We start from the raw sequence: 57,671 nt of genomic DNA, 5'->3' as shown, positions 1-57,671 counted from the left end.
GACAAGTTATTCCCGGCTTAATGGCCTAAAAAAAGCAATATGGAAAGAAGAACATTTCTCCGGTCGTCCGCCTTGGCCGCCGCATCGTTTTACATTACGAAAGACCTTTTCGCCCGGCCCAAAGGCCCTGTGTATGGCCATCAAAATATGCGCTACACGCTCGATACCAAATGGAGCATGGCTGACAGCAGCCGGTTTCCCGTAAAAGACTGCCACGAAATGGTGCAGGATAAAAAAGGCCGCATCATCCTCCTTACCAACGAAACGAAGAACAACGTACTCATCTATAACAAATCAGGTAAACTGCTGAGCAGCTGGGGTACTACCTTCCCCGGTGCGCACGGGCTTACGCTGGCAGAAGAGAACGGGGAAGAATTCCTGCTCATTACCGATACGGATAAACACCAGGTGTATAAAACCACGCTGGATGGTAAAATCCTGCTCACTATCGATGCTCCCCTCGAAAGCGGGAAGTACAAGAAGAAAGAAGAATTCGTGCCCACGGAAACCACCGTTGCCGACAACGGCGATATCTTCATCGCAGATGGTTACGGCGCACAATTCATTTCCCGCTTCGACAGGAACGGTAAGCTGCTGGGCATCTTCGGCGGCCGTGGTGAAGGCACACAGTTCCTCGATAACGCACACGGCATTACGGTAGACCGCCGCAAAGGCACGCCTACCCTGCTGGTTACAGACAGAACGCGCAACTGCTTCAAGCGTTACAACATGAACGGCGAGCTGCAGGAAGTAATAGAACTCCCCGGCGCCTGCGTATGCCGGCCGGTGATAAAGAAGGACAACCTGTATGCCGCGGTACTGCGTGCTCCGGACATGAACGTGGAAGGCAGCGGCTTTGTGACCATCCTCGATAAAAACAATAAAGTAGTATCCAACATAGGGGGCACTGAGCCTAAGTATGTAGACGGAAAGTTACAGCGCATGCAGCAGGCCGAAAAGATCTTCGTGCATCCGCATGACGTGTGTGTGGACAATGACGAGAATGTATACGTAGCGCAATGGGCATCCGGTAAAGTATATCCCTATAAACTCAGAAGAGTCTAATGAACTGGAAACAAGTAAAGTGGCAGGAAGCAGGCGGCAGCCTGCTGTTTGCCTGCAATATATTCGTACTCGTACTCCTGCTGGCAGGCAACCGGGTAGCAGTACCTTCCTGGCTGCAGGTAATGGGTCGCATGCACCCCCTGGTGCTGCACTTCCCTATTGTGCTGCTGATGATAGGAGCCGGTCTCCTCTTCATCCGCCTCCGCGAACCGGAAGCCGCACACTGGAAGAAGCAGTTCACGGCCACACTCTTACTGGCCGGAGCGCTTACCACCGGCATGGCAGTTATCATGGGCCTGCTCCTTTCCCTGGAAGAAGGGTATACGGCCGACGGTGCGCTGTTCCTGCATAAATGGGGCGGCGCCCTGCTGTTGTGGGTTGCCTCCGCCTGTTACTGGCTGCGCAATGCCAGGCACCAGTGGTACGCGAAAAGCAGTGGACTTGCCGCCGTGGCCCTCATCATTTTTACCGGTCATTACGGAGCCGCCGTTACCCACGGGGAAAACTTTGTGCTGGCACCCGTTACGCCTGAAAAGAAAGCCGTACCCGTACAGCTGGAGCAGGCGCTTGTTTACGAGCACCTGGTAAGGCCCATACTGGAAGAAAAATGTATGAGCTGCCATAACCCTGCGAAAGCAAAGGGCAGTCTTTCCCTGGAAGACACCACGCAATTGCTGGCAGGTGGTAAAACAGGCAAGCTCTTCATCCCCGGCGATCCTGCGGCCAGCCTGCTGATGCTGCGGCTGCACCTCCCCGAAGAGGATAAGAAGCACATGCCGCCATCCAATAAGCCGCAGCTTACGGAAGACGAAGTAGCCCTGCTGCATCACTGGATCAAATCCGGTGGCGATTTCAATACCATGGTAACGGCCCTGCCTCCGCAGGATACCCTCCGCATGCTGGCCTCCGCCCGCCTGCAGCCTGCTGCCGGTGATAATCTCCCCACCTTTGCCCCGGCAGATGAAAAGCTTGTTGCAAAACTCAACAATAACTACCGTGTTCTGTATCCCGTAGCACTCCATGCCGCTCCGCTGATAGCCAACTGGTACAACAAGGATCAGTTCAGCATCGCATCTGTAAAAGAGCTGCTGCCCGTGAAAGGACAGCTCATAGAAATGCACCTGCAAAAGATGCCGGTAACGGATGCAGACCTTGCCATACTGGCGGAGTTCAAAGAATTGCGCGTGCTCAACCTCAGCTTTACACAGGTTACCGGTAAAACACTCGCAGAACTGGCTAAGCTGCCCCAATTGCAAAGTCTCTCCGTTGCTGGTGCGCCTGTTACCCTTGCTCAACTGATGACGCTGAAGAATGCACCTAAACTGAGGAAGCTGTATGTCTGGAACACCGCACTTACACAGGAAGAAATGGTACAGGCAGAAAAAGCTTTCCCGCTGGTGACCATCGTTAAAGGATTCGACGGCAACAGCGGCGAGCAATTACAGCTCAACCAGCCCGTGCTCGTTAATACCGATGCCGTTTTCAGGGATCAGATGCAGCTGCAGCTGAAGCATCCTGTTAAAGGTGTGGAGATACGTTATACCACAGACGGCACCGCGCCGGACAGTATCAGCTCTCCCCTTTTCAAAGACAGCCTGCTGCTGGATAAAACCACCACCATCCGCGCCATAGCCTGTAAAAAGGGATGGAACAACAGCGCCCAGGTGCAATATGTGTTCAGCCAGTCGCGCTACAAGCCCGACAGTGTTACGCTGGTACAGCCACCCGATGGCCAGTACGTGGGAGAAGGCGCCAAAACCCTTACGGATGCGCGGAAGGGTACCGGTAATTACGGTGATGGCAAATGGCTCGGCTATGCCAACAAGCCCCTTGAAGCAGTAGCCTACTTCCCCAAACCAGTATCCCTGCACGAGGTAACCATCAGCGCTTACCGCCATATCGAAGCATACATCTTCCCCCCGGAGAAGATCGAGATATGGGGAGGCTCCAGCCCTCAGCAGCTGCGCCTGCTGAAAAAGATCGTGCCGGCACAGGGGCAGAAGGGCGATTCTGTAATGCCCGTCAATTATCTCCTCAACTTCCCGGCAACGGAAGTATCCTACCTGAAGGTGGTGCTGGCGCCCGTTTCCCGGCTGCCCCAGTGGCACCAGGGCAAAGGCGGCCGCGGCTGGGTATTTGTAGATGAACTGATGTTTAATTAAGACATACAAAGCAGGTAATGACAAGTTTCAGGGGAAGCCGGCAACCGGTTTTCTCCTGAAACTTGCTTACTTTTGACCGGTTTATCATTACCGGCATAGCAATGGGATACAAAAGCTTACAAGACTGCATCACCGATCTGGAAAAACATGGTCATTTAATCCGCATTAAACAGGAAGTGGACCCTTACCTCGAAATGGCCTCCATCCACCTGCGGGTGTATGAGCATGAGGGCCCCGCCATACTTTTCGAGAACGTGAAAGGCAGTAAGTTCCCCGCCGTATCCAACCTGTTTGGTACGCTCGACCGCTCGAAGTTCATGTTCCGTGATACACTGGACAAGATCAAGACGCTGGTGGATATTAAGGGCGACCCCGTTAAAGCCTTCAAGAATCCATTCAAATACCTGAACGTAGCGGCCACGGCATTATCTGCCCTGCCCATGAAATCCGGCCGCAACGCTCCCATCTCTTTCGGCCGTACCCAAATCAGCGAACTGCCACAGATCGTGAACTGGCCAATGGACGGCGGTCCGTTTGTGACCATGCCCCAGGTGTATACCGAAGACCCCGGACAGCCCGGAATCATGAACGCCAACCTCGGCATGTACCGCATTCAGCTGGGCGGGAATGATTATGTACAGGACAGGGAAATAGGCCTCCACTACCAGCTGCACCGCGGCATAGGCGTGCATCAGACCAAAGCCAACGCCAAAGGCCAGCCACTGAAAGTGAGCATATTCGTAGGGGGCCCTCCCTCCCATCCGCTCGCTGCCGTTATGCCCCTCCCCGAAGGACTTTCAGAAATGACCTTCGCTGGCGCACTGGGCAACCGCAGATTCCGGTATTACTATGACGATGAAGGATATTGCATTTCCGCAGATGCCGATTTTGTAATCACCGGCACAGTGATGCCGCATGAGAACAAGCCCGAAGGGCCCTTCGGCGATCACCTCGGATATTACAGTCTCGTTCACCCTTTCCCCCTCATGAAAGTGAGCAGGGTGTATCATAAAAAGAACCCCGTATGGTCGTTTACCGTAGTAGGCCGGCCGCCACAGGAAGATACCAGCTTCGGCGCGCTCATTCACGAGATCACGGGAAACGCCATTCCCAAAGAGATACCCGGTGTGCATGAGATCCATGCGGTAGATGCCGCCGGCGTACACCCCCTGCTGTTTGCCATCGGCAGTGAGCGGTACACACCGTACCTGAAGGAGCGTAAGCCACAGGAGATCCTTACCATCGCCAACCACATTCTGGGCAGCAACCAGCTCAGTCTGGCCAAATACCTGTTCATCTGCGCGAAAGAAGATAATCCTGCCCTGCATGTGCACGACATTGCTCCGTTTATGATGCACATGCTCGAGCGCATTGATCTCACCCGTGATCTGCATTTCTATACCAACACTACCATCGATACCCTCGATTATACCGGCAGCGATCTGAACGCCGGCAGCAAAGTAGCCATTGCAGCAGCGGGCAATAAGCGCCGCGAGCTCTGGCAGGAAATGCCGGCATCTTTCAGTCTGCCACGCCCATTTACCCATTACAAAATGCCCATGCCGGGCGTACTGGCGGTAGAAGCACCAGCTTTCACCAGCAACGCCGATACCGAAGCCCAGATAGCCATCCTCAACGATCACCTCCGCAACGAAAACCTCGACGGTCTTCCGCTTATTGTACTATGCGACGATGCAGGCTTTACTGCGGAGAACATCCCCAACTTCGTATGGGTAACGTTTACGAGAAGCAACCCTTCGCACGACATCCATGGCATTAACAGCTTCATCTCCCACAAGCACTGGGGCTGCAACGGCCCCATGATCATTGACGCCCGCATCAAACCCCACCACGCTCCGCCACTGATCAAAGACGCTGCAGTGGAGAAGAAGGTGGACGAGATGGGGAAGAAAGGCGGGGTGCTGGAAGGGATTATTTAACGAAGCGTTTTGATAATCGCGGATATGCGATGCTGCCCGAAGCCGGCCGCCTGCGCTTTACCGAACATTTGCTGCGCAAATCCGGCAAACCCTTTATCCAGCTTATTTTCAGCAGCCAGGCGTAACATCAGTGCGAAGGTACCTGCGCAGATATCTATGGAACTCTGCGGGTCTTCGAACCGCTGCTGCTGAATATCATCGCCCGTGTCTTTGATCATTTGTCCAAGTACCGGAGCAATGTTATGGATCATGGAACCAAGGTCAGCCACCTGCATCCCTTCCGACTCCATTATGCGCGCACCGTTCAAAAAGCCGATCATCATACCGAACATCGTGGAAAGTGCCGCAAGGTCCCAGGCGGATGCCGCACCTGGCGCTTCTCCCTGGTAAATAAGCGTACCGCCCAGGATGCGCAGGGCATCGCCTGCGGTATCGTATGCTGCGGCACTGCCCGACAGGAAGATCGGAGTTTGTTCCGTACCCATCTGAGATGGCGTGGCCAGTATGGCACCGTCGAGGTACGCAGCACCACGTGCGGTGTAATCCCCCGCCATAACCCGCGCATCCTGCGGCGTGCCCGTGCTCAGCTGCACCACCGTTTTCCCTTTCATGGTTACCCCCTGCATCACCTGATCTGTAACGGCATAATCGGTAAGACAAATGAGGATGATATCGTTAGCGTCCACTGCAGCCTGAATGTCTCCCGAATAAGTGGCGCCTGCTGCGATGAGTGGACGGGCCTTTTCTTCAGAGCGGTTCCAGACCGTTACCTGCTTCCCTTTTTCCAGTAATAAACGCGCCAGTACCGTGCCCATCGCTCCCAGGCCAATCATTAATATCCTTTCTTTCATGTGTTTGTAATTTGAGTGATTCATCTTGTTTCGTGGAACAAAGTAACGGCAGGCTGCATGCATGGACAATACGGGATAATATGTTCGGGTAGGGATAATTTTATCCCCTCCCGGGAATGGCTTAATTTTATCGGATAAATACGCCTTTGTTTATGTATGAGAAGAAAATACCAAAAGACTTTAGTTGTGGCATGGCTGTGCTGATGGAGATAATCGGCGGAAAGTGGAAGTCGTACCTGCTGTTTCTCATCGGGAAAGGCGTACGGAGACCCAGCGAGCTGCACCGTCAGGTGCCCGCCGCTACCAAGCGCGTACTGAACCTGCAACTGAAAGAGCTGGAGTTTCATGGCATAATCGGAAAAGATATCTATCCAGAGTTACCGCCGCGTGTGGAATATTTCCTGACCGACTTCGGACAGTCGCTCATGCCCGTCATCAATGCTATGGACAATTGGGGTAGCGGGTATGTTGGAGAATTCCGGCAACTGATGGAGCGAAAAAGTGAGTTATCCGGCATTCATAATTAAGTATAAAAAAGGCGCATCCCCTTTCGGGAATGCGCCTGGGAGTTACAGTCCGGCTGCTTCGCTGAAAACAACACCGGCTTTTTTCAATAGCTTATCGCTATGCATCAAAGATCAGCGAAGCGCATCAGGGTAATGTATACCCATTACAGAATTACCTGCCAATATTGCTAGTACTTTACCACCAGCTTACCGATGGTACGGCCGCTTTCCAGCTGTGCATGGGCTTTCTTAAAGTTCTCTGCAGTGAGGCCTTCGATGGTTTCGGTGAGCGTGGTGGTGAGGGTACCGTTATCCAGCAGTTCAGATACCTTGTTCAGTATGTGGTGCTGTACCTGCATGTCTTCGGTTTGGAAGGAGGAGCGGGTAAACATCATCTCCCAAAAGAAGCTCACGCTTTTGCCTTTTAGCTGACGGAGGTTCAACTCTTCTCCCGAGTCGCTGATGGAGCCGATCTTTCCCTGTGGTTTAACCAGTTCAACCATGGCGCTCCAATAATGTTGCAGGTTTACCAGGTCGAGGATAATATCTACATCCTTAATACCGGCATTCCTTACTTCCTCCACGAGGTTTTGGTGATTCACCACCACATCGGCCCCCATCTTCCTGCACCATTCCACTGATTCCGGGCGGGAGGCGGTAGCGATCACGTTGAGTCCTGCCACCTGCTTCGCCAGCTGAATGGCAATAGATCCTACGCCACCGGCGCCGCCGATGATGAGGATGGTTTTGCCTTTGTCTTTATCAGTAATGCCCATCCTGTCGAACAGCAATTCCCAGGCAGTGAGGGCAGTGAGAGGTATGGCTGCAGCCTGTTCTGCGCTTAGCTGGCGGGGTGCTTTACCCACGATCCGCTCATCTACCAGCTGGTATTCGGCATTGCTGCCCGGCAGCCGGATATCGCCCGCATAATACACGGTGTCTCCGGGCTGGAAGAGGGATGCTTCTCCACCTACTGCCTCTACAATGCCCACCGCATCCCAGCCGATGATTTTGGGGGATGCCAGCTCCTGGTCTTTAGCGCTGTTCTTACGCACTTTAGTATCTACCGGGTTCACCGATACCGCAGCTATTCTCACAAGGAGCTGCCTGCCGGAAGGCACCGGTTTCTCCGTTTCAAAGGCGAGGAAGCTGTCTGCTTCCGATATGGGTAACGATGTTTTAAATCCTATTGCTTTCATATATTCTTACGTATTTATAGCAAAATTATACCTATAAAACTCCAATAATCTGTACTATTCTACTAAGATATTGTATAATTTCGCTGTATGCGGACCGAATTCCTTTACGAACCATTCTCCTTTCGGTACGACACGGTGGACGAGATGCCCGTGCTGATGCCTAATAAACACTTCTTCGAGCTGGTGTATATCCTTTCCGGCAAGGGCCGCCATTGCATTAACCAGCATGAGTTCGAATATGGAGAGAACCATATGTTCCTCATCACCCCGCAGGACTGCAGCCGTATTGATATCACTGAAACCACCACTTTCTTCATTCTCCGCTTCAGCAATATCTATCTGAAAAAGAACGCCTTTTCTTTAGAGAATATCCAGCGGCTGGAGTTCATCTTGCAGCATGCCAATCATAAGCCGGGCTGTATATTGCGTAACCAGAGCGATAAGAAGCTGATCCGCCCTATGGTGGAAGCCATCATCCGTGAATCTGCCGGTAAAGACCTGTACGATCAGGAGATCATCCGCCAGTTGGTACAGAGCATTATTCTTATTGTGGCGCGCAACATCGCCAAATACCTGCCAGAAAAGCTGGATCACGGCTCCGAAGAAAAGATCATCGATATCATCCACTACATCCAGCAGCATATCTACGAGCCGGAAGCACTGCGTACAGCTTCTATAGCTGGCCATTTCGGGTTATCGGAAAACTACCTTGGCAAGTACTTCAAAAAGCATTGCAACGAAACGCTGCAGTCTTATACCGGCAATTACAAGCTCACGCTCATTGAGCACCGGCTAAAGCATAGCGATAAGCGTATTAATGAGATTGTGAGTGAGCTGGGATTTAACGACGAAAGCCATCTTAATAAATTCTTCCGGCAGAAGAAAGGCGTGAGCCCGCGGCAATACCGGCAGGCATCACAAAAAGCGTGAGTATTACACCCTTTCGTTCCGGCGCTTCACCATTTCCCAGATCCAGATGGGTGCAAAGGGAGAGGTACAGCCTTTAGACACGGGATAGTTGCGGTAGATGCCCAGCTCTTCCCCGATTTCCAGCGCGCGTTTTCTATGTTCCGGGAAGTGAATGCCGATCTGGGCAAGGGTGGTGTTCATGGTCCATTGCACTTCTTCCGGTGCAGTGGGCATTTCTTTATGAATACGGTTGAGCAGTTGCTTCAGGTCCACCCCTTCCGCATCCCGTGCTACCTTCCCTGCCATGAGGCTCCATCCGGCGCGGGCGGTCCATACATTATCACTGTCCATCCATGCTTCGCGCATCTCTTCCCGCTGAGGGTGGTCTTTTAGTATGTAAGAGTTAAACCATTCCGCTACCTGTACATAGTTGATGGAACGGAGCATTTCATCGAGATCTGCAGTAGTGAGGTTTTTAGGTTTGATGATCAGTAAAGCCAGGAGGCGCGCATCCACATTATTCGTTTTCCAGAGTTCCAGTGCGAGCGCATGATCAGATTTGATCTTGTTGGCAACCGTACGGATGTCGCCCAGTTTAACCCCAAACTGGTTATTATCCGCCCCGCGCTTTACGTTATGCGCGAAAATCTTTTCATCGCTCAGGGCCTGCAGTTGTGAGAGGGCTTCCTTGCTGGTCATGGTGTATGGATTTAGGTGGATATGGTGCTACAGTTACGGCACGTAAATAAACTTACGAAAAGTGTGCCGCAATGACAAGCCACTACTTGTTTGTTTGCTGCGGCCACAGAAAGCAATAAGTATTGGTAAGTCTAATCAACAGTAACACTATCTCTCCGTACCAGCACCATTTTAATCGTATCATCACCACGATGATAATTCCATTCCATCTCGTTCTTACTGAGATGATTCACTTGAATCTGCAGCGGCTTTGACTGTTTAAAGAATTTCAGGGTAATGGTATCGTTATTGGAACTGAAAGCGTATTCTCCTGTTTGCGACCGGTAAGCATCTACCACAAATGGGTTGGGAGAACAGGTGATGCTTTTGTAGTGCTCAATGTACACGTTTTGCCAGATAGCCGCATCTTTCAACCAGGCATCTTCATCTACCGGCTTGTTATTCTTAATCGTATACTTTACCTCCCATTTACCAGCCATGGGCTGTTCTTTCTTAAACTTCAGATTCATAATTAAGGCAAATGCGAAAGGCCCTCCGATAACCAGTACTCTTGCCATCCATTTCAGTGTCAGGTTACCAGCTGCAGGTTGCAACAGTTGTTTTGTTATGATCACACGGATGATATCCCAATGGAGGAACAACAGGTACAACAAACCGATCGTAAAGCATATGGCGTTCAGTGTAGCTCCAAGTGGTATGCCATACAATACATCTATCAGCACAATATTTATCATTACCGGCAGCAACATAATTACCCCCAATAATGTGGTTTTCCGGAACAGGAGCATTACAGAACCCGCCACCTGAATAAAACCGATCACCAGGTTCAATACATTGGAGTACCCGAAATAATTCCAGGTAAGCGAGAACCCTGAAAGACTCCCGACAGTGGCATCATTCCGATAAAATAATTCCTCGAACTGCAGATGGAAGAATTTAACAAAGCCATAACCGCTGATCACCAGCGCCAGCCAGTACCGGATGAAAGTAACGAACAAGGTCTGCAATTTATCCGAATTTATCTTCCCCCTGTTTTCACGGAACTGCCATAAAAACGGGAATCCGATCACAAAAACCATTGCGGCAACAAGTAATACAGGAAACAGAGAGTTGAAAATAACATTTATTACAGGATCATCCGAGATAATGAACAACCTCGAGAATAGCACATAAGTAAAACAGTTAACGGCAGCAATGGCAACAACAATAGAGACAAGGAGCTTTGCCAAATAGGGATTTCCGTCGGTTTTCTGTAACATCATAAGTGGGATTCTCTTTTAAAGATATAGATTTCGGGGAAACATTATTCACTATCCCCACTTCCTTCTTACCGAATTTTATCATAGTTTGGGGGCGTAAACGGCCTATAATTGTCAACCAATCTAACTTTTAGTGAAAAGGAACTCCTTTTGCGCATAGCTGAAGGTGATGAACTGGCATTCGCGCAGTTCTTCCGGCAATATTCCCCGCTTTTACAACACTGGATCCAACGCCTCATCAAAGATGAGCAGGGCTGCCTCGAAGCACTGCAGGATGTGTTCATCCAGATATGGGTGTACCGCGATAAGCTCCCGGAAGTACACCACCTCCATGCCTGGCTGAAAACGGTTACCACCCACCAATGCTTCAAACACCTGGCCCGCCGGAAGGCATATTACGCCCATTCCGCCCCCGAAGGCGACCACATGACAGGTTACCCCTCACAGGATGCCGGAGCCGCGGAAAACCTCCATTTTAAGGAAATACAGGCTATTATACAGCAAACCCTTAATACCCTCACGCCCCAGCAACGCCAGATCTACCAGCTCAGCCGGGAAGAAGGGCTTACCTCCGACCAGATTGCCCAACGGCTTAACCTCTCCCGCGGCCATATCAGGAACACTATCAGCACCATACTGGCCATTATCAGGCAGGCTTTACTGCAGGCCGGCAAGATCTATTGGCTGGCCTGGATACTATTTTAAAAAATATTTGCCTTTCCGGCATTACACCCTCTCTTTTTCAAGTCTCTTATATTCCTGACGCCATAAACTGCCTTTTACGATGATGCAAAAAGAAGACATCGCTTACTACATCAGGGGCTATATCAATAATACCCTCAGCAACGCTGAGCGGCACACCTTCCTGACCGAAGTGATCCGGGAAGAAAATAAGGAGACCTACCAGGAGGTAGCTGCTTCCCTGCTGGAAGACACCCCTGTGCTGGCACCCTTCGATGAAAAACTATGGCCGTTATTTAATAATGCAATCCAGGCAGATAAGCCTTCTCCGGTAGTAAAATCAATAACCAACCATCCCGTCCACCGTTTACATTCCCTGCGCAAATGGCGCTGGGCCGCAGCGGCAGTAATCCTGCTCGCCGCTTCCGGCGCACTGGTAATGCACCAGATTAAAACTCAAAGCACTAAAAACGGATCTGCAGCTATCGCCGCTGCGGATATTGCCCCCGGAAGGGAAGGCGCAGTGCTCACACTCGCAAACGGACAGCAGGTAGTCCTCGACAGTCTAAAAAATGGCTTAATTGCCAGCCAGAACGGGGCTAATGTGGTATTAACCAACGGACAGCTCAGCTACGGCCCGGCAGTTGCCAACCCGGATGAAGTATTGTACAACACCATGACCACGCCCAAAGGCCGCCAGTTCCAGCTTACGCTGCCCGATGGCACACAGGTATGGCTCAACTCTGCCAGCTCCATCCGCTTCCCTACAACGTTTACCGGTAAAGAGCGCCGCTTGGAGATAATCGGGGAAGCTTACTTTGAAGTAGCTAAAAATGCACAAATGCCTTTCCGGCTGGATGTGGGGGATAAAATGGAAATAGAAGTACTGGGTACCCACTTCAACGTACAGGCTTACGACAACGACAACACGCTGAAAACCACGCTACTCGAAGGCAGCGTACGCGTAAAGGCACAACCACGCGCTAATCATACCAGTCAAAGCACCACCGTCCTCACGCCCGGCCAGCAGGCTCAGATCAACCAAAATGCAGCAGACGCAAAAAGCGTATCCGTTATTAACGATGCCGATATCGACAAGGTAATGGCATGGAAAAACGGGCACTTCAATTTCGAAGGCGCCTCACTGGAAGAAGTAATGAAACAGCTGGAACGCTGGTACGACATTGAAGTAATATATGAAAGCGGCATACCTGATATAGCATTCGTGGGGAAAATGACGAAAGATATTCCATTGTCAGGCTTACTGATAATGCTGGAGAAATCCAAAGTACACACCAGGCTGGAAGGGAGAAAGCTGGTGGTTTTACCATAGATCAGACATGTAAAGAACACAAATCATACAGGACCATCTAAAAACAAAACCGGAAGTGCGGGAACACCTCCGGAAGATAGTTTCGTTGGTCTGAATGGAGCTTCTATTCTCTATTATCAAACAACCAAAACTTACCTAAAGGTATGACAAAATTCGCTTTTGGGACGGATCCCGTCCTGTCCGCGTGTACCGTGCGGCCAGTCTGGCGACGCCCTATCACCAAAATCCTGCTGGTTATGAAATTAACCGCCTTTTTATTAACTGCTGCTCTTATTCAGGTACACGCTTCCGGTGTGGCCCAAACGGTCTCCATCACCGGAAGAAACCTCTCTCTCAAGCAGGTGTTCAAGGCAATCGAAGTGCAAACCGGGTATGTACTTTTCAGCAACCGCGAACTGCTGGCCGATACCCGGCCCGTTACGCTGAAAGTGTCTGACATGGAACTGGCAGACCTGCTGGATGTGGTTTTGAAGAACCAGTCGCTCGACTATATCATCCAGGGTAAAACTATCACGCTTTCCGCAAAGGCCAACTGGCGCCCCATCGCTGTTCCCGGCAGGACCGATCTCCCGCAGGTTATCACCCTCGTCGCTCCGCCGGTGCTGGTACGGGTAACCGGTCCGGACGGTAAGCCGCTTGCAGGTGCATCCATCGCCATAAAAGGTTCCTCCATTGCAGGCGTTACCGGTGCAGACGGTACTTTCAACCTCGTACTGGAACCCGGCCAAACCATCGTGGTTTCCTTTGTAGGCTACGAGCAGCAGGAGCTCCCCATCACCCCTGCCCTCCTTGCCCGCAGTGCGGTGCTGGGGCCCGACAGGAAGCCAGGCGGCCTCATCGTTCGCCTCGTGCCTAAAATAGAATCCCTCAACGAAACCGTGATCCTCGGTATCTATAACCGCCCTAAAGAAAGTTTTACCGGTGCGGTAACCACTATATCAGGCGATCAGCTCCGCAGTGTAAACGGGCTGAATGTACTGCAGGCCATGAAAGTATTTGACGCTTCCGTACATATCCCCGACAACGTACAGTTCGGCAGCGATCCTAACAGGCTGCCTACCGTTACTCTGCGAGGCACCAACAACTTCCCCACACAGGGCGGTAATGCCAATGCGCCCGTTTCCGGTGCCGACTTCTCCTCCAACTACATGAGCAACCCCAACCAGCCCCTGTTTATACTGGATGGTTTTGAAGTGAGCATACAGCGGGTATACGACCTCGACATGAGCCGCATCGCCAGTTTCACCATCTTAAAAGACGCTGCCGCCACCTCCATCTACGGATCGCGCGCGGCCAACGGCGTGATTGTTGTGGAAACCGTGCAGCCCAAACCCGGCAAGCTCCGTTTCTCTTACAGCGGGCAGGCACAGGTAACCGCACCGGACCTCACCGTTTACGACCTTACCAATGCGGCAGAGAAGCTGGAAGTGGAAAGACTGGCCGGTGTTTACAGCCAGTTTGCAGACGGTGCACTGCCCGCATCCGATGCCTTTTACCGCCAGTTATATTCCAACAGGCTGGCCAGTGTACAACAGGGCGTAAATACCTACTGGTTATCACAGCCCGTACACACCGGCTTTGGACAGCGCCACTCTATATATCTCGAAGGCGGCGATAACTATATCCGCTACGGCATCGATTTCGGGTATAACCAGAATGCTGGTGTAATGAAGAACAGCGGCCGCAGAAACTATACCGGCGGCATGAATCTCAGCTACCGCCATAAAGGGCTCATGATCAAAAACGTACTGAATGTGGCGTTTAACCTTGCTAAGAATTCCAACTACGGTCCATTCAGCGAATACACCCAAATGAACCCATACTGGAAACCTTTTGATGAAAACGGTAACCCGGTACAGGTAGTGGAGCAATACACGATCAACGGCAGCAAATCCACAGCATACCTGAATCCTCTGTATAACAGCACGCTGCATATCATAGACCAGACGGCATACACCAGCATCGTGAACCAGACCAACCTGGAATGGCGCATCAATGATGCTTTCCGCCTTACCGGTAAAATGGCTATCAACAAACAAACCGATCAGGGTGATAAGTTCCTGCCGGCAAAACACAACTCCTTCTTCGAGGAAGACGACTTCACCGAAAGAGGCAGCTATACACAAACACACAGTAAATTCTTTTCGTACGACGGCTCCCTGCAACTGGACTATAACAAGCGGCTGGGCAACGGGTATCTCTATAATACCACCGGCCTCAACATTGCAGAAACCAACAGCGATTACGTGGGCATCTATGTAACCGGCTTCCCTAACGAAAGAATGGATGACATAGGGTTTGGAAACGGCTATCCTGATAATACCAAGCCCGATGGCGGAAATGCCGTTACCCGCAGGATATCTGCTTTCAGCAACTTTAACTATACATACGATAACCGTTTCCTGGCAGACGTAAGCTTCCGGGCAGACGGCTCCTCTCAGTTCGGGGTAAACAAACGCTTCGCACCATTCTGGAGCGCTGGTTTGGGATGGAACATACATAACGAGAAGTTCTTTGCCAGATCGAAAGTTATCAACAGACTACGGATACGCGCCTCCATGGGTTCCACCGGTGATAACCGCTTCCCTCCTTTCATGGGCATCACTTCCTATAAGTATTTCACGGATCAGAACTACCGTTCCAAAGTGGGCGCTCTATTAATGGGCTATGGAAACGAGAACCTCGCATGGCAGCAAACCATCAAAAAGAACCTGGGTACGGACATGACGCTGTTTAACAGCCGCCTGAACCTGACATTCAATATTTACCGCGAAAACACCAATGGCCTCATCCTCGATATCAATACCCCTCCTTCTGCCGGGGTTACCAGCTATAAAGAGAACGTAGGCAAGATGCAGAACAACGGATATGAGTTCAATGCCACTTACTTTATCATCAAAAACGATCAGAAACAAAACTACTGGAGCGTTTTCGTGAATGGCAACCATAACCGCAACTACATCAAAAGCATCTCCAATTCACTCAAAAAGCTGAACGAAACCAACGATAAGAACGATAAAGACCAGCAGGTAAAACCACAGTTCCGGTTTGAAGAAGGCCAGAGCACCAATGTGATCTGGGCTGTTCGCTCCAATGGCATCGATCCCAGCAACGGCCGGGAAGTATATATCAAAAAAGATGGCTCGCTGACTTATAACTGGGACCCGAAAGACAAAGTGATCGTGGGAGACATTACCCCCACCATGAACGGTAACTTCGGCACCAACCTCACCGTAAAAGGTATTACACTCGGACTGTACTTCGATTTCCAGTTCGGCGGGCAGATGTATAACCAAACCCTGCAAAGCCGTGTAGAAGGTGCTGATCTGCAATACCAGGTAGACCGCAGGCTGCTGCTAGGCCGTTGGACCAAGCCAGGCGATGTAAAGTACTTCCAGCGGCTGGTATATACCAGCTCAGGCATCCTGATCACACCAAGCTATGCTACTTCCCGCTTTGTGCAGAACAACGACTACCTGAACCTTGGCAGTATTTCCCTGAGCTACCAGATTCCCGATAAGGTGACTAAACCCTGGGGCTTTACCAATACCCGCCTCAGCTTTATTGCCAATGAAATCAAACGCTGGGGAACCATCAAAATGGAGCGCGGCCTGGATTATCCCTTCGCCCGCAACTTCACCCTTGGCCTCACCACTTCCCTTAACCAGTAAAACAGCCGATACATGAAATCCAGATATATCAACAGCATGCTCCTTTTTACCCTGGTAGCCGTAATGGCTTCCGGTTGTAAGAAATGGCTGGATGTAAGCCCTAAAACCCAGATCCGGCAGCGGGAGTTGTTTGAAAACGAACAGGGGTTCCAGGACGCACTAACCGGTGTGTACCTGAAGCTCGGCGGCAGCAGCCTCTACGGACAGCAAATGACCTATGGCTTTATGGACGTGCTGGCACAGACATATACCATCACCTTTGCCGGCACTGATAATTCCAGCGCCACCTTTAAACAGGCCGGTGTGTATAACTATACCGATACAAGGGTAAAAACACGGATGGCCGCCATCTGGGGCGAAACCTATTCCGCTATCGCCAACCTTGATAACATCCTCACACAAATGGAAGATAAGAGGAAGATCTTTACCCTCGATAATTTCGACAGGGTAAAGGGCCAGGCACTGGCATTGCGTGCCTTCCTTCACTTCGACCTGCTCCGCCTCTTCGGAACCGCTCCTGTTGTGGATGGTGCTAAACCTTCCATCCCTTATGTGACCAAATTCGGTGTAGGCGTATATCCGCTGCTGCCGGTGAACGAAGTGATCGGAAACTGCCTGAAAGACCTCGCGGAAGCAGAAGTGCTCCTCGGCGGCAATAAGGAAGTAAACATCGCCTACAGCGCAGACCCTACCAGCAACTACATGAACTACTGGGCAGTAAAAGGGTTGCAGGCACGCATACACCTCTATGCAGGCGATAAACCGAAAGCACTGGAAGCAGCAAAGGTAGTTATCAGCAACCAGGCTCTTTTCCCCTTCGTGGAAGCAGGAAGGGCATCGGCCACCATTAGCCGCGACCGCCTTTATGCCACCGAACATTTGTTTGCGCTGAATGTATACAAGCTGAAAGATTTCGCGGAAGCTTATACCAAAACCAATATCGGCCTCCCCCTGTTATCTACGACCAGCACTAAAACACGCGCCCTGTACGAAACCACCACAGGCGGCAGTTCCGATATACGGTTCAACTACCTGTTCGTGCAATCCGGCAGCGGCTATTACACCACTAAATATTACCAGGATGCCATCCAGGACTTCCTGCTGAACACGGTGCCTCTCATCCGTCTCACGGAAATGTACTACATCGCAGCAGAATGTACGGAAGACACGCAAGCAGGCGTAAGTTACCTCAACGTAGTGCGGCACAACAGGGGCCTTGCCGACCTGGCAACCGGGCTTACCCCCGATAAACTGAAAGCAGAGATCCTCAAAGAATACAAAAAAGAATTCTACGGGGAAGGACAGCTGTTCTATTACTTCAAACGTATCAACAACCCCAAGATAGACGGCAGCAGTGCAGACGCTACCAAAGTATACGTATTCCCCCTGCCGGAAGATGAAGTGGAATTCGGGAAGCGGTTTGAACAATAGATACAGGCATATGCCTGTGCCAGTATTACCATCAAAATTATACACATGAAAAAAGCTATTCAATATACCACCCTCCTTTTCACATGCGCATTCGCTCTGGGTGCCTGCGAAAAATCGGAACTCGTGGATTATAACCAGCCGGACATGATCTACGTTTTTAAGGATTTTGATTCGGATGTAAAAGACAGTGCCTCCTATTCCTTCGCTATTAAAGATGAGTCCCTTCAATACGATACCGTGTTCGTACCGGTACGTATCATGGGAACTGCAAAAGACTTTGACCGCGAAGTGAAATGGGCGCCGGTAGACAGTTTAACCACTGCCGTGGCAGGAACCGATTATGAAATACTGCCTGCCAAAGTACCCGCAGGTGCCTTTTCGGCAAACATTCCCGTGAAAGTATTGCGCAATACTGCCATGAAAACCAATGAAGTGAGGCTGATGGTGGAGATCCGGCAGTCGAAAGACTTTGCCCCAGGCATCTCCGATGCAAACGGCAGCAGCTGGTACATGCCCGGTGCCAGCCGCAGGTACCTCGTGAAAATCAACGACTTCCTCACCAAGCCCAATAACTGGGACAGCTTCCTGAAGTTCTTCTTCGATACGTTCAGCCAGGTGAAATATGCTTTCATCATCAAGGTTACAGGCAGGTCTGAGTTTCCTTCCGGATCAACAGGCTTACCCTACGCGCAGTTCGTATACTACGAAACCGTTTGCCGGAACGCCCTGGCTGAATACGAAGCAGCCAATGGCCCGCTGATAGATGAATTTGGTAACCGGGTAACTTTCTAACCTATCGCTCACTGCATTAAAAAGAAGATGATGTTTACATCCATAAAATATTTATGCGGCATTACGCTGGCCATTGCCATGGCAGGCTGCTACAAAGACGAAGGCAACTACGATTATAACGAGATCAATAAAATAGCCATCACCAGCGATTCCACAGACGTTGTGGTATCGCAGCAGGACACGCTCCGTATTAACGTGAACCTGTCCCAGACAATGCCTGATGCCTCCGGCCTCACCTACCAATGGGTATTGTACCCTACCGGTACAGCGCAAACCCGCCGTACCCTCAGCGAAACTAAAAACCTGAGTGCCTTTATCACGGAAGCACCGGGCAGCTATGTGCTGGATTACTTTGTGACGGATAAGAAAACCGGAGTGAGTTTTCAGAAGCGTTTCTGGATAAATGTGGTAAGTGCATTCGGCGAAGGCTGGATGGTACTGGAAGAAGTGAACGGCGCCACTGATATCGGGCTCGTTACCAAAGGGAATAAGATCTATAGAAACATCTATTCTGCCACTAACAAAGGAGCCAAACTACCCGCAGGCGCTAACATGATACAGATCATCAATTACCGCTCTGATCAGGAGATCTACATCTTCTCACCCAATGATATGATACAGGTGAACTACATCGACTTCTTAAAGATCAAAAGGTTTGATGAGTTCTTCTTCACCGCACCGGAACCTAAGCCGCAAGGCCATTACCTACTGGGCGGAGCGGATAAAATTCTTTACAACAACGGACAGGTATTTCCCGTCAGCCTCATGACACCGCCCCCTTTCTTTTACGGCCTTCCGCTCATCGGGGAGAATCCGTATTACATGGAGCCTTATCCCATCTACTCTGTCTTAAAAGGCAAATTTTTCTACGACCGCATATCTCAGCGGTTCTACAGGGCAGGTCCTTATGACATAGAGCTGAGCAGCTGCCCCGCATACAACCCGGCGCTGGATGCATTTGACATGAACAATATCGGTAAAAAGATGCTCTATGCAGAACATAACGTAACCGATCAGCACATCGCGCTGTTTAAAAACAACAACCACGACTCCCTGTTCATTTACGTCCTCGATGCCGGTATCGACAATGCAGCTATCGGTAAATATGATGTTACCAAAGTTCCGGGACTACTGGGGGCTGATCATTACATGATGTCAAAAACACTGACGTACCTCTATTATTCCAACGGTAACAAAGTGTATAAGCTCGATATCCTTGCCCAAACGTCTACCCTCCTGTACACTTTCCCGGCCGGCGCACAGGTAGCCGACATGAAACTGTACCTGAACTATGATGATTTTGAAGATCCCGACAACTACCGTGTAATGGGTATCGCCACCAACGAAGGCGATCAGGGCAAGCTGTATTATTTCCACATAGCGGGTACCGGTAACTTTACCGGCAACACCTACCGGGAAGTATTCAGCGGTTTCGGTAAGCTGAGCAGCATTCTTTTCAAAAGCAGAAGCTAAGCATCTATTTATCCTTTTCCCATACGGAAGCCCGTCCACAGCGGCGGGCTTCCTTTCTAATCAAACCAACAAACCATGAAGATCAGGTACCAATCATTATTAACAGCCGTTATCCTCAGCGCAGGACTCCATGCTGCGGCGCAAACGAAGCCAATGGCCACCATCCGTGGCAAAGTGGATAAAGAGAAAGTTGCTAAAGTATACCTCTTCCACGTTGCGCAGGGTGAAATGACGGAATATGCAACCACCCGGCTGGATGCGGGCAGGAACTATGCATTTGCCCTTCCGGATGCAAAGGAGGGCTTCTACTACGTATCCGATAACAACTCCCGCAGATCGTTACCCACCCGCTTTTACCTGAAGCCCGGTGAAAACGTTACCGTCGACATCCATGCTACCAGTACAGATATTACAGGCTCATCGCCCGAAAACAAGCTGCTGGGACAGTGGGAAAAGATGTATAGCGAACTGGCAGCACCCTCATTCCGGTTCTTTGAAGGCAACTACGACTATAAAACCTTCTTCCCCGCACTGGAGGCCTTTATTCCTAAAGCGGAGGCTTTTAAAAAGCAAATCAATACACCCAACAAATCGTTTAACAGCCTGCTCCGTATGGTGGTAGACAGTGACGTTGAATACGCCGCCATCTACTTTATTTACACTCCCCGGTCTATTCACCCCACCCGGGAGCAGTATCCTGCTTACTACAATTCCATTATACAGAAGGAAAAATTCTGCGACACCCGCATCCTCCAGCTGGGCGATGCTATCGACAGAATGGAGCGGTACACCATGTTCTACAATATGAACAGCGGGGTAAAAATTGCAGCAGGCGAACATATGCAGCATGCAGTGAGCGCTATCTGTAACGATACCCTGAAAGGACTGTTCCTCACAGCTGGTCTGGACCGCTACAAATCACTGGAAAAGCTCCGGACAGATTATGCTCCCTTCATGAAATACCTGCTAACAGACTCTGCCAAAGCCAAATACCTCCGTCAGGAATCGGCCATCGCATCTTACGCCAAAGGGGAAAAGGCTTACAACTTCGCCTATCCGGATATCAACGGCGATACCGTTTCGCTCGCCAGCCTGAAAGGAAAAGTGGTGCTGGTGGACACCTGGGCTACCTGGTGCATGCCCTGCAGGGCGGAGATCCCCCACCTGCAAAAGCTGGAAGAAGAATTAAGGGGTAAATCCATCGCCTTTGTGTCCTTATCTGTAGATGAAGCGAAAGACAAGAACAAATGGGTGGAGTTTGTAAAGAAAGAAAAGCTCAGCGGCATACAGCTGTATGCAAAGGGCTTCAGCGAATTCGCTCATTACTACAAGATCAACTCAATCCCCCGTTTCCTGGTGTTCGACAAAGCCGGGAACATCGTAACAGTAGACGCGCCCCGGCCTTCCCAGCCGGAGCTGAAAGCGCTGCTGCTACAGTTATCGGGGGGATGATGATAATGTTTAGGTGATATGCAAAGAAGGGGCTCTCCCCTTCTTTTTTTTGTTTTGTAGCTCTGTTATTAACCAATCTTCACGGATTTGCCTCCTGCAGCGGCTGATGCATAAATGGCCTCAATTACCTTCATATCCCGCAACCCCTCTTCTCCAGGCACATTATTGGGCCGGTTTTCGAGGATGGCTTTGGCTACTCCGTCCATATGTGCGGCCTGCTGGTTAATATGCTGGAAAGGCATAGGCCCGGAGCTGGTGCGGCCCTGCTGGCCACCATATCCGAAGGCATTGTTCACTTCGAACCATCCTTTTTCGGCAGCAGCGTATAACCGGTTAACCCCGGCGATGTAGGTAGTGAATGAATTGGCAATGGCGCCGTTGGGGAACTGCAGTTGCCAGGAAAGGGATTCCTCCACGTCTTTGAACTTCACCGGATCAGTTTTAGGGAATTCCTGGGCGGTGACGGACACCGGCTCGAGGCCCACCGTATACCGGGCACCCTGGATGGCATAAATACCCACATCCATAAGGGGCCCACCGCCGGAAAGGGCATGTTTGAGCCTCCACTGGTTGGGATCACCGGCACGGAAGCCGTCGCTGGCTTCCACCAGCTTTACCTGTCCGAACACCTTTTCCCGGCTCAGGCGCATCATTTCCATATGGAATGGATCATAGTGCAGGCGGTAACCGATGGCCAGCTGTTTCCCTGCCTTCCTGCACGCATCTATCATTTGCTGGCCTTCCCGCACATTTACAGCCATGGGCTTTTCGCAAATAACGTGCTTCCCTGCTTTGGCTGCCCGGATAGTGAATTCGGCGTGCATGGAGTTCGGGAGTACAATATATACCGCGTCGATGTCTTTATTATCCGCGATTCGGTCGAAGTTCTCGTAGTTGTAGATGTTCTTTTCCGGGATACGGTATTTGTCTACCCAGTTAGGGATCTTGGAAGGCGTACCGGTCACGATGCCCCTCAGCTCGATGTGCTGCGTCTGCAACAATGCCGGGCCCAGCTGATTGGTGGCATAGCTGCCGAGGCCTACGAGCGCAATGCCCAGCTTCTTCTGCTGGGAGAATCCTGCAAAGCCTGCCAGAGGCGTGGTAACGGCTGCTGCGCTGAGGATAGCCGAGTACTGGAGGAAATCGCGGCGGGAGTGTGTCATGGAATGTCGGGCTTTTAGGTCTTGATAAGATACGGTGAATTCGGGGGATGTGCAAGCACCATCCATAATGGTTATAAAGTACGCGGGTATTATCTTATTTTTCCCTTATTATGGAACAACCTGTGAAATCTCTTATCGTCCGGTATACATTTATCCTTTTTGCCACCCTGCTTATCAAATGGTGGATATTCTTCTTTGCTCCATGGGATATACCTACGCATATCCCTTCTACTCCGATGAATATACATGGTCTGGCCTTTATTGCTTGTATAGTAGCCATCTTCATACTTTTCCAGCGTTCCGTACTGAAACTTTTACCCGGTACATCCATATGGCAACTAATGCTTTGGTCTACGGTTAGCTTTCTACTGGCAGAAGCTATATTCCAGGCGGTAAGAGTATTTACGCTGGCAGACGCTACCGGAGTCGAAAAGGTACAGTTTTTCGTGAGGGGCACGGTTTTCACATCCCTGTTTGCAGCAGCTTTCGCCTTTTTAATTGCTTTTCAGTTGAAAACAAAGAAAACAGGACAGCTATTACTGTTGATATTAGCCTTCCTCATTATTGTTTATATTATCAATTTTCTCTTCTAGCTATTATATTTGATCCATCATTCCACGCTAATACTATTCATTACATGAAACGGATGCTCATTGCTTCAATAGGAGGCCTCCTGCTCACGGCCACCCTGTCTTCTACCGAAATATCCGCTCAATCACGCACCTACCAGAACCCGCTCCCCGTGGAGTTTGGCGATCCGTATGTGCTCCATGTGAAAGGCGATAAATACTACATGTACGGAACCGGCGGCGCCAGAAACGGCTTTGCCGCCTACTCCTCCACTGACCTCGTACATTGGAAAAACGAAGGACAGGTATATTTTGCCAGCAACCCCAACGGCTGGAGCGACTCTACCGCCGCATGGGGCGGTGCCTACTGGGCACCCGAAGTATATGCCTATAACGGTAAGTATTACATGTTCTACAGCGCCCAGTGGAAAGTAAACCCCACGAAAGAAGTGGAGAACTTTCGCATCGGCGTGGCTGTGGCAGATAAGCCTACCGGTCCGTTTACAGATCTCCTTACCCGCCCCGTATTCGACCCCGGCTACCCTATTATTGATGCCAATGTACTATTCGATAAAAACGGTAAGCTGTACCTCTACTACTCCCGCTGCTGCTATAAACACCCCGTGGAAAGCGAGGTATCGGCATGGGCAAAGGAAAAGGGCTGGTTTGATGTGATTGAAGAAAGCTGGGTGTACGGTGTGGAGCTAAAACCCGACTTCAACGGTGTAATAGGCGAACCCGTACTGCAGTTACGTCCACCCGTTAAAATGAACGATAAACAGGCGGAATGGGAAAGCCGCTCCGTTACCAGCAAGGAAGTAAACCGCAGATGGACCGAAGGCTCCGTAGCCTTCCGCAAAGGCGATACTTACTACATGATGTACTCCGCCAATTACTTCGGCGGTAAAAATTACGCTGTGGGATATGCAACATCTAAAAGTCCACTCGGCCCCTTTACAAAGGCATCCAATAACCCGGTACTGCAGAAGAACGTGGAGCAGGGCGGCGTAGTAACAGGCACCGGGCATAACAGCATTACTTACTCGCCCGACGGGAAGGAAATGCTCTGTGTGTATCATGCCAGAACCACGGCTACCGGCGATCAGCGTGTAGTGTTTATAGACCGGATGAAGGTGCTGAAGAACGGGCAGCTGGTGGTAGATGGGCCCAAAACTGCCCCGCAGGCGGTACCGGGCAGTAAATAACGAAAGTCTTATCTTCGAACGATGAAAATAGCCACTTATAATGTGAACGGCGTAAATGGCCGGTTGCCCGTATTGCTGCAATGGCTGAAAGAAAGCGCCCCCGATCTGGTTTGCCTCCAGGAGCTGAAAGCTCCTGGAGAAAAGTTCCCCCTGCAGGCTATTCAGGATGCGGGTTATCATGCTATCTGGCACGGACAAAAAAGCTGGAACGGCGTAGCTATCCTCTCCCGACATGGTATGCCCAAAGAGGTGACGCGCGTGCTGCCCGGTGATCCGGAAGACCTGCACAGCCGTTATATCGAAGCAGAAGTGGAAGGCATAACCCTCGGCTGTTTATACCTCCCCAATGGCAACCCGGCACCCGGCCCCAAGTTCGATTATAAACTGAAGTGGTTTGAGCGATTTACCCTGCATGCCGCAGAACTGTTTGCTTCAGGGAAGCCTGTTGTACTGGCGGGAGATTATAACGTGATACCCACCGGCCGTGATGTATATAAACCCGAGCGCTGGGTGAACGATGCGCTCTTCCTCCCGGAAACACGTGCGGCGTTTGAAAAGCTGCTTTCTCAGGGCTGGACGGACGCACTCCGTAAACTATACCCCGACGAAACCATCTATACCTTCTGGGACTATTTCCGGGATGCTTTCGGGCGGAATGCCGGCCTGCGTATCGACCACTTCCTGCTAAACCCCGCTACAGATAAGCGGCTTACCTCCGCCGGGGTGGATAAATTCGTGCGGGGATGGGAAAAGTCCAGCGATCATGCCCCTGTATGGATTGAACTGAAATAACAGGGGTTAAAAATACTTCTCCATCGTAAGACCATAATTCATAAACAGGTTCTCCCGCTCGGTGCGGTTGATCTTATTATAGTTCAATGCCGCCGTTATAGCCAGCCAGGAGCGTAGTTTGATGGAAAGGGAATTGGTGCTTTTAAGAATATGATCGTCCAGGTACCGGAGCGATTGCTGGTAATAGTGTGCCCCTTCCAGCACAATAATCTTACTGATCGTAAACTTGTAATACATCCGGAAGGAGTTCCGGAAAGTGTGGTATACATCGGGAATGGTATCTTTCAGGAGGAGATCATTCTTTTCGTAGAGGATGCCGTTGCTGAGGTTCAGCAGGGCCCCCGGCTGGCTGACAATGTTGTATGCAGCGCCCAGTCCGCCCTGGAACTGGTCGTTCACTTTCAGCGATACGCTTTTGAGATAGCTGGTGAGGCCCCAATAGTAGAAGCGCCTGTTATCGCCCTGGTAGAGATTGAAGTTCAGGGAAGCAGAGAAATCACTGTTGGTGAGGGCACTGTTCTGCTTCCCGTATATATATCCAGCATCGGCATTCAGCACCATCTTTTGCTTACTGACTTTAAAAGACAGGTAATTATTCAGCAAATACGACGATCCGTCCTGCGTGCGATTCACGGAACCGGTGGAAGCATATTTGACGTAATAATGCACTGAATCTGAAAACTGCGCACCGGCATGTAAGGCCGGTATCATCCCCATAATTATCAATCCGAACATTTTCATGCCCCTGCGGGCCGCAATTTACGTGCCGGACGCTTATGGACAGTTCAGCTTATCTTTGCCAAAACCTAACACCCATGTCCTCCTCCAAGGCCAGTATCACGCTATCACAGAAGATCGTAGCTCCGGTCATCATATTCACCTCCATCGTTCACCTGATCTACGGATTCTCGATCAACCACCATTTAGCCGTGGCTATGTGGCAGGAAGGGCTGGTGAACACCGCCCCAGTATCTGCTGAGCGGTTGCTTTTCCTGTGGTTTGAGCTGGCCGGGATGCTTATGCTGTTCATCGGGCTGTTCCTGTATCATTTTACAAACAGGCAGAGACAAACAGTTCCCGCCGTGTTTGGCTGGTTCCTGCTCATTATAGCTGCCACCGGCTGCCTGTTCGAGATGGAAACAGGCTTCTACCTTTTCTTCCCTTTAGGAATAATGATGGTGCTGGGAGCCCGGCAACAAAAGCGGCAGGCTTAAACGAAAGCAATGGGAATATCTCTCCGGGAAGGGTTGTTGGAAGATATCTCCGCCGGCATAAGGATATGTTTTACAATAAATATGACCAGTTACCATACTGCGCACTGGCAGTACAATGCAACTGTTTGCTGGATGCAGTTATGCTGGAAAGTTCTCTAATGAATTGCTGGAAAGAAGCTGGCTAAAATCTGCCCGGGCCATCTCCTGGTAACCAGACGATTGTGGACATAAATATTTTATGGGGTGTTTTACATCCGAAAGATGTATCCCTGTAAGATAGTGGTGAAATAGGTTTCCCGGATGCCATAACATACGGATGCTATCCTCCGTGGAGCTTTTAAAAAGTTTCCGTTATATTTATACCATTCGAGGCGACCTCCATGTTACTACACCTACAAACACGCCAAACACCTGCGTACCCGGTTCTTATTGCCCTGGCATTGTTTTGCTGTGCCATGGCCTCCTGCCGGCAGGCTCCCTCACCTTCTGCTCCGCGTAAGGTCTATATCGGCCAGTCCGAAGGCCGTTACACCATTTTCAGGGATGGCCAACCATTCACCATCAAAGGTGCGGCAGGAAACGGACAGTTGAAGGAACTGAGTGAAGCCGGAGGCAATACCATCCGCACTTGGGATACCTTGCAGCTCGGGGCATTGCTGGATGAAGCACAGGCAGCAGGCATCGCCGTCATCGCCGGGCTATCCATCCCGGCCAGCGAGTCGCTCGATTTTTACCGGGATACCATCGCCGTATCCGCCCTTTGCATGGCTTATGAACAACTGGTGGAACGATACAAAAATCATCCGGCCCTGCTGATGTGGTGCCTGGGCAATGAAGTGGATTTTCCCTACAGGCCCCGCTTCCGTCCGTTCTACAAAGCGTATAACCGCCTGCTGGACATGATCCATGCCCGCGACCCCGATCATCCCGTTACCACCACTCTCATTAATTTCAACCGGCGCAATATTTACAACCTCCGCTGGAAAGTGCCGCAGCTGGATCTCATATCCCTGAATATATTCGGGGAATTGAAGAATCTGCGCAGCGACCTCCGGAAATTCTCCTGGTTCTGGAACGGGCCGTTCCTGATCACCGAATGGGGCATCAACGGGCCATGGGAAACCGAAACTACTGCATGGGGCGCGCCCGTTGAAAGCACCAGTAATAAGAAAGCAGAACAATATCTTCAGCGTTATACGGACTATATGCCCGTTAACGATCCCCGCTTCCTGGGGGCCTGTGTTTTCTTCTGGGGACAGAAGCAGGAAGTGACACATACCTGGTTCAGCCTGTTTGCTCAAAACGGCGAAGCTTCCGCCTCCGCACATGCCTTGCAATATATCTGGACAGGACAGCGGGCCTCACATCAGGCGCCCGCATTCCAATACATGCTGCTGGAAGGTAAAGGAGCCAGAGATAATATTTTGCTGAGTCCGGGCACCATCCATTCTGCGGAACTGCTGCTGGAAAGCCCCGGCAGCGACTCCCTCAGGTTTGAATGGGAAGTTGTGCCGGAAGACTGGTTCATCCGTTTCCGTTACGACGTGAACCCGCAGAAGCCACCAGTTCTGGACAGCCTGCTGATTTCCCATGAGGGCACCACAGCACGCTTCCGGGCACCATCGCGCGAGGGACCTTATCGTATATTCGTAACCGCATTTGATGCATATGGTAATTTCGCATCCACCAATACACCGTTTTATGTAATCGCCCCATGAAGGAACAACTGGAACCGGTTACACCCCCATCACGGCGGGAACTGTTTACGCTCAGACTCATGATCCTGCTGGGTACTGCCAGCATAGGACTGCTACTTTTTGTGCTGTTCCGGCGCACGCAGATCGGTTATGCACCATTCTATTGGGTTTTGATGGGAGGCATTACATTTAACTGTCTGGCTATCCTGCATGAATGGTATCATTACGCCGCCATCCGCATCCCGCCAGGTCCTCCGCCTGACCATCCCTTCACGGTAGATGTACTTACCACCTACTTCCCCGGTGAGCCGTATGAAATGATCGTGGAAACGCTTACTGCCATCAGGGCCATGAACTACCCGCATACTGCCTGGCTGTGCGACGAAGCGGATGATCCGTATCTCAGGGAAGTTTGCGCCCGACTCGGCGTGCGGCATGTGACCCGTACAAACAAAAAGGATGCTAAGGCAGGCAATATTAATAATGCCCTTCAATATGCTACAGGTGAGCTATGTGTGATTCTGGACCCCGACCATGTACCTTCACCGGAATTCCTGGATGCAGTGGTGCATCACTTCAATGATCCGGGGATTGGCTTCGTACAGATTGTACAGGCATACAGCAACCTGGGAGACAGCCTCATTGCCAAAGGCGCTGCACAGCAAACGTTCCAGTTCTACGGCCCTATTATGTGCACCATGAACAGCTACGGCACAGTGCTGGCCATCGGCGCCAACTGCACCTTCCGCAGGGCGGCCCTTGATTCCATCGGAGGGCACGCAAGCGGGCTGGCGGAAGACATGCACACCGCAATGCACCTGCACGCCAAAGGCTGGAAATCCCGGTACGTGCCTGCCGTGCTTACCCGCGGACTGGTACCCAATACCCTTTCCGCATATTATGCCCAGCAGCTGAAATGGGCGCGGGGCACCTTTGAGTTGCTGGTTACATCTTACCCAAAACTCTTCCGGCAGTTTACCTGGCTGCAAAAGCTGCATTATGGCACTATTCCGCTGCATTACCTTTCCGGCCTCGTTCTGCTCATCAACTTCCTCGTGCCGATTCTATCATTGGTGACAGGGCATATTCCTTTCCGGGCAGATTTGGTGGAGTTTTCACTGCTCGCCATCCCTGCCATCGCCTCTATCGTGCTTATCCGACATTATGTGCAACGATGGGTGATGGAAGAAACGGAACGCGGCTTTCATGTAGTGGGCGGCCTGCTGTTTATCGGCACATGGTGGATCTACCTGCTTGGCTTTGCCTATACCATTGCCCGGAAAAAAGTGCCCTACCTCCCTACTCCGAAAGACGACTCAGGGCCAGACGACTGGCGGCTGAACCTTCCTAATATTGCTATACTGGTAGCATCCCTCTCTGCTATTGCTTATGGGCTGCATGCCGACTGGAACCCCTATTCCCTTTTTATGGCGGGCATTGCAGGCATTAACTGCCTCATCATGATATTCAATATCATCGCCAGTCTGCAACCGAGGAAAATACCCGCGCGTTACGGCTGGGTGAAAACGATGCTGATATTACCGTTGCTGCTTAAAAAACAATTCTGGTTATTCCGTCATATGCACCTCTATTCGGGCATCCGGAAACTCGGGCTCCCGTTGCTATTGACCGTGATTGCGCTGAGCTGGCACTTTACAACAGGGCGGCAGCAGGTTTCCGGTATTCAACAGGCTCCCAGGCAGGAACTCTTTTATACCGGCGTGTACAATCCATCAGGTAAGGGCATGCCCCGCATGCAGATAACATCGCTGTATATTCCCTGGGGCAACGGCCCTGAGCACCTCCTCCCGGATTCACTGGCGGCCGTTTATAACAGCGGCTCCATTCCCATGATCACCTGGGAACCCTGGACTTCCCGCTTCGGGCATAGCATAGACGGGCTGGCGCATGAGCAAAAAGTAATGTCCCTGATCCCCACCGGCATATTCGACAGTTACCTGGAGCGGTTTGCCGATCAGGTAAAGGCATTGAACCGCCCTTTATTCCTGCGGTTTGCGCATGAGCCGGACAATCCGGCTTATCCCTGGTCTAAGACCGGTGGCAATACCCCTGAAGCATTCAGGGCTGCCTGGCAGTACGTGCATGCGCTTTTCCTTCGCCGTGGTGCTATGAACGCCATTTGGGTATGGAACCCATGGAAGGCCGCCAATGCTGAAGCATATTTCCCCGGCAGGGAATTCGTGGACTGGATGGGTGTTACTATCCTTAACTATGGCCCCGGGCATGGTGGCAAAGCATGGTATTCCTTCGAATCATTGTATACGCCATTCCATAGCCTGCCGCTCTTCCGCTCCGGCCTGCCAGTAATGATTGCGGAAATGGGTTCTGCCAATGATGCAGGAGAGCAGGCTCGCTGGTTCAGCGATGCATTCCGTACCATCAGCATCCGCTTCCCTGAAATACATGCCGAGGTGTTTTTCCATAATGGTCATGATGCTAATATTCCGGAAGGCGATACTTCACAGTATATTGACTGGGCAATCCGGGAGCCTAAACAACTCCTGGCGGCAATGAACAGTTACCCACGGCTGCAGGGGCCAGCTGCTACTGTAACTGCCGCCATCGCACGTCCAGTTATACATTCCCCCTCCTTGCCGCCCGGACACAAACTGCCAGACAGCATCCGGGGGCTACGTTACCAGAAAGCAGAAGACTGGTTCAGGAACCGGTATACGCTCACGCGCCGGGAAACCGCTCACGACCTGCAACAGATGAAGCAGCTGGGGGTGAACACCATCCGCAGGTACGGACCGGGCGTTTACGACAGGAATGTGCTGACAGAGGCCGGTAACCATGGCATGCGCGTGCATTATGGATTCTGGTTACCGGATGTTACGGACATGGACAGGGATAGTACAGCGCTTGCGCAGATGAGGGAAAACATCCTGCATACCATTGCGAGGCGACGTGGAGATACCGTTATCACAGCATGGCACCTGGGGAATAATGCCTGGCAACAACTGGCCGATCATCATTTTAAGCCGGCATTGCTGTACCAGCAGCAACGTTACCTGCAGTGGCTGGAAAGTCTTGGAGCAGCCATTAAAGCTGCCGATCCTTCGAGGCCATTAACGACGGATGTGGTTTTCAACCCGGGCATGGCACCAGGACTTCCATGGCTGCGGGCGCAGCTTCCGGCCATAGATGCTTTCGGCATGGAAGTAACCGGCGATACCAGCGGCCTGGCTGCCCTGCTTTCCGGAAGCTTTCCCTGCTTCATCAGCAGAATGCCCATTGCGGATTTCGCTACGCTGCCACCGGTACCGGCATTCCCCACTAACTGGCAGGACCTCGAAACCCGCGACTTTGTTACCTTCGACGGGCTTACTGACCATAGCGGGCGTTATAAACCGGACTGGTACAGGCTAACTTCATTATGGAGCAAGACGCCGGTGCGGGCGCCATTACCGAAAGTAAAAATCCTCCGTCCCTCCCGCACTACCATGCCTGGCAGCCAGCTCACGTATAACGCTCTTGTAAGTACAGGGAACGGGTGGCGGTTTGCCGATCCCGGCAAGGACCAGCTGCGGTTTGAATGGTATCTTGTTCATACAGACATTTATGGGAATCCATTGCGCCTGCAGCAGATCGGGGAAGGTGCATCTCTCAACCTCACTATTCCGGACCAGCCTGTGCAATACCGGATTTACCTGGAGGCCTCGCGGAAGGGCAGCGCGTCTACTGATATCAGTACTCTTAACACCCCACTTTACTGAGATAAAAATGGTTCCCTGGCTACTGCACTTATTCCGAGGATATCTTCAACAAATCTTTTATCAGTGCGGCAGAAAGTCAATTGTATAAATAAAGTGCGGGGGTGATAGCCTTTAAAGGTACACCCCCGCACTTATTTTAACTGTTAAATAGCTACGTTACTGCAAAGGGTCAAAATCGCCCCCCCAGTTGTTATTCTGTTTTAACAACGGGTTTTTATCAAGTTCGGCTTTGGGTATGCCGTAAATGTAATACTGGTCTTTGATGGCAATATCTACTGCATCGGTCGGGATCACGGTGGAAGTGAATTTCGTCCACACGGTGTTAATGTCCGACAGGCGGGTAACGTTCGTTTCTCCGGGTTTCAGCAACACGGCGATACCATGGCGCTGCGGCAGTCCTCTCAGGTAGCCGAACATCTTCCAGCGGCGCAGATCGTTCATGCGTTTGTTTTCGAAGCTGAACTCCACAAAACGTTCTTTCTGGTAAGCTGTACGGATATCGGCCTGGTTGGCGGCCGTGATGCCGTAGTTGCCAGCGCCGCCCGGCAATACGCCCGCACGTTCCCTGATCTTCTTCAATACGTCTACAGCTGCAACAGTATTACCCGTTTCGTTAGCGGCCTCTCCGTAGTTCATCAGCACCTCGGCATAGCGGATCTCGATCCAGTCTACAGCGGCGTTATAAACCGTTCCTTTATCAATATTCTTATCGATCGCCTTAATGCGGTAGAAGCTGGAGTTGGACCACAGCGGATCGTCCGTAATCTGGTTATGCGCACCTTCGAGGCCCGTGGGACCGTTGTAATTAGTGATGGCAGTAAAATACGTCCACAGGTAAGACTTGTCGTCACGCATGCCTTTCAGATATTGGTTGGGCGACCCGTTGTAGTAGACGGTGGCGTAGAAACGGTCGTCCCTGTTGCGGAAGAGCGTATCGTAGCTGCGGGCCTGTGATTCCCAGGAAGAGCCGTCTTTCATGGGGAAAGCGTTCACCAGTTCCAGCGACGGCCGGTCGTACCCCACATCGTCCTTCGACCAGTTCAGCGGTATCAAACCACCCTGGAAGTAAGTAGCCTGCGGGTAGTTGTAGCGGCGTACCATGATCACTTCCTTGTTCATTTCGTCGTCCCAGATTTTGCTGAAAGGGCTGTACAACCCTTTACCACGGCCATCGAGGAATTCTTTGGCGGCCTTGTTGGCTTCGAAAGCTTTCGTCCAGGTGGCTACACCTCCCAGGCCGTTGAACAACGGGCTGGCGTAAAAGTTGAGCACACGGCCCTTAAAGGCCATCGCCACGCCTTTATCGATCCTGCCGTAATCTGCGTCCACGAATGCGTCGGGCAGCAGGGCGATGGCATCGTCGAGATCTTTGAGGATCTGCGTAACGCACTCCGAAGTCTTGTTACGCGGTTTCTGCAGCTGCGTAAGGTCGGAAGAGGGCTGTTGCGCTTCCAGGATCAAAGGAACGCCGCCATGGTCGCTCACGATCCGTTGGTAAGCCCAGGCCCTCCAGAACAGTGCCTGCCCTTTGATTTTGTTCTTATCCGCGTCGGCGAAAGTAGCCTTCGCGATGTTTTCGAGCAGGATATTGATGTTCCGGATGCTGGTGTAGCTACCGAAGGCACTCCTCGAATCGAAAGTGGCTGTACCCCGGAACCAGGCGTTGGTTTGCTTTTGATATGGCACGCCTTCGTCGGTATTATTGCCGCTGCCGCTGGTGTTGCCGGGCATATTTTCGAAGTACACCTGGCTCAGGTAGGCGTTTGCCATGTTCACATCTGTCCATACCTGACCGGGGCCTACGGCAGACAGGTTCTGCTTGTCCAGCACCTTGTTACATCCTGCAGATGCCAGGGCGGTGGAGATGAGGAGTATCGCTATGTTTAACTTATGCTTCTTCATGTTCTTTGTTTTGAATGTAAAAACGCTTTGTTACAGCCCCATGCTGATACCTACGGTGTAAGTTTTCATGACCGGGTAGCTCATGAACTGCGACACTTCGGGGTCGTACAGTTTGAATTTGGTCAGGTTGAAGAGGTTGGTACCAGACAGGAAGATCCGGGCGTCTCTAAGCGTTAATTTCTTCATCAGTGTTTCGGGGAGCCTGTAGTTGAGGTTGAGATACTTCATCCGCAGGAATCCGCCGTTGTAGACGTTAAAGGTGGAAGTCCAGGTATAACCGGCCGAATGAGGGTCACCCCAGGGATATATTTTGGGAGTAGAACCGTTGGGGTTCTTGTCCGTCCAGGAATCTTCGTGGTATTTGGGCACTTTACCGCCGCCGCCGAAGTTTCTGCCCCAGGGGTCGTTGTAGCTGACTTTATAGCCGGTGAGGCCAGACATGAGTGCTTCTACGGTAAAGCCTTTATAGGTCACCGAGAGGTTCAGGCCGTAGGAGATCGGAGCATTGTCTGCCCCGAAATAATTGCCCAGCACGATCTGATCGTATTCGTTCACTACGTTGTCGGGTTTGCCTGCAGGGCCGCTGAGATCTGCAAACAGCATGTCGCCCAGAGCCGGTCTTACACCGTTGATGAGGAAGTCGGCCGGCAGCTTGTCGAGGTCGGCTTGTGTGCGGATAATGCCGAGCGCCTGGTACCCTACGCCATACGAGGTGGTTTTGCCGATGGGGTCCTGAAAGTGCTGGATGTTAGCCGCTGCGTCTTTTTTGATCACCTTGTTTCTCGCATAAGTGAAGATACCTTTCACGTTATAGCTGAAATCCTTGCCGATGTTGTTGCCATATCCCAGTTCGATTTCCACGCCATTGGAACTAACCTTTCCATAGTTTTCGGGAGGCAGTGCCGCGCCGAATTCCGAGGGGATGGCCAGGATGCGGGACCCGAGGATATCGTACGAATTACGTTTCCAGTAATCGAAGGTGAAGCGGAGGTTCCTGAATGCGGTTGCATCGAGGCCCACACCTACAGATCTGGATTTTTCCCAGGTGAGCCCGGCGTTGGGTGTACCGCCATAACGCAGGCGGGGTGAAGGGATGCCGCTTGCGCCCATGTAATACGAGCCACCGATGAGGTATTGTTCCATCCATCTCCACCGGCTGTTGGGATCGTCTTTATCCAGCACGTCGTTCCCCGTCATGGCGAATGAGCCCCTGATCTTCAGGAAGTCGATGGCCTGTCCGATCCTGGAACCACTGAAAAAATCTTCCCTGGAAAGTACCCAGCCTGCGGAAACAGAGGGGAACCAGCCCCAGCGCCTGTCGGGTGCGAAGTTGGTAGAACCGTCTCTCCTAACGGATGCGCTGAAGATGTATTTGCCGTCGTAATCATAATTGAGCCTTCCGATGTAAGACATCCTGCCTGCTTCGCTTTCACCGCCGCCCGTGCTCCAGTCGGCGTTGTTGCTGCTGGCATACAGGAACTGGTCTACTGCCATCAGCGGGAAGTTGTTCCGGGTGAAGTTAAAGCCATTGTCGTATTGCTCGAACTGCTCGTATACTGCTACCGCACCAACGGTATGTTTACCAAAAGTACGGTCGTAGCTAATCTGCCCGTTCAGCTGGTAGCTGTTGTTCCGGGTGTAGAAGTTGCCCAGGTACTCTGTGCCGGGGTCGCCGCTTTTCACCATGCCGATCTCTTCGTTCGTGTAGATGAGGCTGTTGGGACCAGTTTTCTTGAAGTTATAGAGGTCTTGCTTTTTGGCGAAGGTTTTCGTGAAGTTGTTGTTGAAGTTCTTGCTGAAGGTGCCTCTGAGGCTGAGACCTTCCACGGCAGGTATCTTGTATTCAGCCGTTACCAACGCGTCTATCTGCTGGTTAGAATTTTTCCAGTAGCCGCCGTTTTTCATCATTTCCACGGGGTTACCCAGCCAGCCGGGGTTGTTCGGTTTGCCGTTGATGTAGGGGGAAGCGAACACGTCCCAATACAGCAGCTTGCCCCAGAGGTTGTTCAGGTCGTCGGATCCGTAATCGTACGTAAAGTTGAACCGGTTACGGTTGCCATAATTGGTGCTCACGTTCAGGCCCAGGGTGAGGTTCTTAACGAGATTCGCTTCCACGTTTGCGCGCAGGTTGAATTTGTTATACCAAACCTGGGGCAGGAAGCCATCTTCCTTCACATACGAACCGCCGATATAGGCGCGCAGTTTATCAGTGCCTCCCGATGCACTCAGCGCGTAACGCTGGCTGGAGGGATTGGAATAAGCCGCATCATAATAGTTTTCGCCTTTCGGGTTGTTTTTAAGCACCCAGTCGATTTCTTCATCGCTCATCCCTCCGTTCACAGCCTGGCTCAGTTTGAGACCGTCCTTCACCGGCATGTATTCCGGCAGGGCGCCCGTCCGCAGCGTGTTGTAGGTAGCGTTGAAATCGATGGACGCCTTCCCGCTCTTTCCTTTCTTGGTGGTAACGAGGATAGCGCCGTTAGACGAACGGGAGCCGTAGATGGCTGCCGAAGCAGCATCTTTCAGTACGGTGATATCGGCCACCTCGTTAGGGTCGATGGAGTTAAAGCTGACCCTGTCGCGCACCACGCCGTCAATTACATAGATCGGTTCTACGGCGGAGTTGCTGAACGAAGAGCTTACGCGCACTTTCACGGCCGACCCGATGCCCGGCGTACCGGTTGTGGTGCGGATGAACGTACCCGACATCCGGCCCGCCAGTACGTTCGACAGGTTGGTGGCCGGGATCAGTTCGATATCCTTGCCGCCGATCGATGAAACGGCGGAAGTCATTTTTGCTCTTTTCTGGGTACCGTATCCCACTACCACCACTTCATTTTCTATCAGCGATCCGCTCTTCAATATTATGTTAACGGTTTCTCCCTGTTGCACTTTAATTTCCTGCGTCGTAAATCCGATGTGCGTGAAAACGAGAATGCCGGAAGAACCTTCGGGTACCGAAAGGGTAAACCGGCCCTGTCCGTCGGTAGCTACGCCGGAGCGCGTTCCTTTGACGGTAACTGTGACGCCGGGGATGCCGTTCCCGCTTTCATCCTTCACGATACCTGAAATGGTATAAGGAGGCGCCAGCTTCGCCAGTTCAGTCAGATAGCTGCCTTCAACTGCGCCTGCACGAGCGTACTGCCCCGGCACAATCTGCAACGCCAGCGACGCTGCTAAAATGCATACCAGATTGCCTGAACGGAAAAACCGGCGAACGTCATTACCATACTCACGCTCCTTTGAAAAGATCAGCGTTCCCGGATGGCATCCATCCTGCTTCGGCGGGATACCTCCAAGGGATTGTGCATGGCAATCACTGTAAATCTGCTTCATACTTTGCTGTGTTTGAGATAAATGAATAAAACTTTCTACATTCCGAGCTAATAATCCTTTTCGTGGATGAATATTGGCAGCTCTGTGCCGTTTAAGTAAAAGAAGAATGTTCAGGCATGGATTGCCCTTTACAGCCACCGAAGGGCGGCTGACGGCTGCTCACTGTCTTACCAGTCTCACGTCTTTACATAAAAATTCTACTGCCTCAGTTGCCAGGCATAGCCACTGTGGAATAACCTATATTATTTTGTCTTACTGATGATATTTATACGCCTGATACTGAGATTAAAAGCGCCACGGTCGGAAAACAGCGGCATACTGCTGGCTGCAATATAAATGGCCGACCATAAAACAATTCAGATTTGATTATTAAAAAATTGGAACCCGTACTGATAGTCTACTCTACTTCAAAGCCGTACTGCCCATAACGTCAGAATTCTACTATAAAAGTCTTACAATCCTACACGGCATACAACTGCTTTTTTTACTACAACCTATGTTTTTTTTGCTCTTTTCGATGACTACCGGAAATTGACCGGCCTCTTTTACACGATTTCAGGCTGAGGAGAGGAAACCTGATCCGGGGAGTGGCGTTTATATGATAAAACGCAGAATATGAAGTAAATCCAAAGATGTTAGATGCTATAAACGAAAAAAGGCGCTATTTCTAGCGCCTTTCGTGATTCCGCTGGGACTCGAACCCAGGGCCCATACATTAAAAGTGTATTGCTCTACCAACTGAGCTACAGAATCATTCCCGTAACATTATCATGTTTTGGGGCAGCAAAAGTAAGAAAAAATATTACAACACCAAACATCAACTGAAAAAAGTGAAAACTGCAAAGGCCAGTACGACCTTTGCAGCTTCTTAACGCGGGCAGCAATTAATCATTACAGATATTGCACCTCGTCCAGCACCTCTTTCTTCGTGCTTAAAACTTTTTCAAAGAGTTCCGGCTTCAGCAGATCTTTTACGGAGGATATCACAAAATCGGGCTGGTAGCTGAAATGACTGAGGTCTTCGGCTTTGGTAACACCTGTTAAGGTTAACACCGTAGTAAAGCCCATAGAACCGGCGCCCAGGATATCGGTGCCCATGGTATCTCCTATCATAACTGTCTGATCGGTAGAGAGACCAAGTTTCTTACGGGCCATGCGCATCATTACCGGGCTGGGTTTACCAACACTGAATGCCTGTTTACCGGTGGCACATTCCACCATCGCCACAAAGGCCCCGCAGCCTGCACGGTATTTACCATTTCCTACCGGGCAGTTGGGATCCATATTGGTAGCTATCAATTTAGCGCCATTCATAATCATGTTGATGGCTTTATCAACTGATTCCAGCATGATGGTGCGGCCTTCCCCGATGATTACATAATCAGGATGGTCATCTACAATAGAGAAACCAGCTGCATGCAATTCGGCCAGCAGTCCGCCTTCGCCGATAACATAGGCCGTTGCCTTAGGGGTACGCGACGCCAGGTAACGGGCTGTAGCCATACCACAGGTGAATACGTCATCATCTTCCACATTAAAACCCAGTTTTCTGAGCTTGTACGACACATCGCGGTTAGTACGCTGACTGTTGTTCGTCAGGAACAGGAAGGGAAATCCCTGGTCGCGCAGGTTGTTAATAAATTCTACAGCACCGGGGATGGTTTCGGAGCCACGGTAAATAACACCATCCATGTCGATTAGAAATCCTTTCTGATTCATTATTTTGGTTTTAAAATGTAACCATAAGTTCTGCGGTCAGGATAATAGAGCCATATCCTGGCGGAGCTGTCCGGCAAGTAAAATAAATTGTGAAATCAGATTTGATAAGTGGAGATTATAAGGCGGGGCTGCCCTGGTACTTTGTTTAGTACGGTGTAATTCGCGACAGATCAAATATACAAATAATGTTGAATGGTGTATATTATTTTCTTAATAAGCACTGCAAATATTCCATCATATATCGTCAAATTGATGGCAATCTCCTCATCTTTCCCAATATAGCTTTACCTTTTAAGGACCACCTCCACCGGTAGCAATCTGCCGCTGCAGGAAAATTTACCACACATGATGAAGAACTGCTTCAACACGAACAGACGAAAATTGCGCTTCCTCGTTTTGTTCTCTCTGCTCTCCCTGACCTTTTCAGTGAAAGCGCAATGGAATTTCCGCACGGGCTATTTCGGAATTCAGATAGACAAGCGCGGGTATATCACCAGCATGAAAAATATTACCGTTTCCCCGGAACGTGAATTCAGTCCGGCGGGCAAACCGTCTCCGCTCATGCTATTATACGACGGTGTTAAGAAGGTATATTACGAACCTGCGAAAGCTTCCTTTGATAAATCGGGGAATGTGTTTACACTTCATTACACGAACGGCTCCATTGCCAGGGTAGTATTGGAACAGGATAAAAAATATTTCAGGCTTACCCTGCAATCGCTGTCTCCCCGTAAAAACATCGAAGGCATTCAATGGGGCCCTTACCATACGAATATCACAAACCTGCTGGGAGAGATCATCGGCGTGGCGAGAGACACCAGTGAAGCCGTGAATTTCGCAATCGGTATGCTGGCACTGAACGACAATACGCTTGGCGGCACCTCCACTACCATCGGGGATGCAGCACCCTTCCAGTATATCATTCATACCCCGGATGCCAAACGGTTCCCGCTTCCGGCTCACCTGCATGAAGGCCAGGTATTCTCTCTCGGCGGCAACGGCATCAGTGATGTAGCCTTTTATGCGCATAAAGAACCCTGGTACCGCATTATGTATGGCAATGCCGCAGAAGTAGACAAAGAAGGCAGAATATCGATATCCTACCATTCCAGAGACAGGACTACCGAACGGGAGGTTTTCTTCTCCCTCATCCCGCACATGGCGGCCAATATCCCCAACCACCTGATGGTGCAACCGCTGCCCGGCGTGGATTTTATCGGATCTTCCGTGGCACTTTGGGGCAGCCCGGATAGTATTGCACTGATGGATGTGATGCAGGAAATTGTGCTGAAAGAAAAGCTCCCTTACCCTACCGTGAATAACAAATGGGTGAAAGACCCTGCTGCCTATGTACCGGATGTGCTCACCAGCGGCGGACTGTATGACAGTACCATTGCCTATGCAGCACGACTGGGTTTCAAAGCGATCAGCCTGTACGATATGGGCTTCCTCCGTGCAGACCGTGGCAATGGTGGCTACCTGGACGGCCGTGGGTATGAAAAGAAGCCGATTAAGTTGACTTCCGGAAACCTGTCTCACAAATCATTTTCGGTACAAGCGGCCAGGCATGGCCTGCTGATAGGGCGCACCCCAATCACCAATGCACTTGCACCCGGTACGCTGGATGCAAGTCCCGTTCCCAGCGACAGCTTATGGTACCAGCAAAAACGGCTGCTGACAAAGAATATAGGGCCAAATGATACCCTGATCTATGTAAATGATCCCAAATACCTCGAAGAAATCGGCAGTTGGGAAGGGCATTGCCAGAACCTGAACATGATCAAAATCGGCAAGGAGCTGATTTATTACCTGGGCGTATCCGACCGGGCACCTTACCGCCTGCTGAATGTGCAACGCGGATACTGGAAAACCACCCCCGGCACCCACAAAGCCGGAGACACCATTTACAAGCTCCAGGTGACCGTCAACTACGGGTATGACGGCCTCATCCCCAACATGCAGTTACAGGACGAAATTGCGGCTCATTATGCCGATATCTGCCGTCTTAACGGGCTGGCATACTACGACTTCGACGGGCAGGAGTTCCTGTTCAACAACGGGCACGGATACTATTCCACCAAACGTTTTTTCCGTAAAATGTTTGAGCGGGCTTCGCAACAGGGCGTTTCTTACATCCGTTTCACGGGCGCCACACTGTCTGAAGGCTCCTGGCACTACCAGAGCATCTGGAATGTGGGAGGAGGCAAGAACCTTTACGATGCAGATACCCGGGAATGGGGAAGCGCTACCAGCCAGGGGAAAGACCTGCGCGATGTTACCTATGCTAATTTCTTCCCTGCGGGGATGGGTGGAAATTTCCCTATCAAAGCCAACTCTACGGTAGAACAGTATGAGCATATCCAGGCAGTTTCTGTAGGCATAGGGTCTACTTACAGCTTAACACTGAATCAGAAAGATGTGGAAAGCTGTTCGCAGAAGGAAGCTATCTTCCATGTGATCCGGACTTGGGAAAATGCCCGGGCAGCCAATGCCTTTCCGCGTTGGGTTAAAAAGCTGCTGACAGATCCGGCTCAAAGCTTCCGGCTCGAAGCCAAGGATGATAATACCTGGAAACTCTATTCCGCTAAAAGTAAAGGAGCAGCATATCAGCTGGTGACGGAACTGAAGCGGGCCGAAGGGTATTAATACATTCCCGTCTGTTCTGAAATAATACAAAAGGATAAAAGCAGCCTGGCTTCCAATGCGGAGGCCAGGCTGCTTTGTTTTCATACTGCTGTTTCTCCGTTTGTGACCAAAACTGCAATTTCTGCCCCTTAATCATACCGATTCATCACATTTGACATGCATTACAAAGCATGCTTTTATAGTTTTAAATACGGAAACCCATATTCATCCACCTTATTATGAACCGGCATGATAGGAAGCTACATTAAAACATCGGCGCGCAATATCATGCGCAACAAACTATTCTCGTTCATCAATATCCTGGGCCTGGCCATCAGCATGTCTATCGGCCTGTTATTGATCGCGTTTATCATGGACCTGCGCTCTTATGACAGATTCCATAAAAACGGAGAGAACATTTATCGCATCACCAACATATTAACCTCTGGCAGCGAGCAAAGCGGCAAGTTTGCGACCACATCTGTTAAGACGGGTAATCTCATCCGCGAAAAGGTGAGCGGTATTGAAGATGTGACCATAATGCGTAATAACTTTTCGGGAGATGCACAGGTGGGCGCCAACGTCCTCCCTATCAGCGGCTACTGGGCGGAACCTTCGTTCTTCAGGGTATTCACATTTCCCATGATAGCGGGAAACCCCGCAACAGCGTTGAAAGAACCCTATTCAGTAGTACTCACGGAAACCGCAGCAAGAAAACTGTTCGGCAGTGTGGATGCAGTTGGCAAACCGGTAAAGGTCGGCAGCAACGTTTACCAGGTAACCGGGATCATGAAAGATGTACCCTTCTTTTCGCATATCAGTTTCGAAGCGCTGGTTTCATTGTCCACCGCCGAACAACTCTATAAAGGGGATGCGCAGTTTGCTGCATGGACGAACATGTGGAACAACGCCGTGTATCTGCGAACTTCCGAAAATGCTGATATGGACGCTATCCGGTCGCAGCTCCAGGCCATTTCCCGGGAGGAGAACCTCGCAGGCGGTAATATGCAAATCCAACTTGAACTGCTCCCGCTGTACAACATCGTTGTTGGAGAGAGCCTCCGGCAATCTGAAGGCGGACCCGGCTTTGCAGGCCCGCATATGACACCTGTAGTGCTGTGGATACTCGGCGGACTGGCCCTTGTTGTGATACTATCAGCCTGTTTCAATTACACCAATCTTTCGATAGCACGTGCTATGCGCCGCATGAAGGAAATCGGTCTCCGTAAAGCTATCGGTGCCGGGAAGCACCAGGTACGGCTACAATTCCTTGCCGAATCCGTTATGATCTCCCTTGCAGCCCTTCTCCTCTCCTTCCTACTGTTCCTTGCTTTACGCCCCATGCTGATCAATATGGCCCCGGAGATGCAACACCTTGTAAAACTCGACCTCACATTGCCCATGATCGCTGTATTTATCGGATTTTCGGTTGCAGTGGGTGTAATAGCAGGTTACATGCCGGCAATGTTCTTTTCGAAAGTTAGTCCGGTGAATGCTTTCAGTAATGCTTCCCCGGTAAAAATGTTCAAACACCTTACACTCAGGCGCAGTCTGGTTGTTGTCCAATACACAGTTACCCTGATCTTTATAACAACAACCGCCATCGGCTATGTGCAGTATAAAAACATACTGGCATTCGACCTTGGATTCAGTACTGCCAATATCCTGAACATCAATATGCAGGATCACCCTCCGGCCGTTATGCTCAAAGAACTCGGAGAGATGCCGGAGGTAACCGCAGTTTCCAGATCCCTGATCACCACCGGTGTCGGGAACGCCTGGGGCAGCAATATCAAATACACGAACTCGCTGGATTCCGTACTGGCTATGTCCAACCACGTAGACGAAAACTATTTGCCACTGCACGACTATAAACTCATTGCCGGGGGCAACTTCACTGCAAGGCCGGCTACTGCCGGGGCTACCGGGGAAGTGATCGTTAACCAGCAGGTTATCAGGCGGTTCAACATTGGCGGCAACAACCCCGAAAAAGCCATCGGGGAACAGATCAGCATGAATGGCCGGCCCATGACCATTATAGGCGTGATGCAGGATTTCCACTATGGCAAAGTGGAGAACCTTATTGGTCCGGTAGCTTATACCTTCTGGACACCGGAAGACAGAACCATCATCAGTGTCAAAATACAAAGCGCCGATATGCAGGCCACTTTAGGGAAAATAGAGGCCATCTGGAAGAAGATCGACCCTGTCCATCCGTTGATGGCTGAATTCTATGATGAGGCTATTGAAGCGGCTTACAGTGAGTTTTCCACCATGGTAAAGATCATTGGGTTCCTTTCCTTCCTCGCTGTTTCCATCGCATCCATGGGGTTGTTCGGAATGGTGGTATTCACTACTGAAACAAGGCTAAAGGAGATCGGCATCCGGAAAGTAATGGGCGCCGGCACCGGCAACCTGCTGTTCCTGCTGAGCCGGGGATTCCTATTTCTCCTGACGGTATCTGCGGTTATTGCCCTGCCGGCTACGTACCTGTTCTTTAAAACGATGATACTCCCCAACTTCCCCTATCATACGCCCATTCAGATACCAGAGCTGTTTGCAGGCTTAACGGGGGTATTTTTGATCGCATGCATCATGATCGGGTCTCAAACACTGAAAGCAGCAAGGACCAACCCCGTGGCGGTATTGAAAAGTGAGTAACGGCTGATTACCGGCAGAAATTCATCAGGACAAATTTTTCCCCCTGCTGAATCTTTTATCCTGTATTGATGAAGCGGGCCATTGCATCTAGTTTTGTACCTGTAATCAAAACAATTTCAAATGACAGGAACAACAGATAAAGTAACAGTAATTGGTCTGGGATCGATGGGTACCGCAATCGCGCAGGCATTTCTAGCGCATGGCGCACAGGTTACAGTATGGAACAGGAACAAAAGCAAAATGGACGCGATGGTGCTCAAAGGCGCAACTGCGGCAGCCAGCGCGGCGGAAGCCATCGCAGCCAGCGGGCTCACGGTGATCTGCGTGTCGGATTATAAAACGTCTGATAAAATCATCCGGACAGAGGAAGTAATAAAAGTACTGAAAGGCCGCGCACTGGTACAACTGAGCACCGGCACACCGAAAGAAGCGCGTGAACTGGATGCCTGGGCACAACTGCATGGAGCCGCCTGCCTCAATGGCGACATACTCGCATGGCCGAGACAGGTCGGTAGCAGTGAAGCTACCATTGCCATCAGCGGGAACGAACTAAAATATAAAGAACTTGAAACCGCACTGAAGGCGCTGGGGACCCTTAATTTCCTTAGCAATGAGCCTGGCCATTCAGCAGTGCTTTTTTCGTCAGTTATGGCATACCTGGCAGGTAGCTGGATCGGCTTCGTGCACGGAGCGCTGATCAGTGAGCGCGAAGGTTATAGTCCTGAGCAATTCGGTGAGCTTATTCACAATATTTCACCCATGCTGGCTGTGGAATCCCGGCATATGGGCCGTGTGATTGAAAACAACAGCTTCAGCGATCCGGAAAGTACGGTAGATACCACAGGCCACGACCTGCATCTGCTGGTGCAGCATTCGGAAGAAGCAGGCATCAGTAATGAACTGCCGAAGTTTGCCGCAGATATATTCCAACGGGCCATTGATGCTGGTTATGGCAAGGAAGAACATGCCGCGATCATCAAAGTGCTGAGGAAGGTTAGTTAGATTGCTGCAAAAACTGGCAATTACCGGACGCATAATCAGCATGGTTCCGGTTGATGTAATCCTTATGGGTATTACCCCATTGCTCCAGCACATCAATCACAGGGAGTAAGCTCTCACCTACTGGGGTTAACCTGTATTCCACCCGGGCCGGCACTTCGGCGAAGATCTCCTTGTAAATAATGCCAGCCTCTTCCAGCTCTTTCAGATGCAGATTGATGATCCGTGCGTTTACGGCCTGCATCTCCCTATGAATGGCGCTCGGGCGGGAAACGCCCCGACGGATACAGTCTAAGATCCAGGCCTTCCATTTGCCGCCGATCACTTTAACGGCTACTGCCAATCCGCAATCCAGCATCTCGGGTATTTTTCTCTGATACATCTCTCTGTAGATTTATTTCAAAGATAACATCCTGCTACGAAAAGCGGGACAGGGAAAAAATTATCCCTGCCCTGCTTTTCGTGTTTTATGGCTGAATGCCGGTGTTTACCTGAAATTCCCTATTTTCGTTCCTCCTGATAATACTATTCTCACCTCGCCCCCTTAAATAACCATTACATCATGACGACAAAACTAAAACTGCGCGAGGCAGAAAGCATTGCCGAACAATTATTTGCCGCCGCCGAAAGCCGCAGGCTGATTGTGGCCGGCAAAACGGAACAACAGCTGAATACGGAGATATTTCTCCTGGCCGAGGAGCTATTCGGCATCAAAAAATTCTGGCATAAACGGATCGTCCGCAGCGGACCCAATACGCTGCATCCTTACAAGGAAAACCCGCCGGACCTCACCCTTCAGGACGATGACATTCTCTTTTTCGATTTCGGGCCTATCGTGGAAGACTGGGAAGCCGACCTTGGCCGGACGTATGTGATCGGCAATGATCCCCACAAACTCCGCCTGAAGCAGGACATTGAAGCTGCCTGGCAAACGGCCAAAGAATGGTTCCATCAGCACAATACGCTGAGCGGGGCCGATTATTTCAACTATGTGGTATCGCTGGCGGAGCAAAAAGGTTGGACGTTCGGCGGAGAGATAGCCGGGCACCTCATCGGCGAGTTCCCGCACGAAAAGCTGGAACCCGGTAACTACGGACTATACGTTCATCCCTCCAACCACAACGATATGTTTGCTCCCGATGCAAACGGCCAGCCCTGGGAATGGATACTGGAAATGCATCTCGTGGACCGCAACCGGCAAATCGGCGGCTTCTACGAACAATTACTCACCTGATCAAACCCATCATAAAACCTGACCATATGCCCGATTACATTATAAGACCCGCCACCAAAGCAGATCTTCCTGCCCTGCGTATCGCCGAACAGGCGGTAATTGCCTGGGAGCGTTCTTTCGATCATAACCTCGCCGCCGACCCGATATCTTATTACGACCTGGATAATATGTTTGACCGGGAAGATGTTTTGCTCATCATGGCCGAAGTAAATGGCCAGCTGGCTGCCACCGGTTACATTCTCCGCCGTCCGAATAAGCCCTATGAGGCTTTCAGTCATCATGGCTATATCGGATTTATGTACACAGCCCCTGAACATCGCGGCAAAGGAATTGCAACCGCCATCATTGCCCGTTTGCGCCAGTGGGCAGCCGAAAAAGGCTTGAAAGAGATCAGACTGGAAGTGTATGATCAGAACGTGAGTGCGGTACGCGCTTACGAGAAGGCCGGATTAAAAAAAGTGCTGACAGAAATGCGCATGGACATTTAAATCCTCCACCCTTACTTCAAACTATTTCATCATGCAACAAACACTGTTACAATTAAGAAAAACCCAACTTTCCGATCTGGAGATATTGTATCAATTTCAACTGGACCCGGAGGGCATACAGTTAGCTGCATTTACTTCCGCAGAAAATGCTGATAAAACAGTATATATACAAAAGCACGCCAGGTTCCTGGATGACCCTACGAAAAATACACAGACTATCCTCTTCGGGGATACCATTGCCGGCAGCATTGCAAAATTCGAAATGGAAGGAGAAGCAGAAATCACATATTGGATAGACAGAAAGTATTGGGGCAAAGGGATTGCCACAACTGCACTGCAGCAATTCCTAACTATTGAAAAAACAAGGCCTCTTTTTGGACGCGTTGCATTTGACAATATTGGCTCGCAGAAAGTACTGGAGCATTGTGGATTTATCCGGACCGGTAAGGATAAGGGTTTCGCAAATGCACGTTAGGCAGAGATAGAAGAATTTATTTACAAGCTCGCATAGCAATCCTGAGGTCCCAAGTTGCACCCCGTTAGCCTGTATATTCATCCCTTATTCCTGCTTATCTGTCACATTTCTGACAATACGGAAACTATATGTAGTAGCATTACCCCCGGGTGCTGACCTTTCAACGGTTGGTTAACCTGATCGTACCTATTAAATAAACTCCATGAAAAGAATCCTGACAGCTATTGTACTGTTATCCACCTTTCAAATTTCACAGGCCCAACGCTATAGTATTTCCGGGCAGGTAAAGGGAGCCGAAAAGCCTGACATCACCCTGCAGGTATTGGCAGACGGTTTTTTCCCTAATCAGAAACAAGTGTTTGAAACCGCAGCTGATGGTTTCTTCAGGCATCAGATTCCATTAGCGAAACCGCGGTTAGCTTACCTGACCTGTAATAAGGTCCGCTACCGGTTATTAATGAGTCCGGGGAGAGATGTGCAGGTTACTATCAGTAACGAGACTAATGCTCCTGTCATCTTCAGCGGTAAAGGTGCGGCTGAAAACAACCTCTTACAGGAATTAAAAATGGAGGAACTGGCCTTTTTTATGAAAGATCACGAGGCAGTGAATCCATACGCCGGACTTCGGCTCGATTCTTTTAAGACAGCTGTTTTACAACGCGTGGAAACGCTGCTTCAGGAGAAGCAGGCCCTCATTAAGGCATCTTCCATCCCCACCCCACTGAAGGTACTGCTGCAAAGTGAGCTGGGGTATTATGCACAATGTACGCTCGATGATTTCGCCGGCGGTAAGTTGCGTCCGGCAAAGAATCCGGACAAAGACACCATCCATCAGGTGGTGATGCACTGGCGCCCCCTCCCGGATAGTGCCGCGCTGGGCAATGGATTCTACGCCAATATGATATTGTCGCGGTATAGCAACTATGCCGTTAATCTGCTCGGGAAAGACTTCAGAACGAATCCTGAAGCGGCGAAAGCGAGGATTTATGCTATACTGGGGCTTCCTTTTGAGGATATCAACCAATTGCTGACCCAATATGGTGAACGATTTGTGATGGAATGGCTGTACGCCAGTAAGCAGTTGCCCCGTAATGTCCGTAGCAGGATCCTCTACAACAGGATCATGGAAGCCTGCGACGCTTCGCTCCTGAGCACCGCAGTTTACCTGAAAGATACCATGCAGGCTTACTTCCCCCGTACTTCTTACGCCCGCGAAGCCTTGCAGGCTGTGAGCCTCCTGAATCAAAAACATGAGGCCGCCATCAGCAACAGCCGCATTATCTTTTACGACACTGTAAAACCGGCTTCTCTTCAGGCAATGCTGGCAAGGCACCGCGGCAAGCCCGTTTACCTCGACATCTGGGGCACCTGGTGCGGCCCCTGCCGCATGGAACTGGGCTATACCCCTGCGCTCAAAAAAGCCCTCCCACCCGGAGAAGTAGTTTTCATATACCTCGCCATGGATCACGACAGCAAAGAGGAAACCTGGAAAGAAATGGCACGACTCAACGGCATTGAAGGCGAGCACTACCGGCTCACCAGCAGCCAGATTCCACCCATCTGGGATGAAATACGGGCAGCAGGAGGCCTAACAGACCGCTACCCTACTTATGTTTTGTTTGACAGGGAGGGAAAGATTGTAGTTCCTAATGCAGGATCCCCCAGTGAAGGAGAGAAAACGATTGAGCAGATTAAGGGGGTGATAGGAAGGGAAAACATTAAAATTTCTGAATAGAATACCCGGTAAAATACAGCCGAACAAATAATGGGCGGAAGTCAGCTATTAAGTAACAATCTTCCGGCAATTGGGCTCTTCATCATAATTTGTACTACTTTAGTAGATACTGAATCAGATGGAAAGCTCAATTCCGGTTAAAAATAAGATTGCTGCCAGCAACCATATAAAAGCTGAACCCTTCCGGAAAACCTCCTGGAAAACGGACCCGCATAAGCATAAACAATATTTTGAAATCATATTCCTTACCAAAGGATCCGGGTTTCACTGGATTGACGGGGTACAATATGAAATCCGTCCCAACGTCCTTTTTTTCATTGCATATGACCAGGTACATAGCTGGGATATTCAGAGCGATCCTGAAGGGTTTGTGCTGATCCTCAAAAACAGTTTTACCGAGCGGAGCCTGGATAAGGAACTTCCCCTGCTCATCCAGCAGGTGAGCCGGTTTCCCTGTGTATATACTGATGAGGCACTGGCGCTGCATCGCATCTTTGAATTACTGACCATTGAAAACAATGCCACTTCCAACCTGTCTTTCCTTATGAAAGAAGGCCTGATAAAGGCTTTACTGGCTAAAATCCTCGATTCCTCCGACCTGTATTCCTCCGCGAAGTCTGTACGGAGGGAGCTGTACGAGTCATTCGTCAGCCTGTTACCGGAAAAACCAGCGAAGATGAAAGTCGCCGATTTCGCCGCGCTACTCAATACTACCCCCCAGAACCTGAATGCCGCCTGCAGGAAAGCTGTTAATCAACCGGCAGCGGAAGTTATTGCAGAACATATCACCAACGAAGCTAAACGCCTTTTGCGTTATACCCATAAAAACGTCTCCGAGATTTCCATGTTGCTCAACTTTAACGATACATCCCATTTCGTGAAGTTCTTCAAGCGGCACACCGGTACAACCCCTTTACAGTACAAAGCCCAGTAGAATATACCATAACATTTTCAAATATACCGTAGAACCCTACCAGCTTAATATAGTTTTGTGCCGATGATTGGCAATTGTACTGCCATTCATCCATCAAAAACAACCCATGACGCTTTTTAAGATCTTACCTGCCGCGGGCATCCTTTTCGCGGCTCCGTTCATGTTGAAGGCACAGCAACAAACCTTATCTCTCCGGGAAGCCCTCAGCACTGCGGCTTCGCAAGCCCCGGCGCTCAAAGCCTACCGCGAGGAAACCAATGCGGCCGCAAAAAACCTGGCCCTTGTAAAAAACGCTCTCGTGCCGGAACTCACCGCTGGTTACCAGGCAGGTTATGCTACCTACAATAATATCACCGGACTTACTTATCCCGGCCTTTTCCTGCCCATCAGCGGTCCTCCTTCTACCAGTAACACCTTCGATCCCGTTCCGGGTACGGTGTTATCAGCACTGCTAAAATGGGAACCGCTGACTTTCGGACAACGGCAGGCAGCAGAGGAGAAAGCCGCGGGTCAATATCAACTGGCCGCCAGCCAGTATAATGACGTCCTCTTCCGGCAGCAATTTGCCATTATCCTGACTTATCTCGATGCCGCATATCTCCATTCTCTCACCCGTAGCTACCAGGGTAATATTGACCGTACTGCCACCGGATTGGAACAGGCACAGGTGCTGGCCCGTGAAGGGCTGAAGCCGGGTATCGACACCATGCAGTTTCAGTCTGTCCTAGCCCAGGCGGAAATGGACCTCCTTACGTTACGCCGGCGTTACTTCGAGCAGACCGCCGAACTGATCCGCCTCACCGGTCTTTCATCCTCACCACAGCAAATACTCCTGACCGATACGTCATTCATGCAGGAGCTTCCCGAGATGGCAGACAACGCAGGAACGGACCCGGCTCATCCTGCACTGCAGATAGCAACATCCCGGATGGAAGTGAGCAAAGCGGCGCTGAAGGAAATACAGCGGGAATGGCGCCCCCGGCTGGATGTGTGGGCCAATGCCTACGCCCGTGGATCGGGTGTTGCTGCAGACGGTACGGTTGCCAAATCCGACGGATGGTCGCTTTCGCACCGTAACTATGGCGCCGGGGTTCAATTGAGCTTCCCCTTATTGGGATTCACCCGTACCAATATCAGAAAAAACCAGTACCGTTCGCTGCTGAAAGCGGAGGAAGCACGTCTGGAACAAACCAGGCTCGACCTGCGCATACAACTCGAAAAAGCGCAACTGGCATTTGATCAGAACCGCGAAATAGCCCATAAATCATACAAACAGACCGAAGCTGCTAAATTTGCCTACGAAGGCCTCCGGATCAGTTATGATAGCGGGCTGGTGGATTACACCCGTCTTATGCAGGCGCAGCTGGACCTGCTCCGCGCAGAAGCTGCGCAGGCTGGTGCCACACTCCAGGTATGGCGCTCACTGCTTGATATCGCCATAGCACAGGGAAAAATCGAAATACTCACCGACACGTTGAAATAATTATATGAAACTTATTACCGCCGCCTTGCGGCATCCCGTAACCATCCTGGTGTCTGTGATCGCCATTTGTTTTTTTTCATTCCTTTCCATCCGGAATGCAAAAGTGGACATCTTCCCCAAACTGGGCCTGCCCGTGGTTTATGTAGCGCAGCCTTATGGCGGGCTTTCACCGGAGCAGATGGAAGGCCTGGTCACCTCCTATTACGAATATCACTTCCTATACATTACCGGTGTTAAATATGTGGAATCGCGCAGTATCCAGGGTGCCTCCATCATCAAACTGGAATTTAACGAAGGAACCGACATGGCACAGGCGATGGCGGAAGTTGTGGGATATGTGAACCGGTCACGCGCTTTTATGCCGCCCGGCACCGTACCACCATTCATTACCCGCTTCGATGCGGGCAGCGTACCGGTGGGGCAGTTGGTATTCAGCTCCGAAACCCGGTCGCTGAGTGAGATATCCGATCTGGCATTATTCCGCGTGCGCCCTATGTTTTCTACTTTACCCGGTGTTTCCGCACCGCCTCCTTTTGGCGGCAACCAGAAAACGGTTCTCATCACGGTTGATCCGGAAAAGATCCGTAGTCATAACCTGTCGCCCGACCAGGTGGTACAGTCGCTGGTACGCTTTAATACCATTGCTCCGGCAGGAAATCTGCGAATGGGAGACACCACTTATCTCACTCCCCAAAACAGCATGATCGAAACACTGGAGGACCTGCAGAATATGCCACTTCAACAAGGTGCCGGTGCTGCCGTATATGTGAAAGACGTTGCGCAGGTAAGCATGGGTGCGGATATCACAACCAGTTATGCACTCATCAACGGTAAACGGTCTGTTTATATTCCAGTTACCAAACGCGCAGACGCTTCCACCTGGGATGTAGTGAAGCGGGTCAAAGCCGCCCTGCCCGATATGCAGGCCGCCATTCCGGAAGATATAAAAGTCACCTATGCTTTTGACCAATCGGGCTATGTGGTAAACTCTCTCAAAAGCCTCCTTTTTGAAGGCGGACTCGGCGCATTGCTGACAGGATTAATGGTACTGATCTTTCTTGGAGACCGCCGTAGCGCGTTAATCGTTATCCTTACCATACCGCTTGCATTACTAAGCTCGGCTACTTTATTGTACCTGACCGGGCAAACTATCAATATCATGACCCTGGGCGGCCTGGCATTATCAGTAGGAATTTTGGTAGATGAGGCCACGGTCACGGTAGAGAACATCCACCGGCATGCGGAAATGGGTAAAAACAGCGCCCGCGCCATCCTGGATGCATGCCGGGAAATTGCGGCACCGAAGCTCCTTATCCTGCTTAGCATCCTCGCTGTATTCGTTCCGGCGCTTTTTATGACGGGTGTTCCCAAAGCTATGTTCCTGCCGCTTTCTCTGGCGGTCGGCTTTGCTATGATAGCATCATTTTTGCTATCGCAGACCTTTGTTCCGGTATTGGCTGGCAAATTACTGCCAGGGCATGCAGTTGGAAAGGAAATTGCCTGGCTGGAAGGCTGGAAAAAACATTACAATGCTGCCGGTCGCAGGATGGACGGGAAAAGTGGTATAATTACCTTTACCTACCTATTGGTTTTTATATCGGTAGCAGGCATACTGTATATGGGAAGCGGGACGGAATTATTTCCGGAAACCGATAGTGGCCAGGCCCAGGTGAGGCTCCGGCTGCCGGTGGGCACCCGTTTCGAACGAACGGAAGACGCTACACGGACTTTGCTTGACTTGTCGGATAGTATAGTTGGCACCGGGAATACTGATATCACGTCGGCATTCGTTGGCACACAGCCATCCAGTTATCCCGTTAACTACATACACCTGTGGACAGGCGGGCCTCACGAATCCGTTACCCGCATCAAGCTGAAGCGTGGCGTTATTCCAATCACCGAATACAAGGAAAAATTGCGTGCGGCCGTGGCTCAGACCATGCCGGGTGCTACTATATCATTCGAACCCGGCGACATCGTGGAGCAGGTATTGAACCTTGGCAGTACAAATCCTGTGGAAATTGCCGTCATGAACCGTAATCTTACCGAAGGCAGAAAAACGGCACAGGAACTCGTACAACGTCTTCGCGAAATCCCTTCACTCCGTGATCTTCAGATTGCGACACCGCTGGATTATCCTGCCATCAAACTGGAAGTAGACCGTGTAAAAGCCGGGCAACTGGGACTTACAAGCGACCAGATAGCCCGCTCTGTAACTACCGCCACCTCATCCAGCCGTTTTACCTCCCCCAGCTACTGGCTGGACAAGGCCAGTGGAAACGCCTACCAGATCCAGGTACAATATCCGGAATACCGCATGAACAACATGACGCAACTGGAAGCCATTCCGGTTTCCGGCGGCGAAGGCGGCAGCCGGTACCTCGGGGAAATCGCTTCCTGGAAGCGCCAGACTGTGCCGGGAGAATACGATCGCCTGAATCAGCAGCGCTACATCACCATTACTGCAAACATACATGGGGAAGATCCTGGCGGCGTTTTCAAAAAAGTGAACCAGTTGATTAGTACGGTCGGGAAACCTGCAAACGGCTCTAAAATACAGTTGCGGGGACAACCGGTGCTGCTGCAGGAAACACTGGGCAGTCTTGCTTCCGGATTACTGATTGCCGTAATCGTTATACTATTGCTGATGGCTGTTTACTTTCAGTCATTCCGCATTGCGTTCGCCGTGCTATGCATCGTGCCTGCGGTGGTGGCAGGTTCACTGTCCTTCATCCTGCTCACCGGGCATTCCCTGAATATACAATCGTACATGGGCACGATCATGGCCGTAGGCGTTGCGATCGCTAACGCAGTGTTGTATGTAACGAATGCTGAACAAATGCGGCGCCAGCACATGACAGGCGCTTATATGCTTGCCGCAGAATCCCGGCTGCGGCCTATACTTATGACGAGCCTCGCTATGATTGCCGGAATGATTCCCATGGCACTGGGATCTGGAGAAGGCGGAGACCAGACGGCCCCGCTTGGCATCGCCGTGATCGGCGGACTTGCAGTTTCCGCTATTTCCGTACTCTTTTTTCTACCACATGTCTACCAATTCATGGCTGGCAGAAAAGCTTACACATCCGTTTCACTTGACCCTGAAGATGCAAACAGTTCAACTTATGACAATCAATAATATGCGATTTATCCGGAGCTTTCCTATTATGATCCTGCTGGCAGCCTGCGGCGGTTCAAAACAACCGGCAGAACAGTCTAAGCCCGTTCAGGATACGGTGCTGGTCTTTCAGCTAAAAACCGATACAGCCCGTAAAATAATCGAACTTCCTGCGGAGCTTAAACCATTCGAACAGGCCGATTTATACGGTAAAGTGCAGGGCTTCGTAAAAACGGTACACGTGGAAATGGGTGACCACATCCGGAAAGGACAGACCCTTGCCATTATTGAAGCACCGGAAGTCAACAGCCGTTTCGCAGAGTCTGAAGCTGCCATACAATCTGCAAAAGCCAAATGGAATTCCAGCAAAGATCAATATGAAAGGCTTTACCGGGCTTCCCAGGCAAAAACACCCGGCATCGTAGCACCTGCCGACCTCGAGCGCCAGCGCCAGCAGATGCTGGCCGACAGTGCGGCGCACCAGGCTGCCGCCAAACAGGCGCAAGCATACAAAGCCGTTTCCGGGTACCTGTATATCACAGCGCCCTTCGATGGTATTATGACGGCCAGGCTGGCCGATCCCGGTACTATGACCGGACCGGGAACCAAATTATTTACTGTTCAGAACAATGCTACGCTCCGCCTGCGGGCTGCGGTACCTGAAATATATGTCAGTACAATGCCAGGCATCCGCGAGGTAACATTCCGCACAGATGCATACCCCACACGGTCATTCATGGCTAAACTAACCCGAAAATCGGGCACGATAGACCCCACCACCAGGACAGAGCTGTGGGAGTTCACCGCAGACAACCGTGATCAATCCCTGAAAGCCGGCGCTTTCGCCTATGTGAAACTAGTCATATCGCGGGAAGGTTCGTCGTTGTTGGTACCAGCCACCACAATCGTTACCACACAGGAACGGAAATTCATCATCCGGGTGAAAGACGGAAAAGCCCAATGGGTGGACGTACGTCAGGGAATGACGACAGATAAAGGGATTGAAATATTCGGAGACCTACAGCCAGGCGATACCATTCTGTTGAAAGGTACAGACGAACGAAAACCTGAAACAACAGCCATCTGGAAAATGAAATCATAACCCATGAACAAATCATACCTGATTATCCGGTTCATACCCGGGCTTGTTTTTCTTTCCGAAGGCATTCAGAAATTTATGCTGCCGGATCTGCGCGGGTGCCGGACCTTATTCGCTGGATAACAGGCGTGCTGGTCTCAGGCTTTTAAAGTAGCCATATCTATCACAAACCTGTATTTCACATCGCTCTTCAGCAGGCGCTCATACGCTTCATTAATCTGGCGGATATCGATCATTTCGATATCTGATACGATATTATGCTCGCCACAGAAATCGAGCATTTCCTGCGTTTCGGCTATGCCGCCGATCATAGACCCGGCAAAGCTCTTACGGCCCATAATTACGCTAAAAGCGGCAACGGGCAGCGGATGCTCGGGAGCGCCTACAAGGGCCAGGGAACCATCTACCCTGAGGAGGTTCAGGTAAGCATTGATATCGTGCTGGGCAGATACGGCATCCAGCACAAAATGCAGTTTGCCCGCGAAAGCAGCCATCTGTTTTTCGTCTTTCGATAGTACCACTTCATCGGCTCCAAGGCGTTTGGCTTCCGCGAATTTGGATTCCGATGTGGTAAAGGCTACCACATGTGCCCCCATGGCTTTGGCGATCTTGATGCCCATATGGCCCAAACCGCCAATGCCTACGATACCCACCTTTTTACCCGGACCAATGTTCCAATGGCGCAGCGGTGAATAGGTGGTGATCCCGGCGCAAAGCAACGGAGCTGCCGCCGCAGGATCCAGGTTATCCGGTATACGCAGTACAAAATGCTCATCAACTACTACCTTTTCTGAATATCCACCGAAGGTGTGTGCACCCAGGAATTTATCGGGTCCGTTATAGGTCTGGATGTTGCCTTTCTCACAGAACTGTTCCAGATCTTCCTTGCAATACTCACATTCCCGGCAGGAATCCACCATACATCCCACGCCCACTATATCTCCGATTTTAAACTTGCTGACATGGTTGCCTACCTTCACTACCCTGCCCACGATTTCATGGCCGGGTACGCAGGGGTACATGGTAAAATGCCATTCGTTCCGGGCGGTATGCAGATCCGAATGACAAACACCGCAATACAGGATATCGATTTCCACGTCGTGCGGGGTTACTTCCCGGCGGTTGATCCCCATCTGGTCAAGCGGCTTTTCTGCGGCCTGCGTACCGTATGCTTTTACTGCTATAGTGCTCATTGATAGTTGTGTTTAGAAGTAACAAAAATAACCGGCTGCGCCGCTGTAATGTTTACAGATATCAAACTGAAAATTGCGTAAATCAAACTATTCCGACAGGTATTCTTCTTCAGAAACTGCTTCCATCCAATCCACCACTTTACCATCCAGATTTTCCTGAATGGCGATATGCGTCATGCCATTAGTGGAGGTAGCGCCGTGCCAGTGGCGCTCTTCCGGTGCAAACCAAACTACATCTCCGGGATAAATTTCTTCCACCGGCCCTCCTTCCCTTTGCACCCAGCCACATCCTGCGGTAACGATCAACGTCTGCCCCAGCGGATGCGTATGCCAGTTGGTACGGGCGCCCGGCTCAAAGGTGACGCTGGCCGCCGCGGCACGCCGGGCACCGTTGGGTTCAAACAGCGGATCAATGCGGACACTGCCCGTGAACCAGTCCTGCGGGCCTTTCCCTGATGGCTTAGACCCTATTCTTGAGATTTCCATGGTTGATGAGTTTAGACAGATCTTCAGTTTGTTTACAGTATTCAGGTTGCCTTCCACTAACATATTTTGAAAATGAAAAGTTCAATCAAAAACCTGCCTCGCAGGCACTACCCATTTCTGATAATCCCAAAACCTGCCTTACATACAGCCTAAAGGCAGTGGGAGGCAGTGTAGAGGCAGTCTACCCTTAGTGTAATGGGCGTCTAAAGGCAGTGAAAAGGCAGTCCGAAGGCAGTAAGCACGTAGTCAAGTGGCAGGTGTCTTACACTGAAAAAACTTTACAGGGTTAGGGGGTTAAGTACGGGATTGGCTTGACAGCATTGTCGTTAAACACTGTTTTCGCTTTACAGTTACTTGGCTTGCGATCAAATTCGCTTTACAATT

General features: G+C 50.8%; 42 protein-coding genes and 1 tRNA gene (1 of these 43 running past the window's edge). 30 read left to right on the top strand and 13 right to left on the bottom strand.

All coding sequences use genetic code 11. The features are described 5' to 3' along the window. The 4 genes from DEV76_RS25445 to DEV76_RS25430 form a co-directional block, all read left to right on the top strand. A protein-coding gene (locus DEV76_RS25445) for a DUF1501 domain-containing protein (RefSeq protein ID WP_109700777.1) crosses the window boundary here: on the top strand, positions 1-29 show its final stretch. Its footprint begins 1,426 nt before the window's first position; only the last 29 of its 1,455 coding nucleotides appear in the window; its start codon lies off the left edge, out of view; its stop codon occupies positions 27-29. A 10-nt stretch (positions 30-39) separates the two neighbouring features. After that, positions 40-1,065, top strand: coding sequence for an NHL repeat-containing protein (locus tag DEV76_RS25440; RefSeq protein ID WP_109700776.1), 1,026 nt, complete (start codon positions 40-42; stop codon positions 1,063-1,065). Further along, the gene (locus DEV76_RS25435; RefSeq protein ID WP_109700775.1) at positions 1,065-3,227 is read left to right on the top strand and encodes a c-type cytochrome domain-containing protein; all 2,163 of its coding nucleotides are present in this window, start codon (positions 1,065-1,067) and stop codon (positions 3,225-3,227) included. Before DEV76_RS25440 ends, DEV76_RS25435 begins: the two co-directional genes overlap by 1 nt. Positions 3,228-3,328: 101 nt before the next feature. Beyond that, positions 3,329-5,167, top strand: coding sequence for a UbiD family decarboxylase (locus DEV76_RS25430; protein ID WP_109700790.1), 1,839 nt, complete (start codon positions 3,329-3,331; stop codon positions 5,165-5,167). Here DEV76_RS25430 and DEV76_RS25425 read toward each other — a convergent pair. Then, entirely contained in the window at positions 5,164-6,018 is an 855-nt protein-coding gene (locus DEV76_RS25425; protein ID WP_157963114.1) for an NAD(P)-dependent oxidoreductase, read from the bottom strand. The genes DEV76_RS25430 and DEV76_RS25425 overlap by 4 nt on opposite strands. 152 nt (positions 6,019-6,170) lie before the next feature. Between DEV76_RS25425 and DEV76_RS25420 the strand changes: the two genes are divergently transcribed. Further along, positions 6,171-6,545: a winged helix-turn-helix transcriptional regulator gene (locus DEV76_RS25420; RefSeq protein ID WP_109700773.1), complete on the top strand. Its 375-nt coding sequence runs from the start codon at positions 6,171-6,173 to the stop codon at positions 6,543-6,545. Between the two features lie 167 nt (positions 6,546-6,712). Here DEV76_RS25420 and DEV76_RS25415 read toward each other — a convergent pair whose 3' ends face one another. Beyond that, on the bottom strand, positions 6,713-7,723 hold the full coding sequence (locus DEV76_RS25415; protein WP_109700772.1) for a zinc-binding alcohol dehydrogenase family protein: 1,011 nt from the start codon (positions 7,721-7,723) through the stop codon (positions 6,713-6,715). Between the two features lie 87 nt (positions 7,724-7,810). Between DEV76_RS25415 and DEV76_RS25410 the strand changes: the two genes are divergently transcribed. Further along, a complete protein-coding gene (locus DEV76_RS25410; RefSeq protein ID WP_109700771.1) occupies positions 7,811-8,653 on the top strand; it encodes an AraC family transcriptional regulator in 843 nt (280 codons plus the stop codon). A 3-nt stretch (positions 8,654-8,656) separates the two neighbouring features. On the opposite strand, the gene DEV76_RS25405 is transcribed toward DEV76_RS25410, so the two are convergent. Together DEV76_RS25405 and DEV76_RS25400 are read right to left on the bottom strand one after the other, a co-directional pair. Beyond that, positions 8,657-9,331: a DNA alkylation repair protein gene (locus DEV76_RS25405; protein WP_109700770.1), complete on the bottom strand. Its 675-nt coding sequence runs from the start codon at positions 9,329-9,331 to the stop codon at positions 8,657-8,659. Between the two features lie 131 nt (positions 9,332-9,462). Continuing rightward, positions 9,463-10,338 (bottom strand): hypothetical protein, encoded by an 876-nt coding sequence (locus tag DEV76_RS25400; RefSeq protein WP_157963113.1) that lies wholly within the window; start codon positions 10,336-10,338, stop codon positions 9,463-9,465. A 402-nt stretch (positions 10,339-10,740) separates the two neighbouring features. On the opposite strand from DEV76_RS25400, the gene DEV76_RS25395 reads away from it, so the two are divergent. The 7 genes from DEV76_RS25395 to DEV76_RS25365 all read left to right on the top strand — a co-directional run bounded on the left by DEV76_RS25395 (position 10,741) and on the right by DEV76_RS25365 (position 21,423). Then, positions 10,741-11,295 (top strand): RNA polymerase sigma factor, encoded by a 555-nt coding sequence (locus tag DEV76_RS25395; RefSeq protein ID WP_157963112.1) that lies wholly within the window; start codon positions 10,741-10,743, stop codon positions 11,293-11,295. A 79-nt stretch (positions 11,296-11,374) separates the two neighbouring features. After that, positions 11,375-12,604 (top strand): FecR family protein, encoded by a 1,230-nt coding sequence (locus DEV76_RS25390; protein WP_109700767.1) that lies wholly within the window; start codon positions 11,375-11,377, stop codon positions 12,602-12,604. Positions 12,605-12,840: 236 nt separating this feature from the next. Next, on the top strand, positions 12,841-16,275 hold the full coding sequence (locus DEV76_RS25385) for a SusC/RagA family TonB-linked outer membrane protein (protein WP_198652249.1): 3,435 nt from the start codon (positions 12,841-12,843) through the stop codon (positions 16,273-16,275). Positions 16,276-16,287: 12 nt separating this feature from the next. After that, entirely contained in the window at positions 16,288-17,706 is a 1,419-nt protein-coding gene (locus DEV76_RS25380; RefSeq protein ID WP_109700766.1) for a RagB/SusD family nutrient uptake outer membrane protein, read from the top strand. Positions 17,707-17,751: 45 nt separating this feature from the next. Further along, the gene (locus tag DEV76_RS25375; protein WP_109700765.1) at positions 17,752-18,498 is read left to right on the top strand and encodes a DUF4843 domain-containing protein; all 747 of its coding nucleotides are present in this window, start codon (positions 17,752-17,754) and stop codon (positions 18,496-18,498) included. Between the two features lie 30 nt (positions 18,499-18,528). Next, positions 18,529-19,971, top strand: a complete 1,443-nt coding sequence (locus DEV76_RS25370; RefSeq protein WP_157963111.1) for a PKD-like family lipoprotein — start codon at positions 18,529-18,531, stop codon at positions 19,969-19,971. Positions 19,972-20,046: 75 nt separating this feature from the next. Continuing rightward, the gene (locus DEV76_RS25365) at positions 20,047-21,423 is read left to right on the top strand and encodes a TlpA family protein disulfide reductase (RefSeq protein ID WP_109700763.1); all 1,377 of its coding nucleotides are present in this window, start codon (positions 20,047-20,049) and stop codon (positions 21,421-21,423) included. 68 nt (positions 21,424-21,491) lie between these two features. Here the strand turns inward: DEV76_RS25365 and DEV76_RS25360 are convergent, their stop codons facing one another. Next, positions 21,492-22,586 carry a Gfo/Idh/MocA family protein gene (locus DEV76_RS25360; RefSeq protein WP_109700788.1) on the bottom strand — a complete coding sequence of 365 codons (1,095 nt, stop codon included), beginning with the start codon at positions 22,584-22,586 and terminating at the stop codon, positions 21,492-21,494. Positions 22,587-22,696: 110 nt separating this feature from the next. Here DEV76_RS25360 and DEV76_RS25355 point away from each other — a divergent pair, with 110 nt between their 5' ends. From DEV76_RS25355 to xth, 3 genes are read left to right on the top strand one after another with little or no spacing between them, the layout of a single operon-like run. Continuing rightward, entirely contained in the window at positions 22,697-23,179 is a 483-nt protein-coding gene (locus DEV76_RS25355) for a hypothetical protein (RefSeq protein ID WP_109700762.1), read from the top strand. 44 nt (positions 23,180-23,223) lie between these two features. Continuing rightward, complete coding sequence (locus DEV76_RS25350; protein ID WP_109700761.1) at positions 23,224-24,360, top strand: glycoside hydrolase family 43 protein; 1,137 nt, start codon at positions 23,224-23,226, stop codon at positions 24,358-24,360. Positions 24,361-24,381: 21 nt separating this feature from the next. After that, the gene (gene xth, locus DEV76_RS25345) at positions 24,382-25,152 is read left to right on the top strand and encodes an exodeoxyribonuclease III (protein WP_109700760.1); all 771 of its coding nucleotides are present in this window, start codon (positions 24,382-24,384) and stop codon (positions 25,150-25,152) included. A gap of 6 nt (positions 25,153-25,158) precedes the next feature. On the opposite strand, the gene DEV76_RS25340 is transcribed toward xth, so the two are convergent. Continuing rightward, positions 25,159-25,863 carry a DUF481 domain-containing protein gene (locus DEV76_RS25340; RefSeq protein ID WP_232827043.1) on the bottom strand — a complete coding sequence of 235 codons (705 nt, stop codon included), beginning with the start codon at positions 25,861-25,863 and terminating at the stop codon, positions 25,159-25,161. 104 nt (positions 25,864-25,967) lie between these two features. On the opposite strand from DEV76_RS25340, the gene DEV76_RS25335 reads away from it, so the two are divergent. The 3 genes from DEV76_RS25335 (at position 25,968) to DEV76_RS25325 (ending at position 31,800) form a co-directional block, all read left to right on the top strand. Then, a complete protein-coding gene (locus DEV76_RS25335; protein ID WP_109700758.1) occupies positions 25,968-26,366 on the top strand; it encodes a DUF6463 family protein in 399 nt (132 codons plus the stop codon). Between the two features lie 380 nt (positions 26,367-26,746). Beyond that, positions 26,747-28,084 carry a glycoside hydrolase family 2 TIM barrel-domain containing protein gene (locus DEV76_RS25330; RefSeq protein ID WP_198652247.1) on the top strand — a complete coding sequence of 446 codons (1,338 nt, stop codon included), beginning with the start codon at positions 26,747-26,749 and terminating at the stop codon, positions 28,082-28,084. Beyond that, entirely contained in the window at positions 28,081-31,800 is a 3,720-nt protein-coding gene (locus tag DEV76_RS25325; protein ID WP_109700756.1) for a glycosyltransferase family 2 protein, read from the top strand. The genes DEV76_RS25330 and DEV76_RS25325 overlap by 4 nt, the downstream gene beginning before the upstream one ends. A gap of 156 nt (positions 31,801-31,956) precedes the next feature. Here DEV76_RS25325 and DEV76_RS25320 read toward each other — a convergent pair whose 3' ends face one another. From DEV76_RS25320 to DEV76_RS25305, 4 genes are all read right to left on the bottom strand, one after another. Next, positions 31,957-33,702, bottom strand: coding sequence for a RagB/SusD family nutrient uptake outer membrane protein (locus DEV76_RS25320; protein WP_109700755.1), 1,746 nt, complete (start codon positions 33,700-33,702; stop codon positions 31,957-31,959). A 30-nt stretch (positions 33,703-33,732) separates the two neighbouring features. After that, entirely contained in the window at positions 33,733-37,038 is a 3,306-nt protein-coding gene (locus tag DEV76_RS25315; RefSeq protein ID WP_109700754.1) for a SusC/RagA family TonB-linked outer membrane protein, read from the bottom strand. A gap of 680 nt (positions 37,039-37,718) precedes the next feature. Continuing rightward, positions 37,719-37,791 (bottom strand) — tRNA-Lys (locus DEV76_RS25310). A 138-nt stretch (positions 37,792-37,929) separates the two neighbouring features. After that, positions 37,930-38,757, bottom strand: coding sequence for an HAD-IIA family hydrolase (locus tag DEV76_RS25305; RefSeq protein ID WP_109700753.1), 828 nt, complete (start codon positions 38,755-38,757; stop codon positions 37,930-37,932). Between the two features lie 345 nt (positions 38,758-39,102). On the opposite strand from DEV76_RS25305, the gene DEV76_RS25300 reads away from it, so the two are divergent. From DEV76_RS25300 to DEV76_RS25290, 3 genes are all read left to right on the top strand, one after another. Next, entirely contained in the window at positions 39,103-41,403 is a 2,301-nt protein-coding gene (locus DEV76_RS25300; RefSeq protein WP_198652245.1) for a hypothetical protein, read from the top strand. A 228-nt stretch (positions 41,404-41,631) separates the two neighbouring features. After that, positions 41,632-44,043 (top strand): ABC transporter permease, encoded by a 2,412-nt coding sequence (locus tag DEV76_RS25295; RefSeq protein WP_109700752.1) that lies wholly within the window; start codon positions 41,632-41,634, stop codon positions 44,041-44,043. 120 nt (positions 44,044-44,163) lie between these two features. Continuing rightward, positions 44,164-45,045 carry an NAD(P)-dependent oxidoreductase gene (locus DEV76_RS25290; protein WP_109700751.1) on the top strand — a complete coding sequence of 294 codons (882 nt, stop codon included), beginning with the start codon at positions 44,164-44,166 and terminating at the stop codon, positions 45,043-45,045. Here the strand turns inward: DEV76_RS25290 and DEV76_RS25285 are convergent. Next, positions 45,038-45,424: a winged helix-turn-helix transcriptional regulator gene (locus DEV76_RS25285; RefSeq protein WP_109700750.1), complete on the bottom strand. Its 387-nt coding sequence runs from the start codon at positions 45,422-45,424 to the stop codon at positions 45,038-45,040. The genes DEV76_RS25290 and DEV76_RS25285 overlap by 8 nt on opposite strands. Positions 45,425-45,604: 180 nt before the next feature. On the opposite strand from DEV76_RS25285, the gene DEV76_RS25280 reads away from it, so the two are divergent. From DEV76_RS25280 to DEV76_RS25245, 8 genes are all read left to right on the top strand, one after another. Next, positions 45,605-46,276: a M24 family metallopeptidase gene (locus DEV76_RS25280; protein ID WP_109700749.1), complete on the top strand. Its 672-nt coding sequence runs from the start codon at positions 45,605-45,607 to the stop codon at positions 46,274-46,276. Positions 46,277-46,302: 26 nt separating this feature from the next. After that, positions 46,303-46,764, top strand: a complete 462-nt coding sequence (locus tag DEV76_RS25275; RefSeq protein WP_109700748.1) for a GNAT family N-acetyltransferase — start codon at positions 46,303-46,305, stop codon at positions 46,762-46,764. 31 nt (positions 46,765-46,795) lie between these two features. Then, positions 46,796-47,239: a GNAT family N-acetyltransferase gene (locus DEV76_RS25270; protein WP_109700747.1), complete on the top strand. Its 444-nt coding sequence runs from the start codon at positions 46,796-46,798 to the stop codon at positions 47,237-47,239. A gap of 202 nt (positions 47,240-47,441) precedes the next feature. Further along, positions 47,442-48,974 carry a TlpA disulfide reductase family protein gene (locus tag DEV76_RS25265; protein WP_109700746.1) on the top strand — a complete coding sequence of 511 codons (1,533 nt, stop codon included), beginning with the start codon at positions 47,442-47,444 and terminating at the stop codon, positions 48,972-48,974. 118 nt (positions 48,975-49,092) lie between these two features. After that, positions 49,093-49,908, top strand: coding sequence for a helix-turn-helix domain-containing protein (locus DEV76_RS25260; RefSeq protein ID WP_109700745.1), 816 nt, complete (start codon positions 49,093-49,095; stop codon positions 49,906-49,908). Between the two features lie 106 nt (positions 49,909-50,014). Beyond that, positions 50,015-51,391, top strand: coding sequence for a TolC family protein (locus tag DEV76_RS25255; RefSeq protein ID WP_109700744.1), 1,377 nt, complete (start codon positions 50,015-50,017; stop codon positions 51,389-51,391). A 4-nt stretch (positions 51,392-51,395) separates the two neighbouring features. Next, a complete protein-coding gene (locus DEV76_RS25250; RefSeq protein WP_109700743.1) occupies positions 51,396-54,530 on the top strand; it encodes an efflux RND transporter permease subunit in 3,135 nt (1,044 codons plus the stop codon). Then, the gene (locus DEV76_RS25245) at positions 54,517-55,611 is read left to right on the top strand and encodes an efflux RND transporter periplasmic adaptor subunit (protein WP_157963110.1); all 1,095 of its coding nucleotides are present in this window, start codon (positions 54,517-54,519) and stop codon (positions 55,609-55,611) included. The genes DEV76_RS25250 and DEV76_RS25245 overlap by 14 nt, the downstream gene beginning before the upstream one ends. Positions 55,612-55,745: 134 nt before the next feature. On the opposite strand, the gene DEV76_RS25235 is transcribed toward DEV76_RS25245, so the two are convergent. Both DEV76_RS25235 and DEV76_RS25230 read right to left on the bottom strand, forming a co-directional pair. Then, positions 55,746-56,801 (bottom strand): NAD(P)-dependent alcohol dehydrogenase, encoded by a 1,056-nt coding sequence (locus tag DEV76_RS25235; protein WP_109700741.1) that lies wholly within the window; start codon positions 56,799-56,801, stop codon positions 55,746-55,748. 87 nt (positions 56,802-56,888) lie between these two features. Then, positions 56,889-57,287, bottom strand: coding sequence for a (R)-mandelonitrile lyase (locus tag DEV76_RS25230; RefSeq protein ID WP_109700787.1), 399 nt, complete (start codon positions 57,285-57,287; stop codon positions 56,889-56,891). Positions 57,288-57,671: the final 384 nt, after the last annotated feature.

It is taken from the genome of Chitinophaga deserti (genome assembly GCF_003149455.1).
Classification (GTDB): Bacteria; Bacteroidota; Bacteroidia; order Chitinophagales; family Chitinophagaceae; genus Chitinophaga; species Chitinophaga deserti.
This window is presented reverse-complemented; position numbering and strand designations above follow the sequence as displayed.

Bases quoted from the DNA above. Each gene is read 5' to 3' on its own strand.
- DEV76_RS25440 (WP_109700776.1), top strand. From the start codon at position 40: ATGGAAAGAAGAACATTTCTCCGGTCGTCCGCCTTGGCCGCCGCATCG.
- DEV76_RS25435 (WP_109700775.1), top strand. From the start codon at position 1,065: ATGAACTGGAAACAAGTAAAGTGGCAGGAAGCAGGCGGCAGCCTGCTG.
- DEV76_RS25430 (WP_109700790.1), top strand. From the start codon at position 3,329: ATGGGATACAAAAGCTTACAAGACTGCATCACCGATCTGGAAAAACAT.
- DEV76_RS25425 (WP_157963114.1), bottom strand. From the start codon at position 6,018: ATGAAAGAAAGGATATTAATGATTGGCCTGGGAGCGATGGGCACGGTA.
- DEV76_RS25420 (WP_109700773.1), top strand. From the start codon at position 6,171: ATGTATGAGAAGAAAATACCAAAAGACTTTAGTTGTGGCATGGCTGTG.
- DEV76_RS25415 (WP_109700772.1), bottom strand. From the start codon at position 7,723: ATGAAAGCAATAGGATTTAAAACATCGTTACCCATATCGGAAGCAGAC.
- DEV76_RS25410 (WP_109700771.1), top strand. From the start codon at position 7,811: ATGCGGACCGAATTCCTTTACGAACCATTCTCCTTTCGGTACGACACG.
- DEV76_RS25405 (WP_109700770.1), bottom strand. From the start codon at position 9,331: ATGACCAGCAAGGAAGCCCTCTCACAACTGCAGGCCCTGAGCGATGAA.
- DEV76_RS25390 (WP_109700767.1), top strand. From the start codon at position 11,375: ATGATGCAAAAAGAAGACATCGCTTACTACATCAGGGGCTATATCAAT.
- DEV76_RS25385 (WP_198652249.1), top strand. From the start codon at position 12,841: ATGAAATTAACCGCCTTTTTATTAACTGCTGCTCTTATTCAGGTACAC.
- DEV76_RS25380 (WP_109700766.1), top strand. From the start codon at position 16,288: ATGAAATCCAGATATATCAACAGCATGCTCCTTTTTACCCTGGTAGCC.
- DEV76_RS25375 (WP_109700765.1), top strand. From the start codon at position 17,752: ATGAAAAAAGCTATTCAATATACCACCCTCCTTTTCACATGCGCATTC.
- DEV76_RS25370 (WP_157963111.1), top strand. From the start codon at position 18,529: ATGTTTACATCCATAAAATATTTATGCGGCATTACGCTGGCCATTGCC.
- DEV76_RS25365 (WP_109700763.1), top strand. From the start codon at position 20,047: ATGAAGATCAGGTACCAATCATTATTAACAGCCGTTATCCTCAGCGCA.
- DEV76_RS25360 (WP_109700788.1), bottom strand. From the start codon at position 22,586: ATGACACACTCCCGCCGCGATTTCCTCCAGTACTCGGCTATCCTCAGC.
- DEV76_RS25355 (WP_109700762.1), top strand. From the start codon at position 22,697: ATGGAACAACCTGTGAAATCTCTTATCGTCCGGTATACATTTATCCTT.
- DEV76_RS25350 (WP_109700761.1), top strand. From the start codon at position 23,224: ATGAAACGGATGCTCATTGCTTCAATAGGAGGCCTCCTGCTCACGGCC.
- xth (WP_109700760.1), top strand. From the start codon at position 24,382: ATGAAAATAGCCACTTATAATGTGAACGGCGTAAATGGCCGGTTGCCC.
- DEV76_RS25340 (WP_232827043.1), bottom strand. From the start codon at position 25,863: ATGATACCGGCCTTACATGCCGGTGCGCAGTTTTCAGATTCAGTGCAT.
- DEV76_RS25335 (WP_109700758.1), top strand. From the start codon at position 25,968: ATGTCCTCCTCCAAGGCCAGTATCACGCTATCACAGAAGATCGTAGCT.
- DEV76_RS25330 (WP_198652247.1), top strand. From the start codon at position 26,747: ATGTTACTACACCTACAAACACGCCAAACACCTGCGTACCCGGTTCTT.
- DEV76_RS25325 (WP_109700756.1), top strand. From the start codon at position 28,081: ATGAAGGAACAACTGGAACCGGTTACACCCCCATCACGGCGGGAACTG.
- DEV76_RS25320 (WP_109700755.1), bottom strand. From the start codon at position 33,702: ATGAAGAAGCATAAGTTAAACATAGCGATACTCCTCATCTCCACCGCC.
- DEV76_RS25315 (WP_109700754.1), bottom strand. From the start codon at position 37,038: ATGAAGCAGATTTACAGTGATTGCCATGCACAATCCCTTGGAGGTATC.
- DEV76_RS25305 (WP_109700753.1), bottom strand. From the start codon at position 38,757: ATGAATCAGAAAGGATTTCTAATCGACATGGATGGTGTTATTTACCGT.
- DEV76_RS25300 (WP_198652245.1), top strand. From the start codon at position 39,103: ATGATGAAGAACTGCTTCAACACGAACAGACGAAAATTGCGCTTCCTC.
- DEV76_RS25295 (WP_109700752.1), top strand. From the start codon at position 41,632: ATGATAGGAAGCTACATTAAAACATCGGCGCGCAATATCATGCGCAAC.
- DEV76_RS25290 (WP_109700751.1), top strand. From the start codon at position 44,164: ATGACAGGAACAACAGATAAAGTAACAGTAATTGGTCTGGGATCGATG.
- DEV76_RS25285 (WP_109700750.1), bottom strand. From the start codon at position 45,424: ATGTATCAGAGAAAAATACCCGAGATGCTGGATTGCGGATTGGCAGTA.
- DEV76_RS25280 (WP_109700749.1), top strand. From the start codon at position 45,605: ATGACGACAAAACTAAAACTGCGCGAGGCAGAAAGCATTGCCGAACAA.
- DEV76_RS25275 (WP_109700748.1), top strand. From the start codon at position 46,303: ATGCCCGATTACATTATAAGACCCGCCACCAAAGCAGATCTTCCTGCC.
- DEV76_RS25270 (WP_109700747.1), top strand. From the start codon at position 46,796: ATGCAACAAACACTGTTACAATTAAGAAAAACCCAACTTTCCGATCTG.
- DEV76_RS25265 (WP_109700746.1), top strand. From the start codon at position 47,442: ATGAAAAGAATCCTGACAGCTATTGTACTGTTATCCACCTTTCAAATT.
- DEV76_RS25260 (WP_109700745.1), top strand. From the start codon at position 49,093: ATGGAAAGCTCAATTCCGGTTAAAAATAAGATTGCTGCCAGCAACCAT.
- DEV76_RS25255 (WP_109700744.1), top strand. From the start codon at position 50,015: ATGACGCTTTTTAAGATCTTACCTGCCGCGGGCATCCTTTTCGCGGCT.
- DEV76_RS25250 (WP_109700743.1), top strand. From the start codon at position 51,396: ATGAAACTTATTACCGCCGCCTTGCGGCATCCCGTAACCATCCTGGTG.
- DEV76_RS25245 (WP_157963110.1), top strand. From the start codon at position 54,517: ATGACAATCAATAATATGCGATTTATCCGGAGCTTTCCTATTATGATC.
- DEV76_RS25235 (WP_109700741.1), bottom strand. From the start codon at position 56,801: ATGAGCACTATAGCAGTAAAAGCATACGGTACGCAGGCCGCAGAAAAG.
- DEV76_RS25230 (WP_109700787.1), bottom strand. From the start codon at position 57,287: ATGGAAATCTCAAGAATAGGGTCTAAGCCATCAGGGAAAGGCCCGCAG.